The sequence below is a fragment of the Streptosporangium sp. NPDC000563 genome, assembly GCF_040299985.1.
Taxonomy (GTDB): domain Bacteria; phylum Actinomycetota; class Actinomycetes; order Streptosporangiales; family Streptosporangiaceae; genus Streptosporangium.
This window is the reverse complement of record NZ_JBEPDA010000011.1, coordinates 1-56846: the sequence shown is the minus strand read 5'-3', so window position 1 is coordinate 56846 and position 56846 is coordinate 1. Positions and strand designations below refer to the sequence as shown.

The 56846-nt window shown below is 70.6% G+C and carries 49 protein-coding genes and 1 riboswitch; of the genes, 16 read left to right on the top strand and 33 right to left on the bottom strand.

The genetic code is table 11. The features are described 5' to 3' along the window. Positions 1 to 94 precede the first annotated feature (94 nt). Entirely contained in the window at positions 95 to 2374 is a 2280-nt protein-coding gene (locus ABT352_RS24140) for a helix-turn-helix transcriptional regulator (protein WP_350947169.1), read from the top strand. Between the two features lie 117 nt (positions 2375 to 2491). On the opposite strand, the gene clpB is transcribed toward ABT352_RS24140, so the two are convergent. The 8 genes from clpB to ABT352_RS24100 form a co-directional block, all read right to left on the bottom strand. Further along, complete coding sequence (gene clpB, locus ABT352_RS24135; RefSeq protein WP_350947168.1) at positions 2492 to 5092, bottom strand: ATP-dependent chaperone ClpB; 2601 nt, start codon at positions 5090 to 5092, stop codon at positions 2492 to 2494. Then, positions 5089 to 5565: a chaperone modulator CbpM gene (locus ABT352_RS24130; protein WP_350947167.1), complete on the bottom strand. Its 477-nt coding sequence runs from the start codon at positions 5563 to 5565 to the stop codon at positions 5089 to 5091. Before ABT352_RS24130 ends, clpB begins: the two co-directional genes overlap by 4 nt. Beyond that, positions 5565 to 6503: a DnaJ C-terminal domain-containing protein gene (locus ABT352_RS24125; protein ID WP_350947166.1), complete on the bottom strand. Its 939-nt coding sequence runs from the start codon at positions 6501 to 6503 to the stop codon at positions 5565 to 5567. Before ABT352_RS24125 ends, ABT352_RS24130 begins: the two co-directional genes overlap by 1 nt. After that, on the bottom strand, positions 6500 to 7093 hold the full coding sequence (locus tag ABT352_RS24120; RefSeq protein ID WP_350947165.1) for a nucleotide exchange factor GrpE: 594 nt from the start codon (positions 7091 to 7093) through the stop codon (positions 6500 to 6502). Before ABT352_RS24120 ends, ABT352_RS24125 begins: the two co-directional genes overlap by 4 nt. After that, positions 7086 to 9005: a molecular chaperone DnaK gene (dnaK, locus tag ABT352_RS24115; protein WP_350947164.1), complete on the bottom strand. Its 1920-nt coding sequence runs from the start codon at positions 9003 to 9005 to the stop codon at positions 7086 to 7088. Before dnaK ends, ABT352_RS24120 begins: the two co-directional genes overlap by 8 nt. A 216-nt stretch (positions 9006 to 9221) precedes the next feature. Continuing rightward, complete coding sequence (locus ABT352_RS24110) at positions 9222 to 9704, bottom strand: YflT domain-containing protein (protein WP_350947163.1); 483 nt, start codon at positions 9702 to 9704, stop codon at positions 9222 to 9224. A gap of 192 nt (positions 9705 to 9896) precedes the next feature. Beyond that, positions 9897 to 10538 carry a response regulator gene (locus ABT352_RS24105; RefSeq protein ID WP_350947162.1) on the bottom strand — a complete coding sequence of 214 codons (642 nt, stop codon included), beginning with the start codon at positions 10536 to 10538 and terminating at the stop codon, positions 9897 to 9899. A 164-nt stretch (positions 10539 to 10702) separates the two neighbouring features. Then, positions 10703 to 11824: a sensor histidine kinase gene (locus ABT352_RS24100; protein ID WP_350947314.1), complete on the bottom strand. Its 1122-nt coding sequence runs from the start codon at positions 11822 to 11824 to the stop codon at positions 10703 to 10705. A gap of 160 nt (positions 11825 to 11984) precedes the next feature. On the opposite strand from ABT352_RS24100, the gene ABT352_RS24095 reads away from it, so the two are divergent. Then, the gene (locus ABT352_RS24095; RefSeq protein WP_350947161.1) at positions 11985 to 12671 is read left to right on the top strand and encodes an ABC transporter ATP-binding protein; all 687 of its coding nucleotides are present in this window, start codon (positions 11985 to 11987) and stop codon (positions 12669 to 12671) included. Beyond that, positions 12668 to 13405, top strand: coding sequence for an ABC transporter permease (locus tag ABT352_RS24090; protein WP_350947160.1), 738 nt, complete (start codon positions 12668 to 12670; stop codon positions 13403 to 13405). The genes ABT352_RS24095 and ABT352_RS24090 overlap by 4 nt, the downstream gene beginning before the upstream one ends. A gap of 122 nt (positions 13406 to 13527) precedes the next feature. On the opposite strand, the gene menD is transcribed toward ABT352_RS24090, so the two are convergent. Together menD and menB are read right to left on the bottom strand one after the other, a co-directional pair. Next, on the bottom strand, positions 13528 to 15186 hold the full coding sequence (gene menD / locus ABT352_RS24085; protein ID WP_350947159.1) for a 2-succinyl-5-enolpyruvyl-6-hydroxy-3-cyclohexene-1-carboxylic-acid synthase: 1659 nt from the start codon (positions 15184 to 15186) through the stop codon (positions 13528 to 13530). A 183-nt stretch (positions 15187 to 15369) separates the two neighbouring features. Next, positions 15370 to 16218, bottom strand: coding sequence for a 1,4-dihydroxy-2-naphthoyl-CoA synthase (gene menB / locus ABT352_RS24080; RefSeq protein WP_350947313.1), 849 nt, complete (start codon positions 16216 to 16218; stop codon positions 15370 to 15372). A 116-nt stretch (positions 16219 to 16334) separates the two neighbouring features. On the opposite strand from menB, the gene ABT352_RS24075 reads away from it, so the two are divergent. The 3 genes from ABT352_RS24075 to ABT352_RS24065 all read left to right on the top strand — a co-directional run bounded on the left by ABT352_RS24075 (position 16335) and on the right by ABT352_RS24065 (position 19583). Further along, positions 16335 to 17528 (top strand): AMP-binding protein, encoded by a 1194-nt coding sequence (locus tag ABT352_RS24075; protein WP_350947312.1) that lies wholly within the window; start codon positions 16335 to 16337, stop codon positions 17526 to 17528. A gap of 51 nt (positions 17529 to 17579) precedes the next feature. Further along, the gene (locus tag ABT352_RS24070) at positions 17580 to 17954 is read left to right on the top strand and encodes a hypothetical protein (RefSeq protein ID WP_350947158.1); all 375 of its coding nucleotides are present in this window, start codon (positions 17580 to 17582) and stop codon (positions 17952 to 17954) included. 195 nt (positions 17955 to 18149) lie between these two features. Further along, a complete protein-coding gene (locus ABT352_RS24065) occupies positions 18150 to 19583 on the top strand; it encodes an RNA polymerase sigma factor (RefSeq protein ID WP_350947157.1) in 1434 nt (477 codons plus the stop codon). 207 nt (positions 19584 to 19790) lie between these two features. Here ABT352_RS24065 and ABT352_RS24060 read toward each other — a convergent pair whose 3' ends face one another. Then, positions 19791 to 20000: an MbtH family protein gene (locus ABT352_RS24060; protein WP_350947156.1), complete on the bottom strand. Its 210-nt coding sequence runs from the start codon at positions 19998 to 20000 to the stop codon at positions 19791 to 19793. A gap of 480 nt (positions 20001 to 20480) precedes the next feature. Continuing rightward, entirely contained in the window at positions 20481 to 20882 is a 402-nt protein-coding gene (locus ABT352_RS24055) for a hypothetical protein (protein WP_350947155.1), read from the bottom strand. A 195-nt stretch (positions 20883 to 21077) separates the two neighbouring features. Between ABT352_RS24055 and ABT352_RS24050 the strand changes: the two genes are divergently transcribed. Together ABT352_RS24050 and ABT352_RS24045 are read left to right on the top strand one after the other, a co-directional pair. Continuing rightward, positions 21078 to 21680 carry a TetR/AcrR family transcriptional regulator C-terminal domain-containing protein gene (locus ABT352_RS24050; RefSeq protein ID WP_350947154.1) on the top strand — a complete coding sequence of 201 codons (603 nt, stop codon included), beginning with the start codon at positions 21078 to 21080 and terminating at the stop codon, positions 21678 to 21680. Positions 21681 to 22089: 409 nt separating this feature from the next. After that, positions 22090 to 22281 (top strand): DUF5999 family protein, encoded by a 192-nt coding sequence (locus ABT352_RS24045; protein WP_307558872.1) that lies wholly within the window; start codon positions 22090 to 22092, stop codon positions 22279 to 22281. 7 nt (positions 22282 to 22288) lie between these two features. Here the strand turns inward: ABT352_RS24045 and ABT352_RS24040 are convergent, their stop codons facing one another. Beyond that, the gene (locus ABT352_RS24040; protein ID WP_350947311.1) at positions 22289 to 22921 is read right to left on the bottom strand and encodes an alpha/beta hydrolase family protein; all 633 of its coding nucleotides are present in this window, start codon (positions 22919 to 22921) and stop codon (positions 22289 to 22291) included. A 146-nt stretch (positions 22922 to 23067) separates the two neighbouring features. Here ABT352_RS24040 and ABT352_RS24035 point away from each other — a divergent pair, with 146 nt between their 5' ends. Continuing rightward, positions 23068 to 23418, top strand: a complete 351-nt coding sequence (locus ABT352_RS24035) for a hypothetical protein (protein ID WP_350947153.1) — start codon at positions 23068 to 23070, stop codon at positions 23416 to 23418. A 163-nt stretch (positions 23419 to 23581) separates the two neighbouring features. Here ABT352_RS24035 and ABT352_RS24030 read toward each other — a convergent pair whose 3' ends face one another. The 9 genes from ABT352_RS24030 to ABT352_RS23990 all read right to left on the bottom strand — a co-directional run bounded on the left by ABT352_RS24030 (position 23582) and on the right by ABT352_RS23990 (position 34133). Next, entirely contained in the window at positions 23582 to 24364 is a 783-nt protein-coding gene (locus ABT352_RS24030) for a tetratricopeptide repeat protein (protein WP_350947152.1), read from the bottom strand. A gap of 135 nt (positions 24365 to 24499) precedes the next feature. Further along, positions 24500 to 27355, bottom strand: a complete 2856-nt coding sequence (gene gcvP / locus ABT352_RS24025) for an aminomethyl-transferring glycine dehydrogenase (protein WP_350947151.1) — start codon at positions 27353 to 27355, stop codon at positions 24500 to 24502. Positions 27356 to 27534: 179 nt separating this feature from the next. Then, a riboswitch (glycine riboswitch) is annotated at positions 27535 to 27627 on the bottom strand. 15 nt (positions 27628 to 27642) lie between these two features. Further along, entirely contained in the window at positions 27643 to 28263 is a 621-nt protein-coding gene (locus ABT352_RS24020) for a MerR family transcriptional regulator (protein ID WP_350947150.1), read from the bottom strand. A 144-nt stretch (positions 28264 to 28407) separates the two neighbouring features. Further along, positions 28408 to 28878 (bottom strand): bifunctional nuclease family protein, encoded by a 471-nt coding sequence (locus ABT352_RS24015; protein WP_326639501.1) that lies wholly within the window; start codon positions 28876 to 28878, stop codon positions 28408 to 28410. A gap of 79 nt (positions 28879 to 28957) precedes the next feature. Then, complete coding sequence (gene ftsR, locus ABT352_RS24010; RefSeq protein ID WP_386205217.1) at positions 28958 to 29608, bottom strand: transcriptional regulator FtsR; 651 nt, start codon at positions 29606 to 29608, stop codon at positions 28958 to 28960. A 26-nt stretch (positions 29609 to 29634) separates the two neighbouring features. Further along, a complete protein-coding gene (locus ABT352_RS24005; RefSeq protein ID WP_350947148.1) occupies positions 29635 to 30147 on the bottom strand; it encodes a double zinc ribbon and FHA domain-containing protein in 513 nt (170 codons plus the stop codon). A gap of 384 nt (positions 30148 to 30531) precedes the next feature. After that, positions 30532 to 33033 carry a sugar phosphate nucleotidyltransferase gene (locus tag ABT352_RS24000; protein ID WP_350947147.1) on the bottom strand — a complete coding sequence of 834 codons (2502 nt, stop codon included), beginning with the start codon at positions 33031 to 33033 and terminating at the stop codon, positions 30532 to 30534. A gap of 3 nt (positions 33034 to 33036) precedes the next feature. After that, a complete protein-coding gene (gene clsA / locus ABT352_RS23995; RefSeq protein ID WP_350947146.1) occupies positions 33037 to 33633 on the bottom strand; it encodes a cardiolipin synthase ClsA in 597 nt (198 codons plus the stop codon). Positions 33634 to 33713: 80 nt separating this feature from the next. Next, positions 33714 to 34133 carry a hypothetical protein gene (locus tag ABT352_RS23990; protein ID WP_350947145.1) on the bottom strand — a complete coding sequence of 140 codons (420 nt, stop codon included), beginning with the start codon at positions 34131 to 34133 and terminating at the stop codon, positions 33714 to 33716. Between the two features lie 139 nt (positions 34134 to 34272). Here ABT352_RS23990 and ABT352_RS23985 point away from each other — a divergent pair, with 139 nt between their 5' ends. Next, positions 34273 to 34878 carry a class I SAM-dependent methyltransferase gene (locus tag ABT352_RS23985; RefSeq protein ID WP_350947144.1) on the top strand — a complete coding sequence of 202 codons (606 nt, stop codon included), beginning with the start codon at positions 34273 to 34275 and terminating at the stop codon, positions 34876 to 34878. Between the two features lie 75 nt (positions 34879 to 34953). Then, entirely contained in the window at positions 34954 to 36135 is a 1182-nt protein-coding gene (locus ABT352_RS23980; protein WP_350947143.1) for an acyl-CoA dehydrogenase family protein, read from the top strand. A gap of 46 nt (positions 36136 to 36181) precedes the next feature. Here the strand turns inward: ABT352_RS23980 and ABT352_RS23975 are convergent, their stop codons facing one another. Continuing rightward, positions 36182 to 37096: an alpha/beta hydrolase gene (locus ABT352_RS23975; RefSeq protein WP_350947142.1), complete on the bottom strand. Its 915-nt coding sequence runs from the start codon at positions 37094 to 37096 to the stop codon at positions 36182 to 36184. A gap of 172 nt (positions 37097 to 37268) precedes the next feature. Continuing rightward, on the bottom strand, positions 37269 to 37955 hold the full coding sequence (locus tag ABT352_RS23970) for a gamma-glutamyl-gamma-aminobutyrate hydrolase family protein (protein WP_350947141.1): 687 nt from the start codon (positions 37953 to 37955) through the stop codon (positions 37269 to 37271). Positions 37956 to 38446: 491 nt separating this feature from the next. On the opposite strand from ABT352_RS23970, the gene ABT352_RS23965 reads away from it, so the two are divergent. Next, positions 38447 to 39562: a globin domain-containing protein gene (locus tag ABT352_RS23965; protein ID WP_350947140.1), complete on the top strand. Its 1116-nt coding sequence runs from the start codon at positions 38447 to 38449 to the stop codon at positions 39560 to 39562. Between the two features lie 371 nt (positions 39563 to 39933). Next, entirely contained in the window at positions 39934 to 40263 is a 330-nt protein-coding gene (locus tag ABT352_RS23960) for a ubiquitin family protein (protein ID WP_350947139.1), read from the top strand. Between the two features lie 6 nt (positions 40264 to 40269). Here ABT352_RS23960 and thyX read toward each other — a convergent pair whose 3' ends face one another. From thyX to ABT352_RS23945, 3 genes are all read right to left on the bottom strand, one after another. Next, complete coding sequence (gene thyX, locus ABT352_RS23955; protein ID WP_350947138.1) at positions 40270 to 40962, bottom strand: FAD-dependent thymidylate synthase; 693 nt, start codon at positions 40960 to 40962, stop codon at positions 40270 to 40272. Between the two features lie 112 nt (positions 40963 to 41074). Next, the gene (locus ABT352_RS23950) at positions 41075 to 42421 is read right to left on the bottom strand and encodes an amidohydrolase (RefSeq protein ID WP_350947137.1); all 1347 of its coding nucleotides are present in this window, start codon (positions 42419 to 42421) and stop codon (positions 41075 to 41077) included. A 121-nt stretch (positions 42422 to 42542) separates the two neighbouring features. Continuing rightward, positions 42543 to 44684: an anthranilate synthase component I gene (locus tag ABT352_RS23945; RefSeq protein ID WP_350947136.1), complete on the bottom strand. Its 2142-nt coding sequence runs from the start codon at positions 44682 to 44684 to the stop codon at positions 42543 to 42545. A 420-nt stretch (positions 44685 to 45104) separates the two neighbouring features. Between ABT352_RS23945 and ABT352_RS23940 the strand changes: the two genes are divergently transcribed. Beyond that, complete coding sequence (locus ABT352_RS23940) at positions 45105 to 46295, top strand: helix-turn-helix transcriptional regulator (RefSeq protein WP_350947135.1); 1191 nt, start codon at positions 45105 to 45107, stop codon at positions 46293 to 46295. A 136-nt stretch (positions 46296 to 46431) separates the two neighbouring features. On the opposite strand, the gene ABT352_RS23935 is transcribed toward ABT352_RS23940, so the two are convergent. The 4 genes from ABT352_RS23935 to ABT352_RS23920 all read right to left on the bottom strand — a co-directional run bounded on the left by ABT352_RS23935 (position 46432) and on the right by ABT352_RS23920 (position 48558). After that, positions 46432 to 47346, bottom strand: coding sequence for an SDR family oxidoreductase (locus ABT352_RS23935; RefSeq protein WP_350947134.1), 915 nt, complete (start codon positions 47344 to 47346; stop codon positions 46432 to 46434). A gap of 88 nt (positions 47347 to 47434) precedes the next feature. Beyond that, positions 47435 to 47863 (bottom strand): SRPBCC family protein, encoded by a 429-nt coding sequence (locus ABT352_RS23930; RefSeq protein WP_350947133.1) that lies wholly within the window; start codon positions 47861 to 47863, stop codon positions 47435 to 47437. After that, the gene (locus ABT352_RS23925) at positions 47856 to 48176 is read right to left on the bottom strand and encodes an ArsR/SmtB family transcription factor (protein ID WP_350947132.1); all 321 of its coding nucleotides are present in this window, start codon (positions 48174 to 48176) and stop codon (positions 47856 to 47858) included. The genes ABT352_RS23930 and ABT352_RS23925 overlap by 8 nt, the downstream gene beginning before the upstream one ends. Continuing rightward, positions 48169 to 48558 carry a VOC family protein gene (locus ABT352_RS23920; RefSeq protein WP_350947131.1) on the bottom strand — a complete coding sequence of 130 codons (390 nt, stop codon included), beginning with the start codon at positions 48556 to 48558 and terminating at the stop codon, positions 48169 to 48171. The genes ABT352_RS23925 and ABT352_RS23920 overlap by 8 nt, the downstream gene beginning before the upstream one ends. A gap of 419 nt (positions 48559 to 48977) precedes the next feature. Here ABT352_RS23920 and ABT352_RS23915 point away from each other — a divergent pair, with 419 nt between their 5' ends. Both ABT352_RS23915 and mctP read left to right on the top strand, forming a co-directional pair. Continuing rightward, positions 48978 to 49190: a DUF3311 domain-containing protein gene (locus tag ABT352_RS23915; RefSeq protein ID WP_350947130.1), complete on the top strand. Its 213-nt coding sequence runs from the start codon at positions 48978 to 48980 to the stop codon at positions 49188 to 49190. Between the two features lie 4 nt (positions 49191 to 49194). Continuing rightward, positions 49195 to 50829, top strand: a complete 1635-nt coding sequence (gene mctP, locus ABT352_RS23910; RefSeq protein ID WP_350947129.1) for a monocarboxylate uptake permease MctP — start codon at positions 49195 to 49197, stop codon at positions 50827 to 50829. A 183-nt stretch (positions 50830 to 51012) separates the two neighbouring features. Here the strand turns inward: mctP and ABT352_RS23905 are convergent, their stop codons facing one another. Both ABT352_RS23905 and ABT352_RS23900 read right to left on the bottom strand, forming a co-directional pair. Further along, entirely contained in the window at positions 51013 to 54351 is a 3339-nt protein-coding gene (locus tag ABT352_RS23905) for a PQQ-dependent sugar dehydrogenase (RefSeq protein WP_350947128.1), read from the bottom strand. Positions 54352 to 54536: 185 nt separating this feature from the next. After that, positions 54537 to 55712 (bottom strand): sugar phosphate isomerase/epimerase family protein, encoded by a 1176-nt coding sequence (locus ABT352_RS23900; RefSeq protein ID WP_350947127.1) that lies wholly within the window; start codon positions 55710 to 55712, stop codon positions 54537 to 54539. Between the last annotated feature and the right edge of the window lie 1134 nt (positions 55713 to 56846).

Sequence of the window (56846 nt, the reverse complement as noted above, 5' to 3'; positions counted from 1 at the left end):
GTGCCCGACGCGTGATGATTCGTCCCTTGGGGATGTCATATGCGTAATCACCGCTCAGGAAGCGCCGGTATGACGCCAGATCCGAGACAAGACCATGCGCGGCCGGAAGGATGAGTGGGCGGCGGCCCTCGCCCTGCTCGAAGGCGTCGCGTCCACGACCGGGAACGTCATGCTCGTCGAGGGCGAGCCGGGGATAGGCAAGTCGCTGCTGCTCGCCGAGGCCGCGAGCGCCGCGAGCGCGCGTGGGATGTCGGTGGCTGGCGGCCGGGCCGACGAGCTGGGACGGCTCACCCCCCTGGGGCCGCTGCTGTCGGCGCTTGAGGAGTCGCCGACGACTCCGATGCCTCTGACCAGGAGTTTCTTCCCCGACGGGCCGGAACTGCTGCTGTGGCTGGCCGAGCAGGTCCGTACCTCGCTGGAGAGAAGACTCGCCTCGGGGCCTCTGCTGGTGATCCTCGACGATCTCCAGTGGGCCGACCCCGCCACGATCATGGCCCTGCGGACGATGCCCTCGCGACTCGCCTCGCGCCCGGTGACATGGCTGCTGGCCCGCCGCGACGCCCCGGCCGGCGGCGACGCGGGCCGGCTTTTCGACCTGCTGGAGGAGGAGGGGGCCGCCCGGACCGTTCTGCGCCCGCTGGACGAGGGTGCGGTGGCCGAGGTCTCCGCCGACATCCTGGGCGCGCCACCCGGGCGGGAGCTGGCGGCGCTGGCCGCCCAGGCCGCCGGCAATCCGCTCCTGCTCTCCGAGCTCCTCACCGGGCTACGCGAGGAGGGCGCCGTCCTGGTCGAGGACGGCGTCGCCCGGTCGGCCGGGATCACCTCCGCCCAGGCGGCGCTGCCCGCGCGCCTGCACGACGCCGTCCGACGCCGCCTGAACGAGCTCGGCACCGGGACCCGTTATCTGCTGGAGGCCATCGCGGTGCTCGGCCGCTCGGTCACACCTGCGTACGCGGCCAGGATGCTCGGCGAGACCCCGGCCGCGTTGCTCCCTCCGCTGGAGGAGGCACTCGCGGCCGGGGTCCTCGTGGCCACCTCCGACGAGCTGACGTTCCGTCACGAACTGGTGTGGCGGTCGGTCGTCGACAGGGTGCCCTCACCGGTGCGGCGAGCACTGCGGGAGCAGGTCGAGCGCTCCACCGCGCCCCTCCGGGGCGGCGACGGCGGGAGGCTCCTGGACCTCGCCCTGCTCGCGTGGAACGAGGGCGACCTCTCTCGCGGGCTGGGCCTGGCGCGCGAGGCCGTGGAGCGACCGGCCGGCGGCCCGCACCGGCAGCCGCGGGCGGTGCTGGCCACGATGCTCGTCGACCTGTGGCTGCTGGACGAGGCGGCAGCGGCGACGGAGATCGCCGCCGAGGAGGCCGACACCGAGGGTGAGCCCTCGTGGGCCGCGGAGATCCCCGTTCTCCGCGCCCGCCTGGACCTGGCCGCGGGCCGGATCGGCTCAGCGATCAAGCATGCGGAGGTCGCCCTGACCACCGCCGAGGCCCTGGAAGCGCCGATGCTGGTCTCCTCGTCCCTGTCGGTGCTCGGCACCGCGTCACTGCGGTCGGGCGACCTGCCCGGGGCCGTCAGGTACATGGAGAGGGGCCTGGTCCGTACGGCATCCGGCATGCCGCCGCCCGCACGGCTGCGATCGGAGCTGGTGGCCGCACGGATCAGGGAGGCGCGCGACGGCGCCGCGGGTGGCATGAGCTCGCTCGGCGAGGTCTACGACGCGCTGCCCCTGCACCTCGGCGCGCTGACCGGCGAGCCCGCGGCGGCGGCGTGGCTGGTGCGGGTGGCGATGGCCGTGAACGACCGGCGCAGGGCCGACGCCGTGGTCGACGCCGCCGAGGACGTCGCCTCCCGCAATCCCGGCCTGTCCAACCCGTCGGTCTCCGCCGACCACGCGCGAGGGCTGCGGGAGGGTGACGCCGAGGCGCTGGGCCGCGCGGTGGCCGGGTACGCCGATCCCTGGGCGAGGGGGTCGGCGGCGGAGGACCTCGGGGTGCTGCTGGGGGTGGGCGACGGCCACAGGGAGCTGGCCGTGGGGAGCCTGAAGACCGCCCTGACCTGCTATGGGGCCGTGGAGGCCGTCCGGGACGCGGCGCGGGTGCGGGGCAGGCTGCGGCGTCTGGGCGAGCGGTGCCGGCACTGGGTCAGGACCGCCCACCCCACCTCGGGGTGGGCCAGCCTGACCGGCACCGAGCAGGCCGTCTGCGATCTGGTCTCCCAGGGGCTGACGAACCGGCACGCCGCCGAGCAGATGTTCATCAGCGAGCACACCGTCGCCTTCCACCTGCGGCAGGTCTACCGCAAGCTGGGTATTCACTCGCGGGTCGAACTGGCCAGGCTCGCGGCGCAGGAGAGCGGCCACCGGCGTCCTGGCTGACGTCCTCCTGGCACGTCCTCCTCGAGGAGGGCGGGACGTGGTTTCGGTGTCGCACGATATTTTGATATTTCGGTATTTCGGTGACGTCGACCGTTCCGCTGGTCCGCGGTCGGCGACTCACCCGTAGGTGACGGCGAGTTCGTCGTCGGCGAGGTCCACCCGGACCACGGCTCCCTCGTCCGCCTCTCCCGACAGGAGCGCGCGGCCGATGCGCGTCTCGACCTCCCTGGCGATGAACCTGCGCAGCGGGCGGGCTCCGTACACGGGGTCGTAGCCTCGCTCGGCGATGTGCCGCAGCGCCGCCTCGGTGACCTCCAGCCGGATGCCCCGCTGTTCGAGGCGGTCGCGCAGCTCGACGAACATCAGGTCGACGATGCGTTCGATCTCCTCCGGGGTGAGCGGCTTGAAGATCACGATGTCGTCGACGCGGTTGAGGAACTCGGGGCGGAAGTGGGAGCGCAGTTCGGCCATGACCCGCTGTCTCGCCTCGGGCTCGATCTCCCCTGTCGAGGTGACGCCGTCGAGGAGGTACAGGGAGCCGAGGTTGGAGGTCATGATCAGGACGGTGTTGCGGAAGTCGACGGTCCTGCCCTGCGCGTCGGTGAGCCTGCCGTCGTCGAGCACCTGCAGCAGCGTGTTGAAGACATCGGCGTGCGCCTTCTCCACCTCGTCGAAGAGCACCACGGAGTAGGGCTTGCGCCGCACGGCCTCGGTCAGCTGGCCTCCCTCCTCGTACCCGACATAACCGGGGGGCGCGCCGACGAGACGACTGACCGTGTGCCGCTCCTGGTACTCGCTCATGTCGATGCGGATCATGTTGTCCTCGGTGTCGAAGAGCGCCGCCGCGAGCGCCTTGGCCAGCTCCGTCTTGCCGACGCCCGTGGGCCCCAGGAAGATGAACGACCCGATCGGGCGGCGCGGGTCCTTGATGCCGGAGCGTGCCCGGATCACCGCGTCGGCCACCAACCGCACCGCCTCGTCCTGGCCGATCACCCGCTCGTGCAGGATCTGGTCGAGCCGCAGGAGCTTCTCACGTTCGCCCTCGCGCAGCCGGCTCACCGGGATGCCCGTCCATCGGGAGACGATCATCGAGATCTCCTCGTCGGTGACGACCTCGCGCAGCAGGCGCGAGGCGCCCTGCTTGGAGTACAACCGCTCCTCCTCGGCCTCGAGCCGCCGCAGCAGCTCGGGCAACCTGCCGTGCCGCAGCTCCGCGGCGCGGTTGAGGTCGTAGTCGCGCTCGGCCCGCTCCGCCTCCGCGCGTACGTGCTCCAGTTCCTCGCGCAGGGCCTGGACGGCGCGCAGGGCGTGCCGCTCCGCCTCCCACTGTGCCCGCATCGCGTCGGCCTGGGCGCGCAGGTCGGCGAGTTCCCTGCGCAGCTCCTCCAGCCGGGTCCCGCTCGCGGAGTCCTCCTCCTTCGCGAGCGCGGCCTCCTCGATCTCCAGGCGCATCACCCTGCGGGTGAGCTCGTCGAGCTCGGCGGGCATCGAGTCGATCTCCGTACGCAGCATCGCGCACGCCTCGTCCACCAGGTCGATGGCCTTGTCGGGCAGGAAACGGTCGGAGATGTAACGGTGGCTCAGCACGACGGCCGCCACCAGCGCGCTGTCCTGGATCTTCACGCCGTGGAAGATCTCCAGGCGCTCGCGCAGGCCGCGCAGGATGGACACGGCGTCCTCGACCGAGGGCTCGTCGACCATCACCGGCTGGAACCGGCGCTCCAGGGCCGCGTCCTTCTCGACGTGCTTGCGGTACTCGGCGAGGGTCGTCGCCCCGATCATGTGCAGCTCACCACGGGCCAGCATGGGTTTGAGCATGTTGCCCGCGTCCATCGCGCCCTCGGCGGCTCCCGCGCCCACCACGGTGTGCATCTCGTCGACGAAGAGCAGGATCCGCCCTTCCGCGGCCTTGACCTCGTTGAGCACCGCCTTGAGCCGCTCCTCGAACTCGCCCCGGTACTTGGCCCCGGCCACCAGCGAACCCATGTCGAGGCTGAAGACCGTCTTGCCCTTGAGTCCCTCCGGCACGTCCCCGTGGCTGATCCGCAGGGCGAGGCCCTCCACGATGGCGGTCTTGCCCACACCGGGGTCGCCGACGAGGACCGGGTTGTTCTTCGTCTTGCGCGACAGGATCTGGATGACGCGGCGGATCTCGGCGTCACGCCCGACGACCGGGTCGAGTTTGCCGGACATGGCGTCGGCCACCAGGTCGCGCCCGTACTTCTCCAGCGCCTCGTACGCCACCTCGGGCATCGCGGAGGTCACCCGCTGGTTGCCGCGGATCGCGGTGAGCGCCTTGAGGAAACCGTCCCTGGTCAGGGCCTGCTCGTGCAGCAGCCGCCCCGAGGCCGTCGAGCCGCCCTCCTCAAGCAGGGCGACGAGCAGGTGCTCCACCGACACGTACTCGTCCCTGAGCCGGTCGGCCTCCCGCTTGGCCGTCTCCAGCAGGCGGGAGAGCCGCTGCGTCACGTAGACCTGGCCGGGCGAGGCGCCGGGACCGCTCACCTTGGGGCGACGGTCCAGCCCCGCCTCCAACTCGGTCCTGAGCCGGTCGGTGTCGACGTTCGCGTACGAGAGCAGGCGCGGGATCAGCCCGTCCGGCTGGTCGAGCAGCGCCAGCAGCAGGTGCTCGCCGTCCACCTCGGTGTGCCCGAAACGCAGGGCCTTGGTCTGCGCGTCGTGCAGCGCCTCCTGTGACTTCTGCGTCAGCTGGTTCATGTCCACGGCGGGCCTCCGGTGGGTCGGGAACGACCGCGCTGGGCGGCCTCGAGTTCTGCGATGCGGTCCAGCAGGTCCAGTACGAGGCCGAGCGCCGCGTAGTTGATCGAGAATCCGGCGCGCAGCCGCCGGATGCGCGCCATGGTGAGCAGCTGGGGAGGCGGGAACCACAGGTTCCCCTCGGCGTCGGTCCAGGCGTCGAGCAAACCCAGCACGACGAGGCGCCGCAGCAGGTCGGGGTGTGTCCCCGTCCGGTCGGCGAACGTCTCCAGATCCAGGCGCGCGGGCCTGGTCAGCTGGTAGGTCCTCCCTGCCTCTCGCGGGACCTCCCTTGGGGCCTCCCGCCGGTTCTCTCCCGGGCGGGAGACCGCGTTCGGGGCCGACGAGCGTCCGGCGCGCTCCGCCCGCTCCCGCGGGTGGGTGGGGCGCGGCTCCGGCCGGCGCGGTCCGCGTTCGGAAAACGGGTCGTTCATCACCGTCTCCTCGGGTCGAACGTGGAAACCGAGGAGAGCTGCTCGAACAACCGCCGCTCCTCCTCGGACAGCCGTTCCGGAACCATGATCCGCACCTCGGCGTACAGGTCGCCCGGCTTGTCGCGACGGCTGGGCATCCCCCGGCCGCGCAGCCGCAGCCGCCTGCCGCTGGACGTGCCCGGCGGCACCTTGACCTTGGTCTCGCCGCCGGGGGTGTCGACCGCGACGGAGGCTCCGAGCGCCGCCTCCCACGGGGCGACCGGGAGCAGGACGTGGATGTCGCGCCCCTCGGCCCGGTAGCGGGGGTGCGGGGCGATCCTGACGATCAGGTAGAGGTCGCCCGCGGGCGCCCCCTCACCGCCCTTGCCGCCCTGACCGGCCAGCCTGACGCGCTGGCCGTCGGTGACGCCCGGCGGGATGTCGACCCGCAGCCGACGCGAGCCGACGGTGATGGAGCGAGGCCCGCCACGGTAGGCGTCCTCGAAGGACAGCACGATCTCGGCCTCCTGGTCGGCACCGGGAATCGGCCCCCAGCTCGCGCCGGAGCGGCCCCTCCTGCCGGAGAACAGCCCTCCCAGGAGATCGTCGAGGTCGACGCCCTCCTCGAAGCCGCCGAAGCCGCCACCACGGGGACCCGCCCCGCCCCGGCCCGCGCCCGCCCCTCGCCGCCCTGCGCGCGCCCACGTCTCGGGGTCGACGTCCTCGGGCACCTGGCGGAAATCCGGCCCGAACGCGTCGTAGCGGCGCCGGGTCGCGGGGTCGGACAGCACGCTGTACGCCTCGGAGACCTCCTTGAAGCGGTCCTCGGCGGAGGGGTCCTTGTTCACGTCGGGGTGGTTGGCCCGCGCCAGCTTGCGGTAGGCGCGCTGGATGTCCTCCTGGCTCGCCCCTCTCCGCACGCCGAGGATCTCGTAGAAGTCCCGGTCGGGGGGCATCATGCCCCCTTGGCCACCACGACCAGCGCGGGCCGCAGCTGCTGTTCGCCGTCCCCGTAGCCCGGCCGCACCACCCGTACGACCGTGCCGTCGGGCACGCCCTCCTGCGAGAGCACACCCACCGCCTCGTGCCTGGCCGGGTCGAACACGGCCCCGGTATCGTCACGACGCGCGTACCCGAGGCGGGAGAGCACCTCCTGCGCCTGGTCGCGGATCACCCGCAACCCGTCGGCTATGGAGACGGGGTCGGTCTCGGCGTGCTCCAGCGCGCGGTCCAGGTTGTCCAGTACGGGCAGCCACTCCCCGGCGGCCCGGGCCCGCTCCTCCGACCGGGTCCGCGCGGCGTCCCTGCTGACGCGTTTGCGCAGGTTGTCGAGGTCGGCGAGGGCACGCCGCCACCTGTCCTGGAGATCGGTCACCAGTGCCTGGAGCTCCACGACGCGCTCCTGGAGCTCGTCCGGGGTCTCCAGGGCCTCCGGGGTCTCCAGGGCCTCCGGGGTCTCCGGGGACCCCGCGTGCTCCTCCCGGACCTCCGGATCTCGGTCCGGTGTCTCCTCCCGGCCATCGCGCCGTGTCTCGGGTTTCTCACTCATCGGTCGTGAACTCCGCGTCGATGACGTCGTCCCCGCCGCCCTGGGAGCCGGCCGGTCCCGCGGCTCCCGGACCGCCCGCCGCCCCGCCGGTCCCCGGGGCTCCGTCGCCCGAGACGCCGGCGCCCGCCGCGGCGAGGCCGTGGTAGGCCTGCTGGAGCTCGGAGGTGAGCGAGCGGATCCGGTCGAGCGGGGCCTCCTGCTTGATCGCGTCGCGGGCGTCGTTCACCAGCATCTCCCCGCGCGCCTTCTCGTGGACGGGTACCGAGTCGCCCAGCTCCGCCAGGCGGCGCTCCACCTGGTAGGCGGCACTGTCGAGCTCGTTGCGCGCGTCCACCACCTGCCGCATCCGCTGGTCCTCCTCGCGGTGCCGCTCGGAGTCGGCGACCATCCGCTCGACCTCGCTCTTGTCCAGGTTCGAGCTCTCGCTGATCGTGATGCGCTGCTCGGCGCCGGTGTCCTTGTCCTTGGCCGAGACGTTCAGGATGCCGTTGGCGTCGATGTCGAAGGTCACGTCGACCTGCGGCACACCGCGCGGCGCGGACCGGATGTTCTCCAGCCGGAACCGGCCGAGGGGGCGGTTGTCGGCGGCGCGCTCACGCTCGCCCTGCAGGATGACGACGTCCACGGCGGTCTGGTTGTCCTCCGCGGTGCTGAACGTCTCGGAGCGGCGGGCCGGGATGGTCGTGTTGCGCTCGATGACCTTCGTCATCACCCCGCCGAGCGTCTCGATGCCGAGAGAGAGCGGGGTCACGTCGAGCAGGACGACGTCCTTCAGCTCACCCTTGATGACGGCGGCCTGGATCGCGGCGCCCAGCGCCACGACCTCGTCCGGGTTGACCGTCATGTTCGGTTCCTTGCCACCGGTCATCCGGCGCACCAGGTTCTGCACGGCGGGCATCCTGGTCGACCCGCCCACCAGGATCACCTCGTCGATGTCGTCGGCGGTGAGCTTGGCGTCGGCCATCGCCTGCTGGACGGGCCCTTTGCACCGTTCGAGCAGGTCGGCGGTGATCTCCTCGAAGGTCGAGCGCCTGAGCGTGGCGTTCAGATGCTTGGGGCCGGAGGCGTCCGCGGTGATGAAGGGCAGGCTGACCTGCGTCTGGCTGACCGCCGACAGCTCGACCTTGGCCTTCTCGGCGGCCTCGAACAGCCGCTGCAGGGCCTGCGGGTCCTGACGCAGGTCGATGCCGTTGTCCCGCTGGAACTCGTCGGCGAGGTAGTCGACGATCCGCCGGTCGAAGTCGTCGCCGCCCAGATGGGTGTCGCCGGCGGTCGACCGCACCTCCACGACGCCGTCCCCGATGGCGAGGATGCTGACGTCGAAGGTTCCACCGCCCAGGTCGAAGACGAGCACGGTCTCGCTCTCCTTGCGGTCGAGCCCGTAGGCGAGGGCCGCCGCGGTCGGCTCGTTGATGATCCGCAGGACTTCCAGGCCGGCGATCTTCCCCGCGTCCTTGGTCGCCTGGCGCTGGGAGTCGTTGAAGTAGGCGGGTACGGTGATGACCGCCTCGGTGACCTTCTCCCCCAGGAACTTCGAGGCGTCGTCCACGAGCTTGCGCAGGACGGCCGCGGCGATCTCCTCGGGGGCGTACGACTTCTCGTGGATCTTGAAGCGGACGGCCCCCTCCGGGCCGGGGACGACGTCGAAAGAGACGGCGTTCAGCTCGCTGGAGACCTCCTCGTGGCGGCGGCCCATGAAGCGCTTGGCCGAGTAGATCGTCCCCTTGGGGTTCAGGATCGCCTGGCGGCGGGCCAGTTGCCCCACCAGGCGTTCGCCGTTGTCGGTGAACGCCACGACCGACGGCGTCGTCCGGGCACCCTCGGAGTTGGGAATCACCGTGGGCTTGTCGCCCTCCATGGTGGCGATCACCGAGTTGGTGGTGCCCAGGTCGATTCCGACTGCTTTAGCCATGCTGCCCTCCTATGCGCTGCGGCACCGGCACCCGCCGGACGGCGTCGTCGGTGCCCATCCGACAGCCCGGCGTCCCCCGGGCCCGGTGGTTCCGCGTCTCCACCGGAACCGCCCGGCGGATCGGGCCGGCCGGAGGGGCGGACATGGGACGGCGGCGCGAGCGACATCGCCCGCGCCGCCGTCAGTACGGGCTCCGGCCCGGGTGGCTCCGGCCGGTCAGATCTGCTGATGCATCTGCTGGGACGTACCGACGTTGAGCAGCCTGCGCGCCTCGGCGGCGTGCGCGGCCGCCGCCAGCACCTCGTAGCGGTCGGCGACGATCGCGCTCGACGACAGGAAGTCGCGTTTGCCGCCGGTGAGCGCGTGACCGACCAACCCGAAGATCACTCCGGCGATGGCACCCCAGATCAGGCCCCACAGCACCAGGATGAAGGGGAAGCGCCCGGGAGTGAAGATCGCGAAGAACAGGCCGATCAGCAGTCCGAACCAGGCTCCGGTCGCCGCGCCCATCCCCGCGGCGCGGAGATAGGTCAGCCGCCCGAGCACCCGCTCGATGAGCCGGAGACCGACTCCGACGATCATCGTGTGCTCCACCGGGAACTTCTGGTCCGACAGCTGGTCCACGGCACGCTGGGCCTCGGCGTAGTCGCCGAAACTCGCAACCGTCTCATAGCCGGTCAAATTGACGTCAGGTCGCATGGCACTTCCCTTCGACGGGCACCCGCGAGGTGAATCCGTACTCGACTCACCCTGACCCCGCGACGGCGTCCCCACATCCCCAGACCTGACAGTCATCGCCGTCGCCGTCACCCCGGCGCGGGTTCCCCCGCCGTCGGGCCACCGCCGGGGAGGGCTCCCGGCGCGTCCCTGCCGTCGGCCGGGAAGCCGCTGTCAGTCGGGGGCCAGGCCGTGCCGGAAGGCGTACGTCACCGCCTGGGCCCGGTCGCGCAGTCCCGCCTTGGCGAAGAGATTGTTGATGTGCGTCTTGACCGTCGCCTCGGAGATGAACAGCTCCCGGGCGATCTCCGCGTTGGAGCGGCCCGCCGCTATCAGCCGCAGCACCTCGCTCTCGCGGCGGGTCAGGCCGTCGGGCGGGTCAGGCGCGCGGCGGCTCCCGGCCACCGCCTCGGCGAGCCGCCGCTGGACACCGGGATCGAACTGGGCCTCCCCCTCGACCACGGTGGCGATGGCCGAGGCGAGGGACTCGGCGTCGGCGTCCTTGGTCAGGTAGCCCCGCGCCCCCGCGGCCAGCGCGGCGAAGACCGACTCGTCGTCGGAGTACGTCGTCAGGACCACCACCTGGATCTCCGGGTGGGCGGCCCTGATCCTGCGGGTCGCCTCCACCCCGCCCATCCGGGGCATCCGCAGGTCCATCAGGACCACGTCGGGCCGAAGAGAGCCGGCGAGCCCGACCGCCTCCCGTCCGTCGGCCGCCGCCCCCGCCACCTCGATGCCGGGCAGCAGCCCCAGGAGCAGCACCAGCCCCTCGCGCACCACCGTCTGGTCGTCGACCACCAGCACCCGCACGCTCACCCTGCCTCCCTGCCTCTCGAACGCCCGCCGAACCCCTTGAACGCCCCTCGAACGCGCCCGCGTGCGCCGATCACACTCCCCGGCGCGGTCGTACCGTACGGCACCGGCGTGACCCGTCCGCGGCGCGGCGCCCACCCCCGCGATGGCGCCGCGCCGCGGGCGGCTCACGCCGGGACCCGCAGCAGGACCTCGAAGCCCTCCTCACCCGGACGCACGGCGAGCGAACCACCGATCAGCTCGGCCCGCTCCCGCATGCCCACCAGCCCGTATCCGCCTCCCGACGGCGCCGCCGGGCCCGGCGGGCCGCCCGTGTCGCGTACCTCCAGCTCGCACCAGCGGCCGACGCGGCGCAACGCCACCGACGCCGCGGCGCCCGGCGCGTGCTTGCGCACGTTCGTCAGCGCCTCCTGCGCGGTCCTGGCCACCGCCAGCCGTGCCCCCGCCTCCAGGCCGTCGAGGTTCCCCGCGACCGATACCGCGCAGGGCGAGCCGGTCACGGAACGGAACTCCACCGCCAGCCGCTCCAGCCGCTCGGCCAGCGGAAGCTCCTCCCCGCGCAGCGCGTCGAGCGCCCTGCGGGTCTCCTCGAGCCCGGCGCGCGCCAGCCGCACGGCACGGTTCACCCGGTCGAGGGCCGCCGCCGTGTCCTCTCCGCGCCCGGGTCCCCGCCCAAGCCCACGCTCAAGCAGCAGCCGCGCGCCCTCCAGGTGGACGATCTGCGCCGACTGCGAGTGCGCCAGGATGTCGTGGACCTCCCTCGCCAGCCGGGCCCGCTCGGCCAGTACCGCCTCGCCCGCCCGCGCCTCGGCGAGCGCGGCGGCGTGATCCCTGGTCGCCTTCACGTGCCGCATCAGGAAGACGAAGACGGCGACATAGGTGAGGCCGAAGGTGTTGCCCAGCACCTCCGCGACCGGCAGCCCGAGCAGGAAGGACACGGCCGTCGTGGCGGCGACGTCCGCCGTGACCAGGAACGCCGCCGGCCAGAGGCGGGTTTTGAACGGCGCGGCGAAGATCACGATGTACATGAATCCCATGCCGCTGTAGGGGCTGATCCCGTGCAGGGCCAGTCCTCCGGCCAGGGTCGCCGCGAGCAGCGGGGCGTCTCGGCGCGGCTCCCGGCCGAGCAGCACCCACAGGCAGCAGCCGACGGTGGCGGCACCGAGCGGGACCACTCCGAGCAGACCGGGCCAGCCCGTCTCGACCGCGCCGATCACCGGACCGGAGAGCATGTAGCCCACCAGCACGACGGCGAGGAACCGGCGCACCGAGGGGCGGCGGAGAAACATCACGCCCACACGCTATCCACGCCCCCCTGCGGCGGGCCATGGGCCTCGGGGTGGAGATCGCCTCCACCCCCGGCGGCCCCGATCTCCTCCCGGGTGGACATCGCGAGATCCATCCCCGGGACCGTGCGCTCCCACCCGCCCGGGGGCCATCGTCGAGGTCATGTCAGCAATCAGCGTCACCCACCTCGGCAAGTCGTTCGGCGGGGTACGGGCCGTCGACGACCTGTCGTTCACGGTGGAACGGGGAACACTCACGGCCTTCGCAGGCCCCAACGGGGCGGGCAAGACCACCACCCTGCGCATGATCCTCGGCCTGGTCACGCCCACCGAGGGCAGCGCGACCATCGGCGGCGAGCCCTACCGCGACCTGAAGCGCCCCGTCCGCACGGTCGGCGCGGTGCTGGAGGCCACCGCCTTCCACCCGGCGCTGAGCGCCCGCACGCATCTGGAGGCTCTCCGTCTCGCCGCGGGCCTGGATCCCGGACGCGTGGAGCAGGTGCTGGAGCAGGTCGATCTCACCGCCGCGGCCGACCGCAGGGTGCGGGGCTTCTCCCTGGGCATGCGTCAGCGGCTCGCCCTCGCCTCCGCCCTCCTGGGCGACCCGGAGATCCTCGTCCTCGACGAGCCCTCAGGCGGCCTGGACCCGGCGGGCATGCGCTGGCTGCGGGGTTTCCTGCGGGCCTACACCCACCAGGGGCGCACGGTCCTGGTCTCCACCCACGTGCTCGCCGAGATCAGGCAGATCGCCGACCACGTGATCATCGTCAGGGCGGGGCGTCTGGCCTGGCAGGGCCCGCTCGCCCCGGAGACCGACCTGGAAGAGCTCTACATGGAGGTGACCTCGTGAACGGCCTGATCCGCGCCGAGTTGCTCAAGGCACGCGCGAGCCGCACCACCTGGATCCTCGCCGCCCTCGCGCCCCCGCTGTGCGTGGCCTGGGCGGGGCTGATGGTCTTCCTGATGGGCCTGGAAGGCGGGATGCCACTCGACGCGCAGATCGAGAACGTCTACAGCATGGCCCAGCAGGCCTACGTCGTCACCCTGCTGCTCGGCGTACTCGGCATGGCCGGGGAGAACCGCCACCAGACGATCACCTGGCAGTTCCTGGTCACCCCGGGGCGGAGCCGGGTGGTGACGGCCAAGCTGGCCGCGTACGGGATCGTCGGCCTGCTGGTCGCCACGGTCTCGGCGCTGGTCACGCTGGTGGCGGGCCTGGTCACCCTCACTCTGGCCGGCCACCCCGCCTGGAGTCCCGGCGTACCCGCCGTCCTGCTCGGCTCGGCGCTCGGGGTCGCCCTGTACGGCCTGCTCGGGGTGGCTCTGGGCGCTTTGATCCGCAACCAGGTCGCGGCGGTGGCGGTGGCGCTGGTGTGGTTCATGTACGCCGACTACCTGCTCGTCAGTTTCCTGCCGGACCTGGGCAGATGGCTGCCGACCGGGGCGGCCAGGGCCCTGAGCGGCATGCCCCTGCGTACCGGTGAGCTGCTGCCCGCCTGGGCCGGCGGGATGCTGTTCGCGGGCTACGTCGCGGTGATCGTGCTCGCCGCCCGCGCGCTGACCCTGCGTCGCGACATCACGTGATCTCGCGGCACCGCGGCACGGCCCCTGTCACGGCACCTTCATGACACTGTCACGAAGCGCGTCGGACCGGCCGCGCCGTGCCTCGGAGAGCACGCGGTGCGATGTGATCGGAGGAGGCGGTGTCACGCCATGGTGTCGCGGACGGCGGCGTGGGCCGCCTCACGCATCATGGAGTGCAGCACCGCGTTGGACTCCCGGTCCGTCCGCACCTCGATCATGCGCAACCCGTCGCCGCGCAGCGCCTTGACCAGCTGCCCCGGCTCGTCCACGAAGGTGTACGGCGTGCCGGTGGCGGCGGCCACGTAGCCCAGGTCCACCCCGTGCGAGGTGCCGAAGACCCGCTCGAAGGGGTCGCGCAGCGCGGCCTGGGGAAGGAGTGAGAAGATCCCGCCGCCGTCGTTGTTCACCACGACCAGGCAGAGATCCGGGCGGGGCTCGCGGGAGCCGAGGACCAGCCCGTTCTGGTCGTGCAGGAAGGTCAGGTCGCCCATCAGGGCGTAGGAGGGGCCGTTGTGCGCGAGGGCGGCGCCCATCGCGGACGACACCACACCGTCGATCCCCGCCGCCCCCCGGTTGGCCAGGATCCGCAGACCTCGCCGGGCACGCATCGCCTGGTCGAGGTCGCGGATCGGCATGGAGGAGCCGGAGAACAGCAGCGATCCGTTGGGCAGCGCCTCCGCCAGGTCGCGGGCCAGGCGCGGCTCGCTGAGCCCCGTACCGTCCAGCACCTCGTCGATCGCGGCCCTCGCCGCCGTCTCGGCACGGCGCCAGGAGTGCAGCCACGCGTCGTCGCCCGCGGTGACCGGGATCTCCACCACCTGGGCGACCTGGGTGGCCGAGCGGGTCGGGTCGGGCCAGCGGGTCATGTCGGCGGCGACCACGATGTGCTCGTCCGCGTGCCTCAGCCAGTTCAGCAGCGGCCGGGACAGGCCGGGACGGCCCAGGGTGACCACGACGTCGGGACGGTGCCGGTCGGCGAACTCCGGGGTGCCGAGGAGGAAGTGGTAGGTCGACATCGCGTGGTCGCCGTAGCGGGCGCCGCCGTTGGGCTCCGACAGGACCGGCCATCCGGCCATGCCCGCCGCCGCCACGTATCTGCGCGTGTTGGTCGCGCCGTCTCCGACGACCAGCACACCCCTCCTGGTCGGCGGCAGGTGCAGGGCCACCGGCGGGGAGGCCACCCTGGCGCGGATCCACGGCCCTTCGCTGTCACCCTCCAGGGACTCGCACCAGGACGGGTCGCCGTCCGGGACCAGCGGCTCGCGGAAGGGCACGTTGAGGTGAACCGGACCCGGGTCGTACGGGCCCAGCGCGCGCTGGTAGGCGCGGCAGGCCGTCGACCGCCAGTAGGCGACCTGGCCCGGGCGGTCCTCGGGCACGCCGATCTCGCCGAACCAGCGGACGGCCGTGCCGTACAGCTTGATCTGGTCGACGGTCTGGCTGGCGCCGGTGTCGCGCAGCTCCGGCGGGCGGTCGGCGGTGAGCACCAGCAGCGGAACCCCCGACTCGTGCGCCTCGATGACGGCGGGGTGGAAGTTGGCCGCCGCGGTGCCGGAGGTGCAGATCAGGACGACCGGGCGGCCGCTACGGCGGGCGAGGCCCACCGCCAGGTAGGAGGCCGAGCGCTCGTCCACCCGCACGTGCAGCCGGATACGGCTGTCGGCGTGCACGGCCAGGGCGAGCGGCGCCGACCGCGATCCGGGTGCGAGCACCACGTCCGTGAGACCGCAGCGGGCGAGCTCGTCGACCAGCACCGTCGCGAGCGCGGTCGCGGGATTCACCGCACCGCCTCCTTAACTCCGCAAACTCCGCACCCGGGGGGTGATTCCGTCCTGAGGCGCGCGAAGGCGACCTCGTCCATGCGGGGCGGCGCGCCTCGGGACCGAACCGCCTCGGACCCCCGCCATCCCCGGGGGCGGCGGGAGAACCTGTCCCCGCCACCCGGCCGTGAACTTCCGCCGCCGCTAGGGGCGGCGCGGGAACTTACCGAAGTCGGGGGCGCGCTTCTCCTTGAACGCGTCGCGGCCCTCCTGCGCCTCCTCGCTCATGTAGTAGAGCAGGGTGGCGTCACCGGCGAACTGCTGCATCCCCGCGGCGCCGTCGGTCACCGCGTTCAGCGCGCCCTTGAGCATACGCAGCGCGAGCGGCGACTTCTCCAGCATCTCCCTCGCCCACTTGACCGTCTCCGTCTCAAGCTCGGCGAGCGGCACGACCGCGTTGACCAGGCCCCAGTCGAGGGCGGTCTGCGCGTCGTACTGGCGGCAGAGGTACCAGATCTCACGGGCCCGCTTCAGGCCGACGGTCTCGGCCAGCAGCCAGGAGCCGTAGCCTCCGTCGAAGGAGCCGACCTTGGGGCCGGTCTGGCCGAAGACCGCGTTGTCGGCGGCGATGGACAGGTCGCAGCACACGTGCAGCACGTGGCCGCCGCCGATGGCGTAGCCGGCGATCATCGCGATGACCGGCTTGGGGCAGCGGCGGATCTGGACCTGCAGATCGAGCACGTTGAGCCGGCCGACGTGCGGGGTGGACTTGTCGACGTAGCCGTCGTCGCCGCGGATCTTCTGGTCACCGCCGGAGCAGAAGGCCCTGTCACCCGCGCCGGTGAAGATGATCACACCGACCTCGGCGTCCTCCTGGGCGACGTTGAAGGCGTCCTTGAGCTCGAAGAGCGTCGTCGGGCGGAACGCGTTGTGGCGCTCCGGGCGGTTGATCGTGATCTTGGCGATACCCTCGCCGGTCTCGTAGACGATGTCCTCGTACTGGCCGGACCTCTTCCAGTCGACCGCGCCGTCGCGCTCGGACGCCTTCTCCACCGCCCGCTCATCCACGCCCGGCTCGCCCCGCTCCGTGCCCACGATGGCTTCACCCTCTCCGCTGCGCCGGTACCCCCGGCCGTTGTCCGGCTTCCGGCACTAACCTTACGACCGTGATGACCGCTCCTGCGCACGAGGCGTGGCTTTCCGTAGAACGGGAATTGCACGCCGTGGTATCTCCGGCGACCTCGGAGTTGTTCCGGGCCGTCGGCGCGGCGCTGGACGGCGGCGGCCCGGCCGTGCTGCCCCTCTCCCCCGCACTGCCCGCCCCCGCACTGCGGGCGACGCTCGACGCGTTGCGCCCGACCCATGTGAACGGAGTACGCCGCGAGGGCGGCGTCGGCGTGCCCGCCGAGGTCGCGGTGGTCATCGCCACCAGCGGCTCGACCGGCGTCCCGAAGGGCGTCCAGCTGTCCGCCGAGGCGCTGCTCGCCTCCGCGTCGGCCTCGTTGCGGCGCCTGGACGCCGCAACGGGCGAGCGCTGGCTGTGCTGCCTGCCTCCCTCCCACGTCTCCGGCCTGCAGGTCCTGGTCAGGTCGCTGCTTGGCGGGACCGAGCCGATCGTGCACGACGGGTTCTCCCCCGAGGCCGTGCTCTCCAGCGGCGCGGAGCACGTCTCGCTGGTGCCGACCCAGCTGCGCCGGCTGCTCCAGGTGGATTCGACGCGTCTCCAGCGCCTGTCGAGGATCAGGACCATCCTGCTCGGCGGCGCCGCCGCTCCCCCCGGCCTGCTCGCCGCGGCCCGCGCGGCCGGCGCCCGGGTGGTCACCACGTACGGCATGAGCGAGACCTGCGGCGGGTGCGTCTACGACGGCGATCCCCTCGACGGGGTGGGGATCGCCGTCGTGGACGACGGCCGGATCCGTCTGAGCGGGCCCATGCTGTTCTCCGGCTATCGGCTCCGCCCCGACCTCACCGAGGCGGCCCGCGACGGCGACTGGTTCCTCACCTCGGACCTGGGCACCCTGGAGGGAGGGCGGCTACGCGTGCTGGGGCGGGCCGACGACGTCATCAACACCGGAGGTGAGAAGGTGGTCGCCGCGGCGGTGGCCGCCGTGCTGGCCGAGCATCCCGCGATCGTCGACGTCGCCGTGGTCGGCCGTCCCGACCCCGAGTGGGGCGAGCGGGTGGTGGCCGTCGTCGTCTCGCCCTCTCCGCCGTCCCTGGCCGAGCTGCGCGCCCTCGTCAAGGGGCGGATGCCCGCCTACGCGGCCCCTGCCGACCTGACCGTTGTGACCGAAATACCGCTTCTGGCCAATGGCAAGCCGGATCTCGCGGCTCTCCGTTATGGTCGTGATCGGGAACCGTGAAGGTGCCCCCGAACGTCCAATGAGGTAGCCGAAGCAGGAAGGACAAGCCCGATGAACGTCACCCGGAAGACATGGGTCTCGGCTGGAATCGTGAGCCTGGTCCTCGCCGGCGGCATTTCCGTCACGGCGGCCGCCGCGTCGGGCGGGATCGGGAGAGCGGAGAAACCATCGGACGAGCCGGTGCCCGCCGTGTCCCCGAACGAGCCGGGACCGCCCTCGTACGAGCCGTCACCGACCGCGTCCGCTCCTCCCGCCGAGGACTACGTGGTCTCCAAGGAGGTCAACCCCGACCCCGAGAAGGTCTTCGGTTACTGGAACGAGGACCGGCTGGAGCAGGCCGAGCCCTTCCCGATGCCCATGGTCGACGGCCCGCTCGAAGGCTCCTCGGAGTCGGCGAAAGAGGGCCCCGTGGTAGTGATCGAATAGGCCCTCTCGGGCACCCGAGCGCGGGTGGATCGCCGACACGGCGGTCCACCCATCATATTTTCCGAGTCAAGTCGGGAACAGAATGTTCTTGCCTGGGGTTATTGGTACTGGTGCGCCGAGCGGCTCCCAGACCGCCCCACCCCAAGACCAGCAAACCGTAAATTCAGACGACTCCGTGATGGAGGAGGTGTCCTCATGCCCCCAGCCGCCGTGGCGACCTCATCTGAGGCCCCGACGACCCTCGACCAGCTCCTTGACCGAGGACGAGTCCAGGGTCACCTTTCACTCGCGGAGCTGCGTCACGCCTTCGCCGAGGCGGGCGTCAGCCCCACCGAGGGCAGGTCGATTCTGCGCGAGCTCACCGAGGCGGGCGTCAGCCTGGCGGCCGAGAACGAGCCCACACTCTCGGCATCCACCGCCAAGAGCACCCGCAAGACCTCCGCACGCAAGACGAAGACCGCCTCCGCGAGGAAGGCCTCGACGAAGGCCGAGCCCGTGGCCGGCGCCCCCGACGCGACCAAGGTCCCGGTGGAGTCCTCCGGGGACCTCAAGACCACCAGGAGGACCAAGGCCGTGAAGGCCGCCGGGACCACCGCCAAGGGCGCCAAGGACGCCAAGGACGCCAAGGACACGGCGGCGGAGCCCGAGGACGAGTGGAACCCGGCGGAGGAGCCCGAGGTGGAGGTCGAGCCGACCCTCGACCTCGACGACCAGTCCTCCGTCATGGGCGACTCGGTGCACACCTACCTGAAGTCGATCGGCCGTCGCACCCTGCTCACCGCCGCACAGGAGGTCGAGCTGGCCAAGCGCATCGAGGCCGGCCTGTACGCCGAGTCCAAGCTGGAGGCCGACCCGGGCCTGTCCGCGGTCGTGCGTGACGACCTGGAGTGGATCGCCGAGGACGGCCGCCGGGCCAAGGACCACATGCTGGAGGCCAACCTCCGCCTGGTCGTCTCCGTGGCGAAGAAGTACACCGACCGGGGCATGGCCCTGCTCGACGTGGTCCAGGAGGGCAACCTCGGTCTGATCCGCGCGGTGGAGAAGTTCGACTACACCAAGGGCTACAAGTTCTCCACCTACGCCATGTGGTGGATCCGCCAGGCCATCCAGCGCGGCTTCGCGGACTCGGCCCGCACGATCAGGCTGCCGGTGCACGTGCTGGAGATGCTCTCCAAGCTGTCGCGCGTCGAGCGCGACATGCACCAGCGCCTGGGCCGCGAGCCCACGCCGGAGGAGCTGGGCGTCGAGCTCGACAAGAGCCCCGACCAGATCGAGGAGCTGCTGCGCACCAGCCGCCAGCCGATCAGCCTCAACGCCACCATCGGCGAGGACGGCGAGACCACCATCGGCGACCTCATCGAGGACGTCGACTCGCCCGAGGCCTCGGAGGTCGTCGACCGTCAGCTGCTCGGCGAGCAGCTGCGCGGCGTGCTGGGCAACCTCTCCCCCAGGGAGGCCAAGATCATGGCCCTGCGCTTCGGCCTCGTCGACGGAAAGCCCCACACCCTCGACGAGATCGGTAAGCACCTCGGCCTGACGCGCGAGCGCATCCGCCAGCTGGAGAAGGAGTCGCTCTCCAAGCTCCGCCACCCCAGCAACACCCGCCCGCTGCTCGACTGGGCCAGCTGACCCGGCCGCCCGTTTCGAAGGGCGCCACCGCGAGACCTCCCGTCCGCGGTGGCGCCCTTCCGCGTTTCCGGCCCCGCCCAAGGGGTGTCCCGACGGAATCGGCGCGATCGCCGAGCGTCCCTCCCGGAAGGTCGGCGCGGGGGCCAAGGTGGACCAAGGCGACGGTCACCCGTATCCGGCCTCGAAGGCCGGGAAGGCGCGGAAGGCTCAGCCGTCCATCTGGGTGATGAGGCTCCTTGGGCGCATGTCGGTCCAGGAGCTCTCGACGTAGGCGAGGCAACCGGCGCGGGAGTCCTCACCGTGGGCGATCTGCCAGCCCGCGGGGACGTCGGCGAACGCGGGCCACAACGAGTGCTGCCCCTCCACGTTCACCAGCACCAGGAAGGACGCGCCGTCGTCGTCGAAGGGGTTGATCATCGGTTACCTCCAGCAGGAACGGGCAAGGATCGGGGATTCGTCCGGTACCGGGAGCGGCGGTCGGCACGAGGTCCGCGTACGGGCGTCGGCGCACGGTTCTCCCGCCGACGCGCCCGGAGGCCGCCGAGCACCGATCTCCCGTCGCGTTCTCGGAGCCATCAGGCAGGGGTTGGGGCAGAGGAAAATGCGTGGCTGTGCACATCTCAGCGAAATACCTGGTCATAGCGTTAGGCGAGCAGTCGGGGGCTGTCGGAATGACAAGGCTTATTAGGTAAGCCTATCCTAAAATCCACCCCATCGGCGGCGATGTCAAGGCTTATGGGGGATGACGGCGTCCAAGCCCCCCGCAGGCCCCCCGCAGGCCCCCCGCAGGCCCGCCGTGGGCCGGGACCGCGAAGGGCTCCTCCCCGCGGTCTTCGGCCGCGGGGAGGAGCCCTCTCGAACGGGAGCCCTGGGTGCCCAGGGCGCTTGGGATGAAGGTCAGCGGGCGGAGGCGGCGACCGGGCGGGGAACCCGGGGGATGCCGGTCAGCCGGTTCTGCTCGCGAAGGGTGCGCAGGCGGTTGACCTCCGCGGTCCACTCGGCACCCCGGGGGGTCGCCCTGCCCTTGCGGCGGCGGATCCGGTCGTCGTACGCCTTGACCCCGAACGTCGCACGCTGGTTGGCCTCGGCCGCGCGCAGGGCCTCGGTGAGAGCCCTGTCGAACGCCAGCCCGGCGGCTCGCAACTCCTGCACCGGAGCCGCGGCGGCCTGCGCCCGGCGCACTTCGGCCTCGGCCTCGCGCGCCTTCTCAAGGAGCTCGGGAAAGCTCTTCCCGACCTCCTGGTCAGCGTGGTGACGAACCTCCGCCTCCCGGCTCACGCTCGGTCGGAAAAACGCCATCTTCTTCCCTCTCTCCCCGGTCGCCGGGCCTCCTCCGGCAGATCACCGCTCGTAGCCTACGCGCTCAGCCCTCACCCCACACACTCAGGGACCCGACCTCTCCCGGACGACCCCGTCCCGCCGCGCGACGGAGGTCCGTCCTGTTCGGCGCGCCACCCTTTACGCAGTAAGGCAGGCGGTGGCAGGATGCCTCCCATGCCCGCCAAGCGACCACCCGTCCCGCTCTCCAGGGAGCGCATCATCGACGCCGCCCTTCACATCGCAGACGGCCAAGGGCTCCGGCGTCTGACGATGCGACGGCTGGGCGACGCGCTCCAGGTGGAGGCGATGGCCATCTACCACCACCTGCCGCGCGGCAAGGACGCCCTCATGGACGCGCTGGCCGAGCACGTCACCACCGTGCACGCCGAGCCGGGCGAGAGCTGGCAGGAGAGCGCGAGGGCCTGGTGCCGGGCGAGCAGGGCAGCACTGAGGGAGCATCCCGGGGTGCTGGCCCTCGCCCTGACCAAACCGCCGAGAGGCAGGGCGGCGATCGCGATCAGGGAGCAGACCGAGCAACTGGCCGAGGCGGGCCTGGCCGACCCGGCGGGGGCGGTACGCGCCCTGCGGGCCTACGTCTTCGGCGCGGTGGCGGTGGAGGTGCAGCAGTCGGGCTGGGCCGAGCCCCCGGGCGACGAGGACGAGCCCTGGCGCCCTCCGTCGAGGGGAGGCGGCAGCCCGGCGGCGGACACCGACTTCGAGCACGGGCTGGACGCGCTCCTGGCCGGCCTGGGCACGCGGGAGGGCAGGAGCCGCTAAGGGCCAGGCCAGGGGCGCGAGGGCCGGCATCGGGGCACGTCAGCAACTTGTAACCGATCGTTTACCCGCCAGGCGGCGTGTCGGACTTGGTTGAATGTGCTCATATGAGGCATGCTGTGTTATAGGTCACATCCCCCGACAAAGCCCTGACGGACTGGCCCTCTAGCAGTCCCAAACAGTCCTAACGGGCTATGTCGCCGAGGTGCGATCGATCGCACACTTGATCTACTTGATGTGCGACCCTCGCTCTGTTAGGGGTCGCATGGCCATATGTCAACATTCAGATGCTCGTCCCCGTCATACGTGGGAACGGAGACCCATCGGTGACGGTGCCGCCGGATGTCCGATGCCCACCCCCGTGCCCGGTGTGACACGGGCGAGCCGACACGAGAGATCCGGAGGCACGCCGATGTGCCCGCACGAGCCGTCCTGTCCGTCCGCCGACGCGCTGGACCGCGAAGCCGCCCGCACCATGGCGGCCCACCCCGAGCAGGGCTGGAGCCTGCTCTGCAACGGTGTTGTGCTGTTCGAGGACACCGGCGAGCTCCTCCCCGACGGTGCCGTCATCGAGCCGCACCGGCCACTGGCCGGCGTCGTCTGAAGACCCGTCACCCCCGACCGGTCACGCTGAGCGGGTCCACCGAGCCCGGCCGCATCCTCGTGTCGAGCCACTCGGCGACCACCTCGCCCACCCTGGTGGGACTCCTCCCGAGGTCGTGACCCTCTCCCGGCAGCACCACCAGGCGCGCGGCGTCCGCCGCCTCGGGCACGCCGAACGGGTCACGGTCTCCGCTCACCACCAGCACGTCCACACCCGCCGCACGCAGCTCCCCCGCGCGGGAGCGCTCCGGCTTCCTCGGCGGGTGCAGGGGGAAGGCCAGCGCGACGACCGCGTGGGCACCGACCCGCTCGGCCGTACGGCACGCGACCCTCGCCCCGTTGCTCCGCCCACCCTGCGCCAGCGGCAGCCCCGGATAGCGCCCGCGCAACCCCGCCACCAGCCTCTCCCACGCCTCGTCCTGCTTGACCGCCGACCCCGGCGCCCGGGCCCCGCGCACACGGAACGGCTGCAGCACCCGCGCGACCGTCCCGCCGATCGCCGTCACGGCGTCCCGCACGGCCAGCAGGTCCGGGGCGTCCACTCCCCCGGCCGAGCCGTGGGTGAGCACCAGCAGGAAGCGCGGGGCGGCCACCTCGTCGATCTCCACGAGGGCCGGGCCGTGCGGGGTCACGATCTCCAGAGGCCCGGCCGTGCCCGCCGGAAGCCTGGATTCCGCGGTGGTCCGCGGGGCGGACGCCTTCGCGAGGGGGGTGGAGTCGAAGGTGGACACGAATCTCGTCCTAACGGCTGATGCCCGGCGGCCGGGGGCGAGGGAACAATCGAAGCGTGCAGGACTACCAAGATATCCGCCAGGACATGCGCGCCACCATCGAGGCCCGGCGCGACCTCGGCCCGGAGTACGAGGCCGCGCTCGTCGACTCGTTCGTGTCACGTCTCGACGCGACCATCGCCCACCGGGTGCGCGCCGAGTTGCACGCCACCGGGGCGCCGGCGGCCAGGCCGCGCAGGAGCACGAACTCCTCGATCCCGATCGCCCTCGGTTCCATGGGCATCGGGATCCCGCTCACCGCCATCGCCGCGCAGAACGCCGGCACCGCCGGACTGCTGCTCGCCTGGGGCGGAATCGTCGCGATCAACTTCGCCCACGCCCTGAGCCGCTGGCGGGAGCGCGACTGACGGCGAGGGCGCCGCGGGAACGGGGAGACACCTCCCCTGTGGTCCCCTGTGGATCCGCCACTCCCGGACAGTGTCCGGCCCGGCCCCATCGGCCCGGCGTCCGCCCGACGTCCGCCCACAGGGCGACCGCCGCTCCGCGCACGGCCCCCGAAGTCGCCGGACCTCAGAGATCCCGGTCGAGGCGCAGGCGGACCTCACCGGCGAGGTCCTCGTCGGCGCTGTCCAGACCGTAGCGCCACACCCGCTCGGCGTCCTCGTCGCGCCCCCTGAGCGGGAGGGTGCGCGCCAGGAGCTCGATGGCCAGCGCACCGGTCTCCACGTCTCCGCCCTCCTCGATCGCGCCGGAGAACTCGGCGCAGGCCATCTCCAGATGAGCGATGCCGAGCATCACCCTCAGTCTCGGCACCTCGGCCGCCTCCGGCACCGAGAGCGCCTCCAGGAGCACCTGCGCGGCCTCGGCCAGCTCGCCCTCCTCAAGGAACACCTCCGCCAGCCGCTGAGCGGCCCGAGGAGCGATCTCCGGGTCACGGGTGGCGAGCGCCTCGCGAAGCGACCGCTCGGCCTCCTCCTCGCCCGTGGCGAGCCGCGCGAGGGCCATGTGCGCCAGCGGGACATAGGCGGGATGGCCGACACCCAGCGCGGCCTGCCAGGCGGCGCGGGCCTGCTCCGCCAGGTCCTCCCTTTCGAAGCTCCCCGCGAGCAGGCAGGCGGCCTGGGCGGCGAACTCCGGGTGCCCGGTCGCCAGCGCGGTGCGCGCGGCCGCGCGGGAGCCCGGCACGTCTCCGCTCTCCTCGAGCACCACCGCGAGCCCCACCGCCGCCTGGGCCCTGTCGGGTTCGTCGGGATCGGCGACCAGCTCAGCGAAGATCGTGGCGGCGCCGTCGAGATCGCCCGACTCGGCCAGTCTTCGCGCGGCGTCCAAGGGACGGGTGTCCACCTCAGGCATGCATGATCCTTCCGGATACGGAGACGCCCCGAGCCTAACGACTCGGGGCCTCGTCCGTCCCCCCGCATTCCCGGCGGATATCACGGTTCGCGTGGGTTTCCCGGCTCTCGCGCGATGTCCACGAGGCCGGCGGGATCAGTCCTCGTACGCCTCCAGGGGAGGGCAGGAGCAGACCAGGTTGCGGTCGCCGTAGGCCTGGTCGATACGGCGGACCGGCGACCAGTACTTGCCCTCGCGCACCGACGGCAGCGGGTAGGCCGCCTCGGTGCGGCTGTAGGGGTGGGCCCACTCGTCGACGACGAGGCTGTCGGCCGTGTGCGGGGCGTTGCGCAGCGGGTTGTCGGTCCTGTCGTACGCGCCGGAGGCGACCTTCGCGATCTCCTCGCGGATCGAGATCATCGCCTCGCAGAACCGGTCGAGTTCGGCCAGGTCCTCGCTCTCGGTCGGCTCGATCATCAGCGTTCCCGCCACGGGGAAGGACATGGTCGGGGCGTGGAAGCCGTAGTCGATGAGGCGCTTGGCCACGTCGTCGACCGTCACCCCGGTCTCCTTGGTGATCTGGCGCAGGTCGACGATGCACTCGTGGGCGACGAGGCCGCCGCGGCCGGTGTAGAGGACCGGGTAGTGGGGGCTGAGCCTGCGGGCCAGGTAGTTGGCCGACAGGATGGCCTGCTCGGTCGCCGCCTTCAGGCCGTCGGCGCCCATCATCCGGATGTAGGCCCAGGAGATGGGCAGGATGCCCGCCGAGCCGTACGGCGCGGCCGAGACCGGGCCGACCGCCGTACCCTCACGCAGCGGATGGCCGGGCAGATAGTCGGCCAGGTGGGCGCGGACCGCGACCGGGCCGACGCCGGGGCCACCGCCGCCGTGCGGGATGCAGAAGGTCTTGTGCAGGTTGAGGTGGGAGACGTCCGCCCCGAACTCCCCCGGCCTGGCCAGGCCGACCAGCGCGTTGAGGTTGGCGCCGTCGACGTAGACCTGCCCGCCGGCCTCGTGCACCAGCTCGCAGATCCGGACGATCGTCTCCTCGTACACGCCGTGCGTGGACGGGTAGGTCACCATGATCGCGGCAAGCTGCTCGCGGTGCTTGTCGATCTTCGCGACGAGGTCGTCGAGGTCGACGTTGCCCTTGTCGTCGCAGGCGACCACGGCCACGCGCATGCCGGCCATGACGGCGCTCGCGGCGTTGGTGCCGTGCGCGGACGAGGGGATCAGGCAGACGTCGCGGCCCGACTCTCCGCGCGCGGTGTGGTAGGCGCGGATCGCCAGCAGCCCGGCGAACTCCCCCTGCGAGCCGGCGTTCGGCTGAAGCGACACGGCGTCGTAGCCGGTGACCTCGGCGAGCCAGCGCTCCAGCTCCCCGATCAGCTCGATGTGGCCCGCGGCCTGGTCCTCGGGCGCGTAGGGGTGCAGCCCGGCGAACTCCGGCCAGGTGATCGGCTCCATCTCGGTGGTCGCGTTGAGCTTCATGGTGCAGGAGCCCAGCGGGATCATCGACCGGTCGAGCGCGATGTCCTTGTCCTGGAGCCTTCGCAGGTAGCGCAGCATGGCCGTCTCGGAACGGTGGCTGTGGAAGACCGGGTGGGTCAGGTAGTCGCTGACCCGCGCCAGCGCGGCGGGCAGCGCGTCGTGGGCGGCGGCGTCGAGGTCGGCCAGCACGGCGCCGCTGATCTCGAAGGCGGCCAGGACCTGCTCCAGGTGGAGCGGCTCGGTCTTCTCGTCGCAGGTGACGCCCACGTGGTCGGCGTCGACCAGGCGCAGGTTGACGCCGTTCTCGCGTGCCGTGGCGACGATCTCCTCGGCGCGGCCGGGCACCCTGGCGAGCACGGTGTCGAAGAAGGTGTCGTGCACGACCTCGACACCGCCCTGGCGCAGGCCCTCGGCGAGCACGACGGCGTGCCTGTGGGTGCGCCGTCCGATCCTGCGCAGGCCCTCGGGGCCGTGGTAGACGGCGTACATGCCGGCGATCACGGCGAGCAGCACCTGCGCGGTGCAGATGTTGCTGGTGGCCTTCTCGCGGCGGATGTGCTGCTCACGGGTCTGGAGGGCGAGCCGGTACGCGGGGCGTTTGTCGGCGTCCTGGGAGACGCCCACCAGGCGGCCCGGCAGCTGGCGCTGGAGACCGTCGCGGACCGCCATGTAGGCGGCGTGGGGGCCGCCGAAGCCGAGGGGGACGCCGAAGCGTTGCGAGGACCCGACGGCGATGTCGGCGCCGAGCTCGCCCGGCGCGGCCAGCAGGGTGAGGGCGAGCAGGTCGGCGGCGGCGACCACCTGGGCGCCGCGCGCGTGGGCGGCGTCGGCGACGGCGCGGAAGTCGCGGATCCTGCCGCTGGCGCCGGGATACTGCACGAGCACCCCGAAGCACTCGGGAAGCTCGGCGGTGAAGTCGCTCTCGACCAGCTCGATGCCGAGCGGCTCGGCGCGGGTGCGCAGCACCGCCTTGGTCTGCGGCAGCGCGTCGGCGTCGACCACGAACACCTTCGAGGGGCCGCGGCCGGCGCGGCGGGCCAGGGTCATCGCCTCGGCGGCGGCGGTGGCCTCGTCGAGCAGGGAGGCACCGGCGACGTCGAGGGCGGTCAGGTCGGAGACGACGGTCTGGAAGTTGATCAGGGCCTCCAGACGGCCCTGGGAGATCTCCGGCTGGTAGGGCGTGTACGCGGTGTACCAGCCGGGGTTCTCCAGGAGGTTGCGGCGGATGACGCCCGGAGTGATCGTGTCGTGGTAGCCCAGGCCGATCATCGAGGTGAGCACGGTGTTGCGCCCGGCGAGGACTCGAAGCTCCGCGAGGGCCTCGGACTCCCCGGCCGCCGGGGGCAGGCTCAGCCGCCCCGCGGAGCGGATCGCCTCGGGCACGGCCACCGCGACCAGGTCGGCCACGGAGGCGAATCCGACCGCCTCCAGCATGCGGGTCTGGCCGGCGTCGTCCGGCCCTATGTGGCGGGTGGAGAACGGCAGGGAGCCGAGTTCGCTGAGCGATGACAGGTCGGTCATTGTGAAGCCTCCCGGGACGGGGTGGAGACCGGCGCTGGGCGCGGGCGTATGCCTGGTCTCCCCCTCTGTCATCACGACCGTCTCACGCGTCGTGACCTGAGAGCTTCACCTACCCGTGACGGGAGGCTTGCACCGTCGGTGAGTCGCGCCTGGCCGGCGCGCCTGCTTTCCAGAGTTGCCTCGTCCGTGCGGTACCGGGTGCCTGAGAGATTCCGGGGAGGTTGCTCCTTCGGCGCCCCGCTCGCTGTCGGGGTCTCTCCCGCACAGGGTCAGCAGCGAGTCCGAGTTTACCCGGTTCGTCGTGCTCTGCGACGGCGGGCCAGCTCATCGGCCTGATGATCGCCTAAAGGGCCCTCGCTCGACTCCGCACGTTCGCCGGGCAGATCCGCGAGGGAGCCCTCCACCTCCTGCCACACCCGTCCCAGTGCTATGCCGAAGACTCCCTGGCCGCCCTGGAGGAGGTCGATCACCTCGTCGGGCGAGGTGCACTCGTAGACGCTCACCCCGTCGCTCATCAGGGTGATCCCGGCCAGGTCGTTGACGCCCCGGTCGCGCAGGTGCTGCACGGCGATGCGGATCTGCTGGAGGGAGACGCCGGTGTCGAGGAGCCGTTTGACGACCTTGAGCACCAGGATGTCGCGAAAGCCGTAAAGGCGCTGGGAGCCGGATCCGTGGGCGGCTCTCACGGTGGGCTCGACGAGGCCGGTGCGCGCCCAGTAGTCGAGTTGCCGGTAGGTGATGCCGGCCGCGGAACAGGCCGTCGGGCCCCGGTAGCCGATGTCGGCGGGCACCTTCACCGGTTGCCCGTCGAACAGCAGACCCTCTTCACCCGCGCGCTGACGTGCCGACTGGCGCCGTTTCGGGTCATCCTGATCGGCGTTTCTACCCTCGCCGCTGCTGACCGCCACGCGGACCTCCGGCTTTCTCTCATCCCACGGCCTGATCTGGGGGTTTACGCACGGCCGCAGGGTTCACATGCACCGTAGGACTGGGGCCAAGTCCAGTCAACGACCCCACTCGGCGCGTCGTGAAGCGTAAATGCACCGAAATTCCTACCCCGCGCGGCCGAAGTCCTCGGGCGTGATCGTGTCAAGGAACTCCCTGAACTTCTCCACCTCGTCCTCCTGGTCGTCGGGGATGATCACCCCCGCCTCCCGGACCACGTCCTCACTCGCGAAGATACGTGCGCCGGTGCGAAGTGCCAAGGCGATCGAGTCCGAGGGACGCGCGCTCACCTCCACCCCGTTGGAGAACACGAGATCGGCGAAGAAGATGCCGTCGCGCAGGGCGACGATGTTGACCGTGCTCAGCCGGACTCCGAGCCCTTCGAGCACGTCACGGAACAGGTCATGAGTGAGCGGCCGGGGTGGTGGTTCCTCGGCCTGGGCCATGGCGATCGCCGTGGCTTCCGTCATGCCGATCCAGATAGGCAGGTAACGCTCCCCATGCGTCTCTTTCAACAAGACGATCGGCTGGTTGGAGGGCATTTCAACTCGAACGCCCACGACCTCCATCTGCAACACGGGCTGCTCCGTCTTCGCTGGATTCCGACCGGTTTGTTCAACGTAACACTCGTGGGGGTACGAGTGCCTGGTCAGGCTCTCACCGACCCAGAGCCCCACGCACGCCGGAACGCAGCAGCGAGGCGTGCAATTCCAGCAGCAGGCCGGAAATCTCCCTCGCCGTCTCGTCGGCCTGGTCGATCGCGCCCGGCCCGCGACGGCGCAGCAGCGGGGCGACGGCCTGCTCCACCAGGCCCGCCTCGCGCTCGGCCGCGGCCTTGACCGCCCTCAGGTGGCGGGCGCGCAGGCCGAAGGCGGCGAGGGCTCCGACGCTGCGGGCCACGGCCAGCGCCTCGGCGTCGTAGTAGCGGGCCACCGCGGCCAGCAGGCCGTAGTCCTCAAGCTCGGCGAGGGTCTCCTCGTCGAGCTCGGCGGCGGCGATCAGCTCCTCGCGGGTGAGCCTGAGCTCGGGAGGCGCCTCGTCGGGGACGGCGCGCGGCCGGGCGGCCGGGCGCTCCTCGCGATCGGCCGCCTCCAGATGATCCTTGATCACTCGCAGCGGCAGGTAGCGGTCACGCTGCTCGCTGAGGATGTAACGGAGCCGCTCGACGTCGGCGTAGCTGAACTTGCGGTAACCGGAGGGACTGCGCTCCGGCTCGATCAACCCCTCGCCCTCCAGGAAACGAATCTTGGAGATGCTGACGTCGGGGAACTCGCCCTGCAGGAGGGCGAGCACCTCCCCGATGCTCATGTGCGCACGAGCGGCCTGCGAGCTCATCATCCTCCAGCGGCACCGCGGGTGAGGAAGACGAGGCGGAACTTGCCGATCTGCACCTCGTCCCCGCCGTACAGCGGGACCTCCTCGATGCGCTCGCGGTTCACGTACGTACCGTTGAGGCTGCCGACGTCACGGACGGTGAAGACCCCGCCGCCGCGCCGGTAGAACTCCACATGACGGCGCGAGACCGTGATGTCGTCGAGGAAGATGTCGCTCTCCGGATGGCGGCCCACGGTGGTGAGATCGCTGTCGAGCAGGAACCGGCTGCCGGCGTTGGGGCCGCGCATCGCGACCAGCAACGCGGTGCCCGGGGGCAACTGCTCGACGGCCTGCCGTTCGGCGAGAAGCGTCTCACCTGTCTCCGCCTCATATGCCTCGATCCCGGAGAGGGAGATCGTCGATGTGCTGTCTCCGGCGGTCTCGGCTTTGGTAAGCGGCGACCCGCATCGTGAACAGAAACGGGCATCCTCAGGGTTGGCATGACCGCACTGCGTGCAGTAGACGCTCGGCATCGATCGGCTCGGCCTCCTACCGCGAAGACGCGGCAACGGTGCTCAGTGATGCGCGCCTCGCTTCTTCGCTTCTCAAGTGTTTTCTCGGACTGCGAATGCCGCAACATACAGTGATGAGGCGCGAAGGTCAAGGTTGACGCTGAACCGCGGGTACGGTCGGTGACAAAGTTACAGTGGGGCACTGTCTCCGGTCCATGGCGCCGCGCTGTGTTTTGTCGCGACCCCTCGCCCCGAGCGCTCATCCTCCTCCCTGCCCGCCCGGCTTTCCCGCTCCGCTCGGCTCACGGTCCTCGCTCACGACCTGCTCCTCTCCCCCGGTGCCCGGCTGGGCCCACCTGCGCCCGTCTGTGCCCGTCTGTGCCCGTCTGTGCCCGGCTGTGCCCTTCAGCCGCCCGCGGCGTCCTCGACCACCCGCGCCCAGTGCTCGATCAGGGTCTGCGCGGAGTCGACGTCGAAGCCCTCGGCCCACAGGTGGGTGACCGCCTCCGTCGGGTCGGGCAGCACCAGGGCCCAGCTGCCGTCCTCGGCGACGACCCGGACCCCGTCGGTGGTGTCGATGCGGTAGTGCTCGGCGGCCTCGATGACCGAGCGCATCACCGCGCCCTTGGCGGCCCACGGGGTCGGCACGGTCCGGCGCAGCAGCTTGGCCTCGGGGATCCTGGCGTCGATCTGGCTGAGCGAGAGCCTGGTCCTGGCGACCAGGCCCAGCAGGCGCAGGAACACCGCCAGGCCGTCCACCGTGGGCCCGAACTCGGGCACGATGAAACCGCCGCGCCCGTCGGCCGCGAAGATCGTCTCCGGCCCTCTGGCCGCGGTGGTCAGCGCGTCGATCGCGGTGGAGGTCCACTCGGCCTGCACGCCGTGGAACCTGCAGACCTGCTCCGCCACCCGGGTGGTGGTGACCGGCAGCGCCACCCTGCCGCCGCGCCGCTCGGCGGCGACCAGGTCGAGCACGACCAGCAGGGCGCGCTCCTCGCTGATCAGCTGGCCCATCTCGTCCACCAGCGCGACCCGCTCCCCCACCGGGTCGAAGCGCACCCCGAAGGCCGCCCTGGAGGAGCTGACGAGCTCTGAGAGGCGCTGCAGATCACGGCGGCGCTCGGCGAGGGTCTCGGTGGGCGAGGCGTCGTCCAGCCGGTTGTTGACGGTCAGCACGTCCACCCCGACCCGGCCCAGCAGGCTGGGCAGCACCAGCGAGGAGGTGCCTCCCGCGCAGTCGACCACGACCTTCATGTCGACGTCGCGCACCCCGCTGATGTCGACCAGGCGCAGCAGCTCGTGCGTGTAGTCCTCCACCGCCCTGGCCGGAAAGCTCAGCTCGGCGATCTCTCCGGGGAAGGCGCGGCGGAACTCCTGCCGGGAGAAGACCCGGTCCAGCTTGCGCTGGGCCGCCGGGGACAGGTCCGCGCCGTGCTCGTCCATGAAGACGATGTCGACGCTCTGCGGGTCGCCGGGGGTGGTGCGCAGCGCGATGCCGCCGACGGCGTTCTCCCTGGCGGTGTGGAAGCGGGCCACCGGGAGCGGGGACGCCTCCAGGTCGAGCACGTTGATCGCGCTCGCGTTCAGGGCGCTGATCACCGCCCGCTTCAGTGCCCGCGCGGCACGGGAGGAGTCGCGGGAGGTGATGACCGAGGCGCCCTTCTTCAGGGTGGTGGCGTACGCGCTGGCCAGCCGTACGCACAACTCGGGGGTGATCTCAACGTTCACCAGCCCCGACACCCCCCGGGGGCCGAACAGGTTGCGCTGGGCGCGCGGCTCCCAGATGACGCTGTTGTTGATCACCGCCCCGGCCTCGATGGTCTTGAACGGGTAGATCTTGACGCCGGAGGAGATGTACGCCTCGGCCTCGATGATGCACTCGTCTCCGACGACGGCGCCCTCCTCGACCCTGGCCGCGGTCATCAGGTCGGTGTTCTTGCCGATCACGCAACCGCGCAGGTGGGCGCTGGGCCCGACGTAGACGTTGTCGTGGACGACCGCGCGGTGCAGGAAGGCTCCCTCCCTGACCACCGCGTTGCTGCCGAGCACGGTGTACTCGCGCAGCTCGGCCCCCGCCTCGACCTTGGCGTAGTCGCCGATGTAGAGGGGGCCCTTGAGGACGGCGTCGGCGTCGACCGAGGCCCCCTCGGCCACCCAGACGCCCGGCGAGACCTCGAAGGCGTCGATGTCGACCTTGACCCGCCCCGACAGGACGTCGGCCTGGGCCTTGAGGTAGCTCTCGTGGGTGCCCACGTCCTCCCAGTAGCCGTCGGCCACGTAGCCGTACAGCGGGGCGCCGCGCTCCAGCAGCCTGGGGAACACGTCGCCCGACCAGTCGACGGACTCCCCGGCCGCGATCTCGTCGAGGACCTCGGGCTCCATCACGTAGATGCCGGTGTTGGCGGTGTCGGAGAAGACCTGGCCCCAGGTCGGCTTCTCCAGGAAGCGCTCCACCCTGCCCTGGTCGTCGACGATGACGATGCCGAACTCCAGCGGGTTGGGGACGCGCTTGAGCCCGATCGTGACCATCGCGCCGTTCTCGCGGTGGAAGCGGATCATGTCACTCAGGTCGATGTCGGTCAGCGCGTCGCCGGAGATGACCAGGAAGCGGTCGTCACGGAGCCGGTCGGCGGCGTTCTTGACGCTGCCCGCGGTGCCGAGCGGCGTGTCCTCGGTGGCGTAGTGCAGGCTCATGCCGAGCTCGTCGCCGTCGCCGAAGTAGTTTCTGACCAGAGCCGCCAGGAACTGCACGGTGACCACCGTCTCGGTGAAACCGTGCCGTTTCAGCAGGCGGAGCACATGCTCCATGATCGGCCGATTGATCACGGGCAGGAGAGGCTTGGGCTGGTTCGCGGTCATCGGCCGGAGCCGTGTCCCTTCCCCGCCCGCCATGACGACGGCCTTCACAGATCACCTCTTAAGGCGTTTGGCCTCGCTGGTCAGCTGACGCACCTGTACCCAATACAGCACTCCGGACCACCAGTACAGACCTGTGCCCCAGATGGCGAGGGACCAGCCGACGATCCCCGCCGCCTCGGCGTACCAGGAGGGGTGATGGGCCAGGAAGAGCAGGGGGAAGGCGTAGAGCAGGTTCGCGGTGGCGGCCTTGCCGAGGAAGTGCACGGGCAGTGCCGGACCGTATCCGAGACGGCGCAGGATGAGCGGGATGCCCAGCAGCATCACGTCGCGCAGCGGGATGGCGAGCGCCAGCCACCAGGGGATGATCTCGCGCATGGCGAGGCCGAACAGGGTGGCCAGGATGTAGAGCCGGTCGGCCAGCGGGTCGAGCAGGCGGCCGAGCCTGCTGGTCTGGTTCCAGGCACGGGCGATCTTGCCGTCGAGCCAGTCGGAGAATCCGGCCAGCATGAGCAGGGCGACGGCCCAGCCGTCGGCCTTCGGCCCCAGCACGAGCCAGAGGAAGACCGGCACCCCCAGGAGCCTGGCCAGGCTCAGCGCGTTGGGAACCGTCCAAATTCGATCTTCAGCCCCCGATTCTTCCGGACCCACCGGCTGAACTCCCTCCCCGCACCTGATGGTGACACTACTGTGTCCGGCGCCACCGAGGGGATGCGGGGAGGGCGCACGTCTCAGGACCGGCGCTCGGCGGCGCGGGGCGACCACGCCCAGATGAGCACCGCCACGGTCAGTCCGAACAGGGCGAGACCGCTGGGCACGTGGGTGCCGAGCGCGTCCCAGCTGAAGTGCTGGCCCATGCCGATCAGGAACAGGCCGAGACTGGCCAGCGCGGGCCAGCCCGCCCCCCGTCCCGGACGCCAGACCAGCACGGCCGCGACGATCTGCAGCAGGGCGATCAGGTGCACCACCATCCCGGCCATGACGTGGGTCTCGCCGAGTTCTCCCCCGCCCTGTACGGCCTGGCCCGCGAACGAGGCGGCGACGACGAGTCCGGCGGCCTGGGCGACGACGAGGACGCGGACGCCGTACAGCAGGCCCGTGGATACCTGACGGCCCCGCGTCGGATCGGGCTGGGTGACGACCTCCTGCATGAGATGTGTCCTTCCTCAGATGAAAGATGAAAAGCGAGTGGTTCGAAGCACATCGTGACCGCGGAGGCACGGCCGGGTCGTCAGCCTGGGGAATGACCTACGGATCCACCGCCTGGCGGATTCCCCTACGCTTCAGACCATGACCAATGACACCGCGCTCTTTCTGGGACAGTGGCTCCGCTCGCCGGGCACCGTCGGAGCGGTGGCGCCGAGCTCGCGGCGGCTCGCCGAGGCGGTGGCCTCGCCCGTTCCCCTCCGGGGAGATCCGGTGATCGTCGAGCTCGGTCCCGGCACCGGCGCGTTCACGGCGGAGATCCAGCGCCGGCTGGGCGGCCGGGGACACCACATGGCCGTCGAGATCAACCCGAGGCTGGCCGAGTTCCTCGCCGCGGGAAACCCCGGGGTGGACGTCGTGGTCGACGACGCGGCGCGGCTGCCGCAGCTGCTCCAGGAGCGCGGCCTGTCCAAGGCCGACGCGATCGTGAGCGGGCTGCCGTGGGCCGCCTTCTCCGCGGACACACAGGCCCGCCTGCTGGAGGCGGTCACCGCGATCATGGGCCCGCACACGGCCTTCACCACCTTCGCGTACAGCTTCGCCAAGCGCCTTCCCCCCGCGCGGCGCTTCAGGAAGCGTCTCGCCGACACCTTCGAGGAGGTCGTCGTGGGCCGGACGGTGTGGGGGAACGTGCCGCCGGCCTTCGTCTACCACGCGCGCAGGCCGCGCCTTCCCGCCTCGGAATCCTGAGCCAGCGGAGCCGACGGAGCCGCAGACTCACACTTCCGCGGCAGTCCCCCGCCGAGAACGATGGAGTTGATCATCGTGGACTTCACCCTCCCCGAGAGCGCCCTCGCCGTGCAGCGCGGCATCGGCGACATCTGCGCCCGCTACGACCTGGACTACTGGCAGCGGTGCGAGAGCGAGAAGCGCTGGCCGGAGGAGGTCTGGCAGGATCTGGCGAAGGGCGGTTGGCTCGGCCTGGCCGTGCCCGAGGAGTACGGCGGCGGCGGGCAGGGCCTGCTGGAGCTGGCCGTGGCCACCGAGACCCTGTCGGCCTCCGGCTCGGCGGGCGGCTCGGCGTTCACCTACGTGCTCACCCCGGGGTTCGGCGCCATGACCCTCGCCAGGCACGGCAGCGGCCGGCAGCGTGAGGAGCTGCTGCCCAGGCTGGCCACCGGCGAGCTGGAGACCTGCTTCGCCCTGACCGAGCCCGACGCCGGGTCCAACGCCCTTGGCATCTCCACCTTCGCCCGCCGCGACGGTGCGGAGTTCGTCGTCCAGGGCCAGAAGATCTGGATCACCGGGGTGCAGCGGGCGACCTGGATGCTCCTCGTGACCCGGACCATCCCGGCCGCCGAGGCCAGTCCTCGCTCCAACGGCCTGACCGTCCTGCTGGTGAACGTCCCCGAGGCGGTCGCCGCCGGGCAGCTGTCCTTCCGGCCGATCCCGAAGATGGGCGCGAACACCACCCCGTCCAACATGGTCTTCATCGACGATCTGCGGGTCCCCGAGAGAAACGTCGTCGGCGAGGTCGACCAGGGCGCGCTGGTGCTGTGGGACATCCTCAACCCCGAGCGCGTCCTGCTGGCCGCCTCCGCCCTCGGCGGCGCCGAGGTGGCGCTGGGGGTGGCCGTGCGGTACGCCAGGGAGCGCGAGGTCTTCGGCCGCCCGATCGGCGCCAACCAGGCCATCGCCTTCCCCCTCGCCCAGGTCAAGGCCAAGATCGAGCTGGCCAGGCTGATGCTCTACAAGGCCGCGTGGCTGTTCGACAGGCAGCTGCCCTGCGGCACCGAGGCCAACATCGCCAAACTGACCGCCTCACAGGCCGCGTGGGAGGCGGCCGACCACGCCTTCCAGACGCACGGCGGCATGGCCTACTCGCTGGAGTATCCGGTGGCCCGCCTGCTGGCCGACGCCCGCATCGGCAGGGTGGCCCCCGTCACCGAGGAGCTCCTGCTCAACTATCTGGCCACCCAGGTGCTCGGGCTGCCCAGGAGTTTCTGACCGGGTCGCGGACGCTCCCACCGCATGGGGGCAGGGGCGGCGCCGCTCACCGGAATGCCTCCGCGAGACGGGCCGCGGCGTACTCGCGCGCCTCGGTCGCCTGGTCGAAGAAGCCCGGCAGGCCGAAGAAACCGTGGATGGCCCCCTCGTACCTCCTCACCTCGACCGGCACTCCGGCCTCGGCGAGCTGGGCGGCGTACTCCTCGCCCTCGTCGCAGAGCGGGTCGCACTCGGCGACGATCACCGTCGCCGGGGCCAGGCCGGACTTGTCGGCCAGCCGGGCCGGGGCGAGCCGGGGGTCGGCCGGGTCGCCTCCGTACTGCGTGACGAACCAGGCCATCTCATCGGCCCCGAGCCCGAATCCGGTGGCGTAGGTGCGGTAGCTCTCGGTGTCCATGGCCACGTCGGTCACCGGGTAGACGAGCAGCTGGTGGGCGAGCCCGAGCCCGGCGTCCCTGGCCCGCCAGGCGGCGACGGCCGCGACGTTGCCCCCGGCGCTGTCGCCGCAGACCGCGATGCGCCCGGGGTCGGCCCCGTAGGCGCCGGGACGGGCGAAGAGGTCCTGGACGACGCTCCACGCGTCGTCGGCCGCCGCGGGAAAGGGATGGTGGGGCGCGAGCCGGTAGTCGACCGAGATCACGACCGCCCCGTTGCGTACCGCGAGGTCGCGGCCGAGCGCGTCGTTGCGCTCGACGCTTCCGAAGACCCAGCCTCCGCCGTGGAAGTAGACGAGCGCGGGGAGGGGGTCGTCGCCCTCCCGGGGCCGGTAGACGCGGACCGGCACCCCCGCGGCGACGTCGTCCCTCACCATCGGCAGGGGAATGATCGGACCGCGCTGCTCGGCGAAGGCGTCGAGGGTCCGCAGCTCGGCGATCGTTTCGGGGGTGAGAGTGGAGAGAGGGGCACCGAGGTCTGTCTGGAAGAGCTTCAGGTAGGCCTCGGCCTGCGGGTGCAACGGCATGATCGGCACCCTACCCGCGTCGTCCCCGGCACGGCGGGACCCGGGCGCGGCGGCGGCGCGCGTCAGCGGCGCGTCGCATCGCCCGTTCTCGCGGGTGACGTCCGCGCGACGGCGTCGGGAACGACCGGCGCACCGGGGCGATCACGCGGGACGTCACGTCCGCGCGACGGTGTCAGGATCCGGCGGCCTCGACCAGGGCCTCGACGAGCCGGTTGTCCCCGGCTCGCGCGAGGTCCCACTGCACACCGATGCCGAACCTGTGCCCCTCCAGCTCGACGCCCTCGACGATCTGGTCGTCGGCCCACGCCACGGCGAGCAGGCCGGTGCCCAGCCGCTTGACGGCCTGGTGATGGGAGGCGGTCACCTCGGCCTTGTCGCCCAGCGTCTTGCCGAGTTTGCTGGAGACGCTGATCTGGACGCGGTGCGCCGTGGAGGCGGCGTGACGGTCGTGGTCGACCACCTCGGGGAGCCAGGGGATCAGGTTCCCGCCCTGGGCGACGTTCAGGACATGCATGCCCCGCCCCGAGGCGAGCAGCGGCAGGTCGGCCTTGACTGCGGCGCGGGCCAGCGCCAACTCGAAGCGGTCGCGGTGCGGCTGCGGGTCACCGACGCGCTCCTCGCGGGCGGCCCCGTACAGGGAGGGATCGAGCTCGCCCCCTCCGGCGAGGATCACACCGGACAGGCCGCGGACGTAGTCGTCGATCCCGCCGAGGTTGAGCGGGGGCAGCAGCACCGGGGCGCCCCCCGCCTTCTCGACGGCCCGCGCGTAGGAGGTCGGCGACAGGACGGCCTCCCTGACCCAGTCGCCCCAGCGGGCGGCCTCAAGGTAGGTGGTGATACCGATCAAGGGTTGGGGCATGCGTTCTCCAGGGGGGCGTGCACGAGGTGGCGCCACCTGTTTCGGACAGCACCGATCCCATCTTCAACAGCTTCCCTATCATGGCGCACTCTATTTCGGTCATGTCACACATCCGAGGTATCAGTGTCGTCTCGCCGGGCCTCCCCACCCCTCACCGCCGGAGGGCTTCCCGCCGCCCAACCCCTCGGAACCCCGCCGTGATGAGAAATCGTACGAATAGTAAATTTCACCTTCAAAACGAATGTGATTATTATTCGTTTATCCAGCTCTCCACAGATTAACCAGTCACCCAAAATAACTCTCCAATTACCGATAGTTAGATTTCCCGCTATATTGCCGGGAAACGGTTGTGAGGCCCACTAGGTGATGGAAGACTCGAATTCGAGTGACCGGGCGAGCCGGGGCTCCAGGTCACTCTTCACCCGGAGCCGTCAGGGAGGTGGATCTGCGTGATCGGACTTTGAGCCGGTCAATTAGGGTGGGTTCTTTAAATGTCTTTGAATCCGCGTCTTGTCAAGGAAAGCTTCGCCGTCGTCGAACCCGTCGCGGACAAGGCCGCGGCATACTTCTACGGGCGCCTGTTCGCCGAGAACCCGCACCTGCGGGCGATGTTCCCCCCGGCGATGGACATCCAGCGCGACCGGTTGTTCAGCGCGCTGACCAGGATCGTCTGGAGCCTGGACAGCCCCGGCGGCATGGCGTCGTTCCTCGGCCAGCTCGGCCGCGACCACCGCAAGTACGGGGTGGTCCCCGAGCACTACACCGCGGTCGGCAACGCGCTCCTCGCCACGATCCGGCGCTTCGCCGCCGAGGTCTGGAACACCGAGATCGAGGCGGCGTGGGTGGCCGCGTACGCCGCCGCCGCCGATCTCATGATCGAGTCAGCCCAGTCGGACGCGGGAGTGTCGCCCGCCTGGTGGCCGGCCGAGGTGATCGACCACGAGCTCCGCACCCCGGACATCGCGGTGATCACCCTGCGGCCCGGCCAGGAGCTGCCTTATGTGCCCGGCCAGTACGTCAACGTGCAGACCGCGCGCTGGCCACGCGTCTGGCGCGCGTTCTCCATCGCGAACGCACCCCGGGACGACAACACCGTCCGTCTGCACGTCCGCGCGATCACCGGTGGCTGGGTCTCCACCACGCTGGTCAGGCACACCCGGATCGGTGACACCGTGACGCTGGGCCCCGCGATCGGCACCATGGTGCCCTCCGGCTCCGGACGCGACATCCTGTGCGTGGCGAGCGGCACCGGCCTGGCCCCGATCAAGGCGATCCTGGAGCACCTGATCGACTCCGGGCGCCGCCCCAACATCCACCTGCTGTACGGAGCCCGCACGGCCGCCGAACTCTACGACCTGACCGACCTGCGGCGGATGGAGTCGGCCTTCCCGTGGCTGCGGGTGCTGCCCGTGGTCTCCGAGGAGCGGGGGTACGCCGGCATGCGGGGCCGTCTTTCCGAGGTGATGGAGCGGTTCCACTCGTGGGCCGACCACGAGGCCTATGTCTGCGGCCCGGTCGCCATGGTCAACGAGACCGTCCGCAGGCTCCAGCGGGGCGGAATGCCTCCGGCCCATATCCACCGGGACACCGTGGAGGGGGATCCTTGAGCGACATTCGCGACTAACACCCCAAATTGATCACGCAAATTTCATAGAGCACGGCGGGACGCGGCGTGACATGGCAGCATGAGGCCCGATCCGAAAGGAGATGGTCATGCACGAGGGCCCCCCTCCCAGCCCGTGCCCCCCTCTCGACCGCCACCCGCACGGACCCGTCCGCCGTCATCGTCACTCGCCCGGCAGCCCGGCCGGCCCCGTCCGCCACCGTCGCCGTCCGTCCGGCCCTCCGGCCGGGACCGCCCGTCCGCACGCCCTCGTCCCCGGTCCCCTCCACCGGCGGCGGCCCTCCGCGGACCGGGGTGAGCTCCCCCCTCGGCCCCCGGCCGTGCCCGCCTCGCACGTCACGGTGCTCTGAGCCGATGGCCAGACCCGTCACCCTCGTGACCTTCATGCTTCCCGCCACACTGCGCCACTGGGCGGGCGAGACCACCGAGATCCGCGTCTTCGCGATCGCCGACCGCGACGACGGACACCCCACGCTGGGCTCCGCCCTCGACATGCTCCGCCGCACGCACCCGTTCCTGGAGCAGCGGCTCCGCGACGACTACGGGGGCATCCGCCGCCATATCAGCATGTTCGTCTGCGGGGAGAACGCCCGGCACCATGGCGGCCTCGACTGCGCGCTGCCTCCCGGTGCCGAGATCTTCGTCCTGCCCGTCCTCTCCCGCTCCCCGGAGACGACGGGCTGAGGCGGGCTAGGGAGCGACCCTGCCCGCTGCCACGAAGGCCGCATGCGTGAGGGGCATCAGCTCCGCCCAGGCCGCCTCCATCTTCTCCGCCACCATCTCGATCTCGCGCTGCGGGAACGAGGGCACCCTGGCCTGCTCGTTCTTGGTACGCAGGGACAGGAAGTGCATGAGCGAGCGCGCGTTGCAGGTGGCGTACATCGACGAGAAGAGACCGACGGGCAGCACCGCCCTGGCCACCTCCCTCGCGATCCCGGCCTCCAGCATCTCCTGGTAGGCGGCATAAGAGTTCCGGTACGACGACTCCATCACCTCGGTGACGAGCTTGTGCTGCCCGGCGTCACCGTCGGCGAAGACGTACTGCCCCGGCTTGCCCTTCTGCACCAGCTTCCGGTCGTGGCCCGGCACGTAGAAGACCGGACGAAGCTCGCGATATCTCCCGCTCTCCTCGTTGAACGACCATCCCGCCCTGTGCCGGTGGAACTCACGGAAGACGAAGATCGGAGCGCTGACGAGGAAGGTCATCGAGTTGTGCTCGAACGGACTGCCGTGCCGGTCGCGCATCAGGAAATTGATCAGCCCCTTCGAACGCTCGGGGTCCTTGCCGATCTCCTCCAGGGACTGCTCCCCGGCGGTCGACACCCGCGCGGCCCAGAGCACGTCGGTGTCGGAGGCGCTGTGCTTGACCAGCTCCACGGTCACGTTGTCAAGAAAGCGTGCCTCTGCCCCATCGCCCGTCAACTGGCTCCCCCTCGTCGCACCAACAGTCGCCCCATTATTCCAGGGGCCCATCCGCCCCTGGGCCGGGCACCCGTCACAACCGGTATATCCGGCGCGCGTTGCCGGAGCCGATCATCTGGGCCACCCGGGCCGCGTCGGCGACGCTCCACTCGCCGTCGGCCAGTCTCGCGGCGAGCGCCCCCGCCAGGCCGCGCCGGTAGTGCAGGGCGCCGAGGTGACAGGTCTCCGCCACGCCGTGGCCACCGGAACCGAACAGCTGCTTGTGGAACGGCACGAGCTCCAGCAGTTCCGCCATGACCGCCGCCGAGCCCGTGGCACTGCGGGTCAGGGCCGCCCCCACGTCGACGTAGACGTGCGGAAGGACCCCCGCCAGCCCGGCCGCCTGGCGGTGGAACGGGTGGCAGTGCAGCAGGACGACGGGGACGCCCACCGGCTGCACGGCCATGATGAAGCCGGCCACCGGCGCCGGACCCGCGTCGTGCGGGCCGGGGACACCTCCGGCGTGACCGCCGGAGGTACCGAAACCACCGTGGGCCTCGTGACCGCCGGAGGTGATCCGGCCACCGCGTCCCAGGTGAGTGTCGCGGCGCGCACCGCCGCCGGGGCGAGCGAGACCGGTGTGAAACTGCAGCGGCCGCCCGTACTCCCTGGCCACGTCGACGGCCGTCCAGAGCAGGTGGCGCAGCAGCACCTGGTCGGTGAGCCTCTCCCCGGGGCAGGCCAGCCGCCGGGTGGCCGCCGCGATCACCGCTCCCCGGCTCGGCCTGGCCGGATCGAGACGCCTGCCTGACCGGTGGGCCGTGACCGACTTCAGGGCGACCGCGCGGACGGCCCGTCCCGCGAGGTTCTGGGCGAGGGCGGAGATGTAGGAGACTCCCGAGACGGCGCTTCCCGCGACCTCCGCCTCGACCCGTTCGATGGGAACGACCCACGCGGTCTCCGCGCCGCCCGCGTGGCCCATCTCGGCAGGTGGCAACACCTCGGGCACACCGAAACGGTTCCGACGATCCGGGCCACCGGGGCCCTTCGGTCCGCCCGAGTCGCCGGAACCGTCGAAAGTGTCGGAGCCGTCGAAGCCGTCGAACAGGAAGGTGGCGATTCCCGCGGCGCCCAGCAGCCGCCGGTTCACCTCATCGGCGCCGAGTTCCATCCGGCGGGCCAGGTAGACGGCGGGCGGCACGTGCGGGGCGAGACCGAGGACGGGGGCGCACCAGCGGCGGACCGCGGCGCCCGCGGGGGTGTCGAAGTGGGTGGTGCCCGGCGGCGCCGGGGTTCCCGCTTCGGTGAGCAGCGTCTCGAACCGGGCCCGGGTCAGGTCGTCGCGGCGCACGCCGTGGCAGTTGTGGTCGACCAGCGGCGCCAGCAGCGCCTCCCGCACGGCGTCGGGCAACTCGACGGGCAGCACACCGTCCGACCTCATGCCCGCTCCTCCCCGCCACAGGCGTACCGGCCGAGACCGGCCCCGGTACGCCCGCGATCTCCACGACGAGGGGAACTCTAGGGTCACCCGGCGTGCTCGCCGGGCGCGAAGCACGGGTTCTTTACCCGCTCTTGCGGCAGAGCCGAAGAACGTTGGCGATGACCTTCGCTCCCGCGCCTCCCCCCGCGGTGAGGATCGACTCGGGGTGGAACTGCACCGCGAAGCGGCGTCGCTCGACGTCCTCGATCGCCATCACCGCGCCGTCCGGAGTGAACGCGGTGGCGGTGAACCCGGCGACGCCCGGCTGCTTGGCGTGGACCGAATGGTAGCGGGCGGCGGTGAACTCCTCGGGGAGCCCGTCGAGCAGGGCGCTCGCGCCCACCCTCCGTACCTGACCGCGCTTGCCGTGCTCGGGGTAGGACAGCAGTTCGAGGGTGCCACCCGCGTGCTCCACCATGCCCTGCAGGCCGAGGCAGACGCCGAACACCGGTAGATCACGCTCGTAGAGGGCGCCGACCAGGGCGGGCAGGCCGAAGTCGGAGGGCCAGCCGGGGCCGGGCGACAGCACCACCAGAGAGGGGTCCAGCTCGTCGATCATCGTGACGGGGAAGCCGTGCCTGAGTGTGACGACCTCGGCCCCCTGCTGACGGAAGTAGTCGGCGAGGGTGTTGACGAAGGAGTCCTCGTAGTCGACGAGGAGCACCTTCATGCCGCTTCCCGGCAGCTCCGCGGCCGCCTTCGTCTCGGTCCGCTCCTGCGGGACCGCGCCGACCGCCGCCAGGGCGCCCAGCAGGGCGCTGGCCTTGAGTTCGGTCTCCCGCTCCTCGGCCTCGGGGTCGGAGTCGAACAGCAGTGTGGCCCCGGCCCGCACGGTGGCCACGCCGCCGCGGATCTGCGCGGTGCGCAGGGTCAGGCCGGTGTTCATCGAGCCGTCGAAGCCGATGTAGCCGACCGCCCCGCCGTACCAGCGTCGCGTGGTCTCCTCGTGGTCCTCGATGAACTGCATCGCCCAGTTCTTGGGGGCTCCCGTGACGGTGACGGCCCACATGTGGGTGAGGAAGGCGTCCAGGGCGTCGAACTCGGGACGCAGCCGGCCCTCGATGTGATCGACGGTGTGGATGAGCCGGGAGTACATCTCGATCTGACGCCGGCCGATCACCTGGACCGTCCCCGGCACGCAGATGCGGGACTTGTCGTTGCGGTCCACATCGGTGCACATGGTCAGCTCCGACTCCTCCTTCACGCTGGACAGGAGGGTCCGGATCGCGTCGGCGTCCTCGATGGGATTGCCGCCTCGGGCGATGGTGCCGGAGATGGGACAGGTCTCGACGCGGTCGCCGCTGACCCGGACGTACATCTCCGGTGAGGCACCGACCAGGTGCTCGCCCTCGCCGAGGTTGAACAGGAACTCGTACGGCGCCGGGTTCACCGTGCGCAGTCCCCGGTAGAAGGCGGCCGGGTCGGTGCAGGGGGCGTGGAAGACCTGGCCGGGGACGACCTCGAACAGGTCACCGCGGACGAACTTCTCCTTGGCCGCGGCCACGACCTTGGCGTAGGAGCCCTTCTCCGGGTCGGCGGGAAGCTCGGACGGGAGCGCGGGCAGCGGCACGACCTCCCCCTCGCGCTCGAGCCCGTGGGTGGATACGCCGTCCACGGTGAACTCGTAGCGGAACTCCTTGCTGGTCTCCCTCTTGCGGTCGATCACCATCACCCGGTCGGGCAGGTGGAGCACGAGGTCACGCTGGTCGGCGGCCCGGGTCAGGACCTGCCTGATCGGCTCGAACTGGAAGGCCAGGTCGTAGCCGAAGGAGCCGTACAGGCCCAGATGCTCGTTCTCTCCCTTGAAAACGGCGATGACCTCGCGGATCGCGGTGAAAACGGTGGGACGGCGGCTGCGCATCTCCTCGGGGAGGATGTCCTCCGACTCCGCCACGTAGACCTCGACGAGATCGGCCGTCGGCTCCTCGACGGGCTTGCCGGCCGCCAGCAGGCAGGACACGACGGCGGGCAGGACCACCCTGCCCCGGGCGTTCAGCGCGCGGGCGGAGATCCTGCGTCCCCTGGCCACGATCTCCAGGCAGGGGTCGACATAGGCGAGGTGCCATCGGCTGTAGCGGCCCGGATACTCCATCCCGGAAGAGAGCACTCCGCCACGGCGCTCGCCGAGCGTCGTGACGACGTCCTCAAGCACCGTCTCGGGCACGTCGGACGCGGTGACCTCGACCCCTATGCCGCCGGCGGTGGTATATCGGCTCGTCTCCACTGCGGTATCGCCCCTCTTGTTTCCCTGATGCCCTGAGGGGGCGGACACAGAAAAGGCCACCTCCCCGGGCGGCCGTTTGTCTGCTCGCGAATGCGAAACCTGCGCCGCCTAGAAGCGGCGCCACCACTGAAGGGTAATCGGGTGTCGCATGTGGCCAGAGTACCGGCGGCAACCGCGATCATGCAACGTGACACGGTGGCGGGTCCTCGACGCTCCGCAGGAGCCAAAAACCCCATGAAACCTATGCAAAAGACTCGCGGCTCGACACCGAGCCGGATTCCGGATTGCCGGATTGTCCGCCGGGTCGTCGCCCGGTCCGGTCCACCCGCCACCCGCTCCCCTTCCGGCCGTCACCGTCACCGTCACCGTCACCGTCACCGTCACCGTCACCGTCACCGTCACCGGGGCTAGGGTCGGAGGGTGCGTGCGGCCAGGTTGATGTCGTTGGTCCTGTTGCTCCAGGGCCGGGGCGGGATGACCGCGGCGGAGCTCTCCCGGGAACTGGAGGTCTCCGAGCGGACCGTCCACCGTGACGTGCTGGCCCTTTCCGAGGCCGGCGTGCCGGTGTACGCCGACCGCGGGCGAGGTGGCGGCTACCGGCTGCTTGACGGATACCGCACCCGTCTCACCGGCCTTGACCGGGCCGAGGCGGAGGCACTGTTCCTGTCGGGGGTTCCCCAGGCCCTGCGGGAGATGGGGCTGAGCGAGGTGGCGGCCACGGCGCGGCTGAAAGCCGCGGCCGCGCTCTCTCCCGGCCTCCGCGACGCCCCCGCGACCGCGGCCCAGCGCTTCCACCTGGACGCCCCCGGCTGGTTCGCGAGCGAGCGGCCTCCGCCGCAGGCGCTGGCGCCCCTGGCCAGGGCGGTGTGGGGCGATCACCCGGTCACCGCCCTCTACCGGCGTGCCGCGCGCCACCGCCCTGGCGAACAGACAGGGCCATCGGGCGAGACCATGAAGACCGGGCGGATCGGGCGCCCCGAAGACACCGGGCGGAGTGAACGTGACAGGCCGAGCGGAGGGACCGCGCGGTCCGGAGACCACGGGTGGACCGAGCGCGACGGACAGGCCGGGGACGCAGAGCAGACCGCGGACACCCGGCAGGCCGGCACCGCCCGGCGCCTGGAGCCGTACGGGCTCGTGTTGAAGGCGGGAGTCTGGTACCTGGCGACCCGGTTCGCCATCTACCGGGTCGACCGCTTCGACGAGGTCCAGATCCACTCGGACCTGCGCTTCGAGCGGGACGGCGCCTTCGACCTCGCCGCCTTCTGGACGGAGCGGGTGGCGCGGTTCGCCGGGTCCCTGCTCACCACGCACGTCACCGTACGGCTCAGTCCCGCCGGCCTCCGCGCGCTCCCCTCCGTCGCCGATCCCGCCGCCCTCGACGCCGCCCTGGCCTCCGCCGGCGAGCCCGACGAGCAGGGGTGGGTCACGTTCCGCCTGCCCGTCGAGTCGCCGGAGGTCGCCTACGCCCAGATCCTCGGTTTCGGCCCGGAGGCCGAGGTCGTCGACCCACCCGGCCTCCGGGCCCGCCTCGCCGAGGCCGCCGTCCGCCTGCACGGCCTGTACTCCGCTCCCCGCTCCTCCGATGACACCGGCACGCCGGGCCGTTGACCTCTCACGACGATTCCAACCATGGGGGCACTGCCCCCTCGCGACGGGCCCGGCCTTCGAACCGCTGACCTCTTACGGCCCCACCCTGGGGTCGCTGATCCCTCACGGCGAGCCGAACCGGCGCTCGCGGCGCCGGTCAGCGGTAGCCGGTGGCGTCGGCGGGTTTCCCCTTGCTCTCGACCTCCTCGATGTAGCGCCAGGCGTCCGGCCTGCTGCCGTCGACGTCGGTGAAGCCGTACACCTGGGCGAGTTGCCCGCTGGACACCGACTGCCCCGACCAGCGCATCCGGTCCTCGTCGGCGGCGAGGGCGACGACCGCGCGACCGGTGTAGGCGGGTGTCTCGGAGATCACGAAATGCGGCTGTTTGGCAGTGGCGTCCCGCCAGTTCTCCTCGGTGACGCCGAAGAGTTCCAGCATGTTCTCCGACCTGAGCCAGCCGGGGGTGAGCGAGATCGCGGCGCAGCCGTGCGGGCGCAACTCGTGACCCTGGATGAACGCCAGGCGGTTCACCGAGATCTTGGCCAGGTCGTAGAAGGCCGAGAGCCGGTAGTTGGAAATGTTGTACTCCAGGGTGCCGTCGGTCACCTCGATCACCATGCCCCCGGGATTCTCGATCAGCAGGGGCAGGGCGTGGTGGCTGGTGATGAGGTGAGTGTCCACCGCCAGCCGGAGGATGCGCAGACCGTCGTCGAGAGAGTGTTTCCAGACGGGGACGTGCCACTCGGTGAGCGAGTCGGAGCCCCAGACGTCGTTGACCAGGATGTCGAGTTTGCCCTGCTCGTTGCTGATCTGTTCCACCAGGAGGCGCACCTGCTCCGACTCCAGGTGATCCACCTGGACCGCGACGCCCCGCCCACCGGCACGGGTCACCAGCTCGGCCGTCTCCTCGATGGTCTCCGGGCGGCCCATTTCCGAGCGTCGTGCCCGCGTGCTCCTCCCGGTGCAGTAGACCGTGGCACCGGCCGCGCCCAGCTCCACCGCGATGCCCCGCCCGGTCCCCCTCGTCGCCCCCGCGACCAGGGCGACCTTCCCTTCCAGCGTTCTTGTCATGAGATCAGCGTGGCGCGAAAACAGGACATCCTCTGTCATGTTTTCGCGCCACGCCTGCCGAAGAACGCGACGACCGAAACGGCCGGGATCAGCCGGTCGCCAGCGCCTCCTCCAGTGCACGGAGGACGTGCGAGCGCCACCCCCCATCGAGGATGGCGCGCGTGCGCCGCTGGACGGGATCGTCGGGGTCGAACCCGGCGTGCTCCAGGAACAGCCGGGTGCCGCGCCCTTCGGGTTCCAGCCTCCAGACCACCGTGGTGTCCAGCCTCCCGCCCCTCCAGGACAGGCGCAGCAGGCGTTCCGGCTCCAGGTCGAGGACCTCGCAGTGCACGACGCCGTCGAAGCCGTGTTTCGGTTTCGGCTCGGTCCTGAAGGTGAACCGGTGACCGACGACCGGCTTGAAGTCGTTGGGCATCAGCCAGCGCGCCAGCAGGTCGGTGTCGGTGAGCGCCCGCCAGACCCGCGCGGGCGGGTGGGCGAGATACTGATCGGTCTGGATCAGGGTCGGGTCAGTCATCGTCCTCGGCGTCCAGAAGGTCACGAAGGCTGGAGAGTCTCTCCCGCCAGAACCGCTCGTACGGCGTGAGCCACTCCGACATCTCTCGCAGCGGCTCGGAGTTCAACGAGTACAGCCGCTGCCGACCGGCCCTGCGCTCGACCACCAGGCCGGCGTCCTTGAGTACCTTGAGATGCTCCGACAGACTCGGCCGGCGCATGTCGAAGTGGCCGGCCAGTTCCTGGACCGGCTGCGGGCCACCGTCCAGGAGCAGGCCGAGCAACCGGCGCCTGGTGGGGTTGGCCACCGCGGCGAACACATCCGTCTCAGCCACCGGCGGACACGTTCACCGCGGTGGTCTGCAACACGATCCCGTTGCCGTCGGGGTCGTCGAAGGTGACGTACCGCCCCCACGGCGACTGCTGGATGCCCCCCTCGATCGCCACCCCGCGGCCGCTCAGCTCCGCCACGTCACCGTCGAGGTCGTCGGTCTCGAGCACCAGGCCCTTGAGCGAGCCTGGCGGCATGGTGTCGAACCAGGTGACGAGCGTGATGGCGGTGTCGGCGCCCTTGGGAGCCACCTGCACCCATCGCCGATCGGGCCCCATCGGATTGTCGGAGACGAGATCGAAGCCGAGCGTGCCGACGTAGAAGTTCTTCGCCCGCTCCTGGTCGGCGACGGGCAGGGAGAGCAACTGGATGTGCGTGATGGTCATGCCCCAAGAATAGGTAGGAGATTTCCTACCAGTCAAACGATGACCGGTAACCGCCGCGGCGCCCACGACAGGAAGGACCCATTCGCGGCACACGCCACACGGGAGGCGGGAGGCGGGAGGCGGGAGGCGGCCAATCCTGCCTGTGCGCCTTTACGAAATGCACTCCGCATTGTCAAGGAAGCCGCGCCGAGAGGTCGGCGATCGGTGGGATACCGGCGGTGAAGCGAAGGACTCGGAGACGCACGACGCCCGCGACCTGGCCTGGAACCTCGGCGGCGAGGCCGAGCCGCCGTTCGTCGCGCCACACATGCCACTCGGCGCTCGGTGACCCGAATGGAACGGCGGCGTAATTACGCTGCCGGTCAGCCGAAGGGGATATCCCTGCCCGGGCGTCCATTCTCCAGCTCAAGGAGACCGCGTTGACCACTCCAAACGGGGACCGGAGCGATCGCAGCCCATGGAACTGGCTGCTTATCGCGCCGATCATCCTACCTTTGCTCCCGCTTCTCTACAATTCCGATGAACCCCGGCTTTTCGGTTTCCCGATGTTCTACTGGCTCCAGCTCGCCTTCATCGCGATCGGTGTCACGTGCACCTCGATCGTGTACCGGATGACGAAGCGGCGGCGGTGACCCGATGGAAGCCCACCTGACAGAGATCATCATCTTCTCCGTGCTGTTCCTGGTGGTCAGCGGCATGGGATTCGTGGCCGCGCGCTGGCGCCGCCCGGAGAACCTGGCCAGCCTCGACGAGTGGGGACTCGGCGGCCGCAACTTCGGCTCGTGGGTCACCTGGTTCCTGGTCGGCGGCGACCTCTACACCGCCTACACCTTCGTGGCCGTACCCGCCCTGCTCTGGGGGGCGGGCGCGATGGGCTTCTTCGCGGTGCCGTACACCATCGTGGTCTACCCGATCGTGTTCCTGGTGCTGATCCGCCTCTGGTCGGTCTCGCACGTGCACGGCTTCGTCACCCCGGCCGACTTCGTCCGGGCCAGGTTCGGCTCCCCCACCCTCGCGCTGCTGGTCGCGATCACCGGCATCGTCGCGACGATGCCCTACATCGCGCTCCAGCTCGTCGGTATCGAGGCCGTGCTGAAGTCGATGGGGGTGACCGGTCATCTGCCGATCATCATCGCGTTCGCGATCCTGGCCGCGTACACCTACCAGTCGGGCCTGCGCGCGCCCGCGCTGATCGCGTTCGTCAAGGACACGCTGATCTACATCGTGATCCTGGTCGCGATCTTCGCGATCCCCGCCCAGATCGAGGGCGGCTGGTCGGGCATCTTCGACGCCGCCCAGGCCAAGTTCGACGCCAGCGCCGCACCCGGCGACGGGATCCTACTCAACGCGAACAACCAGCTGCAGTACGTCACGCTCGCCCTGGGCTCGGCGCTCGCGCTGTTCCTCTATCCGCACAGCGTCACCGGCATCCTCGCCTCCAGGAACCGTGACGTGATCAAGCGGAACATGTCGGCGCTCCCCGCCTACAGCCTGCTGCTCGGCCTGATCGCCCTGCTGGGCTTCATGGCCATCGCGGCCGGGATCCAGCCCATCGGCACCGACAACAACACGATCGTGCCCCAGCTGTTCGACAGGATGTTCCCCGACTGGTTCACCGGCGTCGCCTACGCCGCGATCGGCATCGGCGCGCTGGTCCCCGCGGCCATCATGTCCATCGCCGCGGCGAACCTGTTCACCCGCAACATCTACAAGGAGTATCTGAGCCGGGACGCGAGCGACGCCGACGAGGCCCGCGTCTCCAAGATCACCTCGCTGCTCGTCAAGGTCGGCGCGGTGCTGTGCATCCTGTTCCTGGACACCGGCTTCTCCATCGACCTGCAGCTCATCGGCGGTGTCATCATCCTGCAGACGCTCCCGTCGGTGGCGCTCGGCCTCTACACCCGCTGGTTCCACCGGGGCGGCCTGATCGCCGGCTGGGTGGCCGGCATGGGGGCCGGGATGCTCCTGCTCTACAACATCGGCAACCCGGCCACCGGCAAGCTGCACTTCGCGGGGTCGGCGTTCCCGCTGGAGAAACTGGGACTGGACACCAAGATGACGATCTACGCGGGCATCCTCGCCCTCGCGGTCAACCTCGCCGTCGCCGCGCTCGGCACCGTCATCGCGCGTTCCGCCAGAATGGCCGAGGGCGACGACTCCACCAAGCCCGACCACTACTTCGCCGACGAGGGCGACCCCAGGATCAAGGATCTCGACCTCGCCCCCCACGGAGCCCACCGGACGGATCCGGACCCGGCCCCCGAACCCTAGGCTCCGGGATCCACCGGCACTCGGACGTGGCCCGGCTCCGGGACCCCGGTCCCGGACGACGCGGCCGCGAGCCTCCCGTCACCCACCGGGACCCGGAAACGAGCGCGGGGGGAGAGCCTGTCAGGCTTTCCCCCCGCGTCGTCAGCGCGTCGCCGTCAACGTGTCGGCATCAGCGCGTCGGCGTTATCCGGCGGCCGGATCGCGATACTGCGCGATCAGGGCGTTGGCGTCACGCAGGAGCGTGGCCTTCACCACCGGGTTAGAGACGATCTTCGGATCGTTGACCTCCTCGATGAAGCGCTCAAGCTTCTTGATGATCTTCTTCTTGTCGCGCTCGCGCCCCTTGTCCTCGGACACCATGACCTTGGAGAGCTTGTCCTGGAGCTTCTCGGCGCCCTTGGCCGACAGCTGCCCGGCCGCCTTGAAGCGGTCGATGAGCTTCTGCATGTCGGCGACGGAGGTCGTGACCTCGAACTCGACGGTCCGCTTCGTGACGTGCCCCGCCTTGTCCTTCGCGGTGACGGTCAGCGTGTGCGCACCGAGCGCCAGCTCCCACAGGGCGATCGCCTTGCCGGAGACCACCTCCAGGTCACCGATGGCCGCCGTCACGCTCGCCACTCCCGACGTCGCGTCGGTCGCCGAGAAGACGGGTGTGACGGACGCGGAGTCGCCGTACTTGCCGGGCTCCACCCCGCTCACGGTCAGGACCGGGGCGGTCTTGTCGATCTTCGCCGTGACGGTGCCGATCTGCGAGACGTTGCCCGCGTTGTCGGTCGCCCGGTAGCGCACCTCGATGGCACCCTCCGCGCTCAGGGTGACCGGGTTGTTGGCGTTCAGCCACGTCGTGCCGCCGTTGAGCGAGTACTGCCTGCTCGCCACCGTGCCGTTGTCGGTCGCGGTGACCGCCAGCGTGACGTTGCCGGTGTACCAGCCGTTCTCCCCGCCCGGCTGGGCCGGGGTGAGCGTGGCCGACACGGTCGGAGGCGTCTTGTCGGCGACACCGTCGCCCTGGAAGGTGAACCCGTCGACCTCAACACCACCGGTCGAGGTGATGAAGAGCTCGCCGCTGCCGGTCGGGGCGCCGGTGAGCGCGGTCTCCACGCTCTGCCAGCCCGATCCGGCGGGCACGGTGACGGTGGCGAACGGCTCCGCCGTCTCCGAACCCCATCGCAGGGAGAGCGTTCCCGCACCGGAGGCACGGGTCTTCACACTGGTGATACCGGCGAAGTTCACCGGCTCGTACGCGATCCAGTCACCGGCGTCGAACGACGTGATCTTCGCCAGGCCGGACGCACTCGCGTCCTCCACCTTGGTGACGCCGCTGCTCGTGTCGGCGTGCTCGGCCTGCAGCTCCTTGGGGTTGAGGATGAGCGTGGCGTCACCGACCGCCCCGGGGATGTCACCGGCGCCGTTGTCCCGGTAGCTCACGACGACGACGCCGAAGATGTTCTCGGTCTCGCCGTGCTCGGGGGCGTCGGCCGGTGTCGGCCACGCGCCCGAGCATCCGGAACCGAGGGTCTCCGGGTGCGCGTGCGTGTCGTGACCGAGGCCGAAGGTCCACTGCACCCGGCTGCACACCGGGTTGTCGCCGTCCTCCTTGTCGGAGACCTTGATCTGGAACGGCACCGCGTCGCCCCAGTTGAAGAAGGAGCCGTTGCCCGGCGACTGGATGGTCACCTCGGGCGCGGTGTTGCCCACGGTGATCTCGGTGGAGGTGAGCCCGAACTTGCCCTGCGCGTCGGTCACGCGGAGCCTGGCGACGTACTGCCCGAGCGCGGGGTAGGTGTGCGAGGCCGTCACGCCGGTGGCGTCGAAGGTCCCGTCGCCGTCGAAGTCCCACTCGTAGGTCAGCGGGCCCGGCTCGGCGTCGGTCGACGAGGCCGCGCTGAAGTCGACGGCGAGAGGCGCGGTGCTGCCCGACGACGGCTTGGCGACGATCTTCGCCTGCGGGGTCTTGTTCCCCTCGGCGTAGTCGATGCGGTACAGACCCGAGTCGGGGTTGGCGCGGAAGAAGCCGTCACCGTAGTCGAGCACGTACAGCGACCCGTCGGGGCCGAACTCGATGTCTATCGGGCTGTCGGTGATCGGCATCACCGCGGCCGTCAGCGCGCTGTTGGGCAGGAAGTGTTCGATCTTGGTCACCGGCCCGCCAGGCGCCGTCACGGTGAACGCCGCGAGATAGTCCTGCGAGAACTCGGCGAAGAAGAACTTCTTGTCCCAGTACGCGGGGAACTTCGTCGTCGAGGGGTTCGCCGCGTCGTAGTGGTAGACGGGACCGCCCATCGGTCCCTGGCCGCCCGCGGGCTCGAAGTCGGTGAGCCCGGCCCACTCAGCGGGCTGGTGGGTGTTGTTGTCACCGTAGTAGAGGGTGGCCGGGGTCGCGGGCGGCAGCTTGTCCACACCGGTGTTCCAGCGGGAGGTGTTCACCGGTCCCCCCGCGCAGTCGAACCACTCGCGCGGTGTCGCGGTCGCGAAGTTCCAGTCGTTGTAGTTGAACTGGTTCCCCGTGCAGTAGGGCCAGCCGCCGTTCATCGGCTTGTCGATGGGGGTGACGTCCCACTCGACGTAGCCCAGGGGTCCCCGGGCGGGGTCGGGCGCCCCGGCGTCGGGACCGTAGTCGCCCCAGGAGACCGTGCCGGTCACGTCGTCGACGTCCATGCGGAAGGGGTTCCGCAGCCCCGTCACGAAGATCTCGGGACGGGTCTTGGCCGTTCCCGGCGGGAAGAGGTTGCCCGCCGGGACGGTGTAGGAGCCGTCCTCCTTCACCGTGATCCGCAGGATCTTGCCGCGCAGGTCGTTGCTGTTGCCCGCACCACGCCGCGAGTCCAGCCCGGGGTTCATCCCCGGGGCGTCGTTGTTGGGCGCCATACCGTTGGCGCCGGGCGTGCCCGCGGGGGTGTTGTCGCCGGTGGCGAGGTAGAGGTTGCCCTCGGCGTCCCAGTCCATGTCGCCCGCGACGTGGCAGCACTGCCCGCGCTGCACCTCGACCTTGATGATCACCTGCTCGGTGGACAGGTCCAGCGCGTCACCGGTCCACTTGAACCGTGACAGCTGGTTGTAGCCCTTCCACTGGTTCCAGTACGACTCGTCCGCGCCCGCGGGCAGCGAGTTGGGCGCGGAGCCGGTGGGGGTCGTCTCCGGGTACGGCGCCGTCATCGTCTTCGGCGCGTAGTAGACGTAGACCCACTTGTTCTCGGCGAACTTGGGATCGATCGCGATCGTCTGGAGGCCGTCCTCGGAGTTCGCGTAGACGGGGATCGTGTTAATGATCTTGGTGATACCGGTGGCGCCGTCGGTCAGGCGGATGTCACCGTTGCGGGCGGTGTGCAGGACTCTCCTGTCCGGCAGGACCGCCATGTCGATCGGCTCGCCGACGTTCTTGGTCAGCGTGATCTTCTCGTAGTTCGACCAGTTCGTGGCCGCGTCCTGGAGCTGGGCCTGTGCGGGGGCGGCGCTGGGCACCGCCAGGGGAAACAGCAGGGCGGCCAGTGCTCCGCCGAGCATGGCGCGGGTAAGCTTCAACTTCCTGAGCCTCTTCTTCAGGGGAGTGTCAGGACATGGCGGGCCGCCACGCGTGCCGCGGCAACGGCTTCGATCACGTGGCGGTCCGCCGAACCCTTCGGATCCTCCGGATCCTTCCTCGGGTTCTTCCTCGGATTCTTCTTCGAGGTGTGTGCTCTGAGGTGTGGTTAAGGTGCGCCGAGCTCTCAGTGACGGCGCAGGGCGGAGAGGTTCTGGTAGCTCAGGTCGGCGTACTGGAGCGAGCGACCCGGGTCGGCGGTCCCTCCGGGCGCGTTGTCCTGCTCGTACATCGGGTTGTGGCGCTTCTCGATGTCCAGCTTGGAGAAGAAGGCCTTGTAGTCGATGTCACCGGTTCCGAACGGCACCATGTCGTAGCCGTTGGCGGTGGCGCTGGACTTCCCGTCCTTGGCGTGGAACAGCGGGAACCGCTTGTCGTTCTGCTTCACGAGCTTCAGGGGGTCGAAGATGTCGGTCCGGGTCTTGCCGTTGTGCGCGACGTACTCGCGGTGCTTGTACTGCGCCACGTGCGCCCAGTAGATGTCCAGCTCGAGATAGACGTCCCTGCGGTTGGTGATCTCCAGGAAGTACTCCAGCTTCCGGACGCCCGACGAGCGGGTGGGCCGACCCAGTTCGTCGAGCGGGCCCTCGTCGAGAAGGAAGCTGTAGGCCGCGTCGTGGTTGTGCGTGTACAGCTTGAGACCGGCGGCCGAGGCGAGCGCACCGAGGCCGTTCCACTTCTGGGCGGCGAGGTCCCAGTCCGCCTTGTAGGCGCTGTTGGTCGGGTCGCTGCCGGTGCCCACGTGCTCCATGCCGAGGATGTTGGCGATCTCCAACGTCCTCTTGAAGCGGTCGAGATCGGCCTGGGTGAGCGGCCAGGAGCTGGGAATGAAGCCGTGGTTGCCCTGGGCCTTGAGTCCGTTGTCGTCGAGCCAGCGGCGCAGCAGCCGGGCACCCTCGACGGTCTCCAGGTCGGCTCCGCCCTCCGCGTTCGCGTGCTGGCGGTAGCCGGCGAACTCCACCTGCTTGTAGCCGATCCGCGAGAGTTCCTCGAACACGCGCCGGAAGCCCGCCGGCAGGTTCATCGCCGGGTCGCGGGAGATGACGTCACGGACCGTGTAGAGGATGATGCCCCGCTTCGCCTCCGGCACCAGGGCCTCCTGATGGCCGTGGCCGTGGCCCTTGCCGCGCTCCTGGTCGTCGCCGGGGGACGCGTACGCGGCCGACGCGAGCGGACCCACCGCCGACATGGCGGCCACCGCGGTGACCCCCGTCGTGGCGGCGAGGAACTGGCGACGGTTCAGCCCGAGCCTGCGGCGCAGCGCGCCCGCGATCTCGTCGGTCTCTTCTTCGTGTGCACTCATGTTTTCCTACCTTCGTGTGGGTGGATGGAGCCCCACGGTCCCCGATGCCTCAGCCGGGTGACCGCCGACTCCCTTCCGCCGCAGGCCGCGGTCCCACACGGCGGGTCACCTCTTCGAGGGGATCCGCCTGCGGACGCCGTCGGCCGACTCACTTCGTCCTCTCGGTGGTGTGCAGAGAACTTGGCGTGGAAGTTACGCGTCTTCTGCACCTTTTGGAAGAACTTTTGCCATGATCACTTGAACTTTCTACGACGAACGACCAAAGTCCCTCCGGGGTGGAGCCGTACCGGACACGCTCCCACACACCCCCAATCGAGAGATCTTGCCTGATCAGGCGGGGTGGCCACTCGCGGAACGTCGCAATAGACTCGGTTTGTAACAATATGGGCAAACAGCCCTGCGAGGCATCCCGGAGGCGCCCCTCCCCTAGAGCCGTCACGCGACTCGACCTGTGTCTCGCCGGTCACTCCCGCCCTCACCCCGACACAGGTGATCACAGAACGTATTGAGCGGTGACTTCGGTCGGCCAAGCTGGAACTTCTGTCAAATTTGACAAAAGTAGCTGACCATAGGGTCTCGAGGCCGAGGGGAACCGATCATCCCGGCGAGGAGAACGAAGAAAAGGAGAACACCACCCCGCCGCGCGCCTCAGCGTAGGTCGAGCATCGCTTCCCGATCATGGGCATCGCCGCGACGATCACGCTTCGGCCGGTGCACGAACAGCGGCCGGCTCTCCGTGACACGCTCGGCGAGCTCCACGCCCAGGGACGTACGTCGAGGGTTTCGTCGTACCCAGGCGGGCCCGGTGCCGACCGTCAGAACGTGACGCCCGTGAAGCGAAAGCGGCTTCCGTCTCACAGTGAACCCCTTCGCCTCGCAGAGGCCCAGGAGCTCCCCTGGAGCCCTTGCCTCCGCCGGCCTGGAACGTGGAGGCTCGGAGCCCCGGCCTTCGACGTCTGGAGGCTCGGAACACCGCTTGAGCGCCGCTGGACCGCCCTCGGGACCCCGCCGGGCATCACCGGACATCGCTTGAAAAAGGCCCTGGAAAGCACGAAAGGCCCCCACCAACGGTGAGGGCCCTACGTGAAAGATTGTCCGGCGGTGACCTACTCTCCCACACCGTCCCCGGTGCAG

What these genes read in the sequence shown, in the direction of transcription:
- ABT352_RS24140 (WP_350947169.1), top strand. Translation starts at nt 95, where the DNA reads ATGCGCGGCCGGAAGGATGAGTGGGCGGCGGCCCTCGCCCTGCTCGAA.
- clpB (WP_350947168.1), bottom strand. Translation starts at nt 5,092, where the DNA reads ATGAACCAGCTGACGCAGAAGTCACAGGAGGCGCTGCACGACGCGCAG.
- ABT352_RS24130 (WP_350947167.1), bottom strand. Translation starts at nt 5,565, where the DNA reads ATGAACGACCCGTTTTCCGAACGCGGACCGCGCCGGCCGGAGCCGCGC.
- ABT352_RS24125 (WP_350947166.1), bottom strand. Translation starts at nt 6,503, where the DNA reads ATGATGCCCCCCGACCGGGACTTCTACGAGATCCTCGGCGTGCGGAGA.
- ABT352_RS24120 (WP_350947165.1), bottom strand. Translation starts at nt 7,093, where the DNA reads ATGAGTGAGAAACCCGAGACACGGCGCGATGGCCGGGAGGAGACACCG.
- dnaK (WP_350947164.1), bottom strand. Translation starts at nt 9,005, where the DNA reads ATGGCTAAAGCAGTCGGAATCGACCTGGGCACCACCAACTCGGTGATC.
- ABT352_RS24110 (WP_350947163.1), bottom strand. Translation starts at nt 9,704, where the DNA reads ATGCGACCTGACGTCAATTTGACCGGCTATGAGACGGTTGCGAGTTTC.
- ABT352_RS24100 (WP_350947314.1), bottom strand. Translation starts at nt 11,824, where the DNA reads ATGTTTCTCCGCCGCCCCTCGGTGCGCCGGTTCCTCGCCGTCGTGCTG.
- ABT352_RS24095 (WP_350947161.1), top strand. Translation starts at nt 11,985, where the DNA reads ATGTCAGCAATCAGCGTCACCCACCTCGGCAAGTCGTTCGGCGGGGTA.
- ABT352_RS24075 (WP_350947312.1), top strand. Translation starts at nt 16,335, where the DNA reads ATGACCGCTCCTGCGCACGAGGCGTGGCTTTCCGTAGAACGGGAATTG.
- ABT352_RS24070 (WP_350947158.1), top strand. Translation starts at nt 17,580, where the DNA reads ATGAACGTCACCCGGAAGACATGGGTCTCGGCTGGAATCGTGAGCCTG.
- ABT352_RS24065 (WP_350947157.1), top strand. Translation starts at nt 18,150, where the DNA reads ATGCCCCCAGCCGCCGTGGCGACCTCATCTGAGGCCCCGACGACCCTC.
- ABT352_RS24060 (WP_350947156.1), bottom strand. Translation starts at nt 20,000, where the DNA reads ATGATCAACCCCTTCGACGACGACGGCGCGTCCTTCCTGGTGCTGGTG.
- ABT352_RS24055 (WP_350947155.1), bottom strand. Translation starts at nt 20,882, where the DNA reads ATGGCGTTTTTCCGACCGAGCGTGAGCCGGGAGGCGGAGGTTCGTCAC.
- ABT352_RS24050 (WP_350947154.1), top strand. Translation starts at nt 21,078, where the DNA reads ATGCCCGCCAAGCGACCACCCGTCCCGCTCTCCAGGGAGCGCATCATC.
- ABT352_RS24045 (WP_307558872.1), top strand. Translation starts at nt 22,090, where the DNA reads ATGTGCCCGCACGAGCCGTCCTGTCCGTCCGCCGACGCGCTGGACCGC.
- ABT352_RS24030 (WP_350947152.1), bottom strand. Translation starts at nt 24,364, where the DNA reads ATGCCTGAGGTGGACACCCGTCCCTTGGACGCCGCGCGAAGACTGGCC.
- gcvP (WP_350947151.1), bottom strand. Translation starts at nt 27,355, where the DNA reads ATGACCGACCTGTCATCGCTCAGCGAACTCGGCTCCCTGCCGTTCTCC.
- ftsR (WP_386205217.1), bottom strand. Translation starts at nt 29,608, where the DNA reads ATGAGCATCGGGGAGGTGCTCGCCCTCCTGCAGGGCGAGTTCCCCGAC.
- ABT352_RS24005 (WP_350947148.1), bottom strand. Translation starts at nt 30,147, where the DNA reads ATGCCGAGCGTCTACTGCACGCAGTGCGGTCATGCCAACCCTGAGGAT.
- ABT352_RS23990 (WP_350947145.1), bottom strand. Translation starts at nt 34,133, where the DNA reads ATGCAGGAGGTCGTCACCCAGCCCGATCCGACGCGGGGCCGTCAGGTA.
- ABT352_RS23985 (WP_350947144.1), top strand. Translation starts at nt 34,273, where the DNA reads ATGACCAATGACACCGCGCTCTTTCTGGGACAGTGGCTCCGCTCGCCG.
- ABT352_RS23975 (WP_350947142.1), bottom strand. Translation starts at nt 37,096, where the DNA reads ATGCCGTTGCACCCGCAGGCCGAGGCCTACCTGAAGCTCTTCCAGACA.
- ABT352_RS23970 (WP_350947141.1), bottom strand. Translation starts at nt 37,955, where the DNA reads ATGCCCCAACCCTTGATCGGTATCACCACCTACCTTGAGGCCGCCCGC.
- ABT352_RS23965 (WP_350947140.1), top strand. Translation starts at nt 38,447, where the DNA reads ATGTCTTTGAATCCGCGTCTTGTCAAGGAAAGCTTCGCCGTCGTCGAA.
- ABT352_RS23960 (WP_350947139.1), top strand. Translation starts at nt 39,934, where the DNA reads ATGGCCAGACCCGTCACCCTCGTGACCTTCATGCTTCCCGCCACACTG.
- ABT352_RS23950 (WP_350947137.1), bottom strand. Translation starts at nt 42,421, where the DNA reads ATGAGGTCGGACGGTGTGCTGCCCGTCGAGTTGCCCGACGCCGTGCGG.
- ABT352_RS23935 (WP_350947134.1), bottom strand. Translation starts at nt 47,346, where the DNA reads ATGACAAGAACGCTGGAAGGGAAGGTCGCCCTGGTCGCGGGGGCGACG.
- ABT352_RS23930 (WP_350947133.1), bottom strand. Translation starts at nt 47,863, where the DNA reads ATGACTGACCCGACCCTGATCCAGACCGATCAGTATCTCGCCCACCCG.
- ABT352_RS23920 (WP_350947131.1), bottom strand. Translation starts at nt 48,558, where the DNA reads ATGACCATCACGCACATCCAGTTGCTCTCCCTGCCCGTCGCCGACCAG.
- mctP (WP_350947129.1), top strand. Translation starts at nt 49,195, where the DNA reads ATGGAAGCCCACCTGACAGAGATCATCATCTTCTCCGTGCTGTTCCTG.
- ABT352_RS23900 (WP_350947127.1), bottom strand. Translation starts at nt 55,712, where the DNA reads ATGAGTGCACACGAAGAAGAGACCGACGAGATCGCGGGCGCGCTGCGC.